Raw genomic sequence first — 42,411 nt, forward strand, 5'->3', positions numbered from 1 at the left:
TCCACAGCACGCCGGCGCTCTTGTACCAGGGGTCTGCCGGCTGCGACCAGATCACTGCGTGGAAGTTGTTGCTGGCCGCCGCCACCGCGGCGCCGCACAGGCCGCCGATCAGCGCATGCGAGGACGAGGACGGAAGACCCCTCCACCAGGTGATCAGGTTCCACACGATCGCACCCAGCAGTGCGCACAGGATCAGCTGCGAAGTGACCTGGACGACACCGTTGTCGAGCAGGCCCGACGCGATGGTCTTGGCCACCGCCGTGCCCCACAGCGCACCGAGCAGGTTGGTCGTCGCCGCCATCGCCACCGCCTGCATCGGCGACAGCACCTTGGTCGCGACCACGGTCGCGATCGAGTTGGCGGTGTCATGGAAGCCGTTGATGTATTCGAAGGCGAGCGCCGCGAATACCACGACCAGGACCAGGGTCAACATCGGCCCGGCCCTCAGGAATTCTTCAGCACGATTTCGTAGGCCACCGTGCCTGCCTCGCGGCAGCGGTCGATGGCCTTCTCGAGGATCTCGAAGAATTCCTTGAGCAGGAACATCTGCAGGCTGTCGAGGCGACCGGAATAGATGTCGCGGTAGAGCTCGAGCATCAGCCGGTCGGCCTCGTTCTCGATCGAACGCAGCTGGTCGTTGAGCGCCTTCATCGGCTCCAGCTTGAGGTGGCGCAGCTGGTGGACCATCTGCACCACGACGCCGGAGGCCTGCATCAGCATCGCGCCGCGCGGTGCGAAGTCGATGTGCTCCAGGTGGCGGGTGGCCAGCGAGTAGCGGTCGGCGAACTTCTCGACCTGCTTGGGAATCTTGTACAGCGCAGACCCCAGCGCCTCGATGTCTTCGCGCTCGATCGGGGTGATGAAGCTGTTGACCAGTTCGTGGCTGATCTTGTCGGAGGCATCGCGCTCGCGCTGGCGGGCCAGCTTGAAGGCGTCCAGCGCGGGCTGGCGGTCAGCCGACTTGAGCATCGTGTGCAGCGCCACGGTGCTGTCATGGGCGGCAACGGCGGCCTCCTCCAGCAGGGTGTAGAACTGGTTGCCTTGGCCGAAGATCGTTTGCAGGGAGAACATGCGGGAGGTGCCTTCTAGGGGCCGCACTGGCGGCTCGGTGGGGTTCTGCGGGCGGAATTATGACGGTTCGGGGACAGCCGCGCTCGCCCCACGGGTTGAATTCGGCCGCCCTGCTACCATCCCTGCAGCTTCCACCCCCCTTTTTCCTGCCCCCGGCCCCATGGACGACGACCCAGAACAGCCCTCCGCACACGCCTGGCCCCTTTTCCCCCATCACGGCGTGTGCACTCCGGCCTGCCATCCTGAGGTAGGGACCGCATGCTGGAACTGCTGACTGTCATCGCCCTGATCGTCCTCAACGCCTTCTTCGCACTGTCGGAGATGGCGCTGATGACCTCGCGCAAATTGCGCCTCAAGCAGATGGCCGAGGACCCGGCGCACCCCAGCCGCGGCGCGCGAACCGCCCTGGCCCTGGCCGAGCACCCGGACAACCTGCTGTCGACCGTGCAGGTCGGCATCACTCTGATCGGCGTGCTGACCGGCGTCTTCGGCGGCGAGGCCATCGGCCTGGCCATCGCCAGCTGGCTGCACGAGCTGGTGCCGGCCGCGGCGAAGTACAGCCGGGCCATCGGCATCGGCACCGCGGTCAGCCTGATCACGGCCGCGCAGGTGATCTTCGGCGAGCTGATCCCCAAGCGCCTGGCCCTGACCAACCCCGAGCGCATCGCCAGCGCGATCGCGTTGCCGCTGTATGGCCTCTCGCGCGCGGCACGGCCGGTGGTGGCCACGCTGGGTGCGATCAACCGCCTGGTGCTGCGCATGCTCGGCATCAAGGACGACGCCCGCAGCGCCATCAGCGAAGAGGAAATCCGCCTGCTGGTCAGCGAAAGCCACGAGCAGGGCGTCATCGATGCCGACGAGCGCAAGATGATGAACCGCGTGCTGAGCCTGGGCGACCGCACCGCCGAGAGCCTGATGACGCCGCGCACGCGCATCGCCTGGCTGGACGCCTCCGCGGAATTCGCCGAGAACCTGGCGGCGATGCGCGAGACGCCGTTCTCGCGCTACCCGGTCTATCGCGGCAATGACAGTGAAGTGCTCGGCACCCTCGAGGTGAAGGCGCTGCTCGACCGCCTGGACGAGAAGGCGCCGGATCTGTTCAAGCACCTGCGCGAACCGCTGTTCGTCTCCGAGTCCACGCATGCGATGAAGCTGCTGGAGATCTTCCGCGAGGAGCAGCAGTCGCTGGCCCTGGTGGTCGACGAGTACGGCGACATCAGCGGCATGGTCACGGTCGGCGACCTGATGGACGCGGTGGTCGGTCGCATCCATTCCAGCACCGTCCATTCCGGCGAAGCCGAAGAGGACAGTTCACCGGTGGTGGAACGCGCCGACGGCTCGTACCTGCTCGACGGCTCCCTGGCCATCGAGGACCTGCGCGAGCTGATCGGCGGCGGCCGCCTGCCGGACGAAGACGAACACGATTTCCACACCGCCGCCGGCATGGTGATCGCCCACTTCGGTCGCATCCCCTACGTCGGCGAGCACTTCGACTGGAACCAGTGGCGCATCGAAGTGGTCGACCTCGACGGACCGCGCATCGACAAGCTGCTGCTGCAACGCATCGAACAGGAACCCCTACCGGATGACACAGCGGGCTAGCCACGAGCGGCGCCACCAAGCTGGGCCCGAAGCCGGTACGCGCGCACTGCTCGACGGCTTCGCGGAAGGCGACCCGAACGAGCAGTTGCGCATGAGCGACGTGCTGCACGGTCTGGGCGACCGTTCGTTCGGCATGCTGCTGTTCGTCTCTACGATCCCGGCCTTCATTCCAATACCGGGCCTGGGCGGCGCGATCAGCGGCCCGCTGGTGATCCTGATCGGCCTGCAGCAGTTGTTCGGCATGCGAGAGCCCTGGCTGCCGGCCTTCCTGGCCAAGCGCGGGCCGCACCGCAGCGCGATGGCGCGATTCCGCGACCTGCTGGCACCGTGGCTGACGCGCCTGGAGAAGCTGGTGCGACCGCGCGCCACGCAGATGCTGGACCACCGCCTCGCCGACTTCTTCACCGGCCTGCTGCTCGTGCTGCTCGGGCTGCTGCTGTCGTTGCCGATCCCGTTTACCAACTTCCTGTTCGGCGGACTGCTGGTGGTGTTCGCGTTGGCGCTGCTGGAACGCGACGGCTACCTGATGGGGATCGCATGGGTGGCGGGCGTGATCGCGATCGCCGTGTTCGGGATTCTTTCCGGGAGCCTGGCGGCCGCGGCGGCGCGTTGGATCGACATGCTGATGTGACCCGCCCCCGTTCGTCCTGAGCGTAGGGCGCGAAGCGCCCGAAGTCGAAGGACAGCAGGACGGAAGCGCATCGGGCACGGGCATCCTTCGACTCCGGCCCTTCGGGCCTACGCTCAGGACGAACGGTGACGGCGACTCAGCAAGCGACTGCGAGGAACTCTTCCGCCGTCACCGGGTGCCCCAGCCAGTAACCCTGGGCGAAATCGCAGCCGCGTTCGCGCAGGATCGCGTACTGCCCTTCCTTCTCCACGCCCTCGGCCACCACCAGGATGCCCAGCGAGTGCGCCATGGCGATGATGGCCGTGGTCAGCGCCAGGTCGTCGGGATCGCGCAGCACGTCGGCTACGAAGCTGCGATCGATCTTGACGCCGTCCACCGGCACGCGGCGCAGATGGCTGAGCCCCGAGAAGCCGGTTCCGAAATCGTCCAGCCACACCTTCACGCCCATGCCGCGCAACTGCGACAGCAGGCTGCTGGCATGGCGCTCGTCGCCGATCACCGCCGTCTCGGTCAGTTCCAAGTGCAGCAGGTCGGCCGGCAGTCCGGTTTCGCGCAGCGAGGCGGCCACGACATCCGGCAGGTCGCCGTTGCGCAGCTGTCGCGGTGACACGTTCACCGCCAAGAACAACGGGTCTTCGCCAGCGCGCGATTCCTGCCAGCGCACGGCATCGGAGCAGGCCTGGTGCAGCACCTGCGGCCCGAGCACTTCGATCAGGCCGCTCTGCTCGGCGACGTCGATGAACACCGACGGCGCGACCACGCCCAGTTCCGGATGCTTCCAGCGCAGCAGCGCCTCGGCACCGATCATGGCCCCGTCGACCAGGCGGAACACCGGCTGGTAAGCCAGGCTCAGTTCGCCGCGATCCCACGCGCCACGCAGTTCGTGCTCCAGGTGCACGCGGCGTTCCACCGCCTGGTCCATCGCGCGGCTGTAGAAGCGGAAGCAGTTCTTGCCGGCGACCTTGGCCTGGTACATCGCGATGTCGCCGTTCTTCATCAGCGAGGTCGCGCCGGACGCATCTTCCGGGAACAGGGTGATGCCGATCGACGTACCGAGGAACACCTGGCGGTCCTGGACGAGGATGGGTTCGCCCAGTTCGGTCACCAGCGTCTCGGCCAGTGTGGTCGCGATCTTGCGGACGTCGGCGTGCGGGTCGTTGCCGGCCTGCACGAGGATGACGAACTCGTCGCCACCGAAGCGCGCCAGCATCGCGTCGTCGCCACCGATGCGCTGAACGGTGTGTTCGATCCGGCGCGCGCACTGCAGCAGCACGTCGTCGCCGGCATCGTGGCCGAGCGTGTCGTTGACGCGCTTGAAGTCGTCGATGTCGGCGAACAGCAACGCCAGCTGGCAACCGGCGCCGTGCAGTTGCAGCAGGCGCTGATCGAGCGACTCGCGGAACGCCAGGCGGTTGGCCAGTCCGGTCAGCGCGTCGGTGTAGGCCATCCGCCGGATCTCGCGATCGTGGCGGGCGAGGCTGCGGCTCATCCGGTCGAAGGCCAGCATCAGGTCGCCGACTTCGTCGTTGCGGTTGTCGATGGGCGTGGCGGTATCGAAGCGTCCGGCTTCGATCGCGCGCGCCGACTCGGCCAGTTCGCGGATCGGCCGCACCAGCAGGCGCTGGATCAACCACAACGACAGTGCGCCGAAGGCGAGCATGCCCACGCCAAGCAGGCCGATCCAGATCACGTAGCGCTGGCTGAGCGTGGCGAGCCGCCCGCGCAGCTGGGTCACGGCCTCGTCCTGGAAGCGCCGCAGCGCCACCAGGTCGTAGCCGATGCGGACGCCGCCGATGCGCTGGTCGCCGATCATGATCGGCGCCGACACGTCCAGCACCTTGTCGTCGCACTGCGACATCAGCGCCTTCGAGGCGATGACCTTGGCGGCCATCGGATCGTCCATGCGCTTGCCGTAGTTGACGATGGCTTCGCTGCCATCGTGCAGGACCTGGCCGGCGGCGTCATAGACGATCACGTAGCGCACGTCGGGATTGCGCAGCGTTGAACGGCTGAGCACGCCGATGGCGTCGAGGTCGGAGTAGTACATCGGATTGGTGAGCGTGGCGGCGAGCTGCGCGACCGCACCTTCGCCCTGGCGACGCAGGGTTTCGCCCATCATCGTGCGCATGGTCGAGCGGCTGACGCCCTCGACTTCATTGCGCATGCGCTCCTGCCGGTTGAACAGCAGCGCCACCAGCGCCAGCACCACCAGCAGTGCCACGCCCATCAACAGCATGAACTTGGCCTGCAGGCCGAAACGAAGATTCATTCGACCTCCGCCCGCACCCGCGTGACGCCGTTGGCAATGTGGTCCAGCGCGCGCTTGGAGTCGGGATCGATCGGCATGAACCGGGTGGTGCGGAAGAACTGCAGCAGCGCGTCGCCGGCCTCCGGGTCGCCGGCGGCGTCCATCAGCACTTCGCGCAGCCGCGCCTCGACTTTCGGATCGAGGTCGCCCCGCACCATCTCTATGGCGCGCGGGTATTCCTCGGTTTCGCCGATCACCACCAGGTCGCTGCGGAAGGCCGGCGGCATGCGCCGCGGGTTGCCCCAGTCGAGGTTGCTCATCACGCCAACGTCGGCCAGGCCCTTGTGCACCCAGGTGGAAATGTTGAGTTCCGACCAGGCGAACATGTAGCCGACCGACCCGGTTTCGATGCGGTCATCCGGCGACAGCAGGATCTCCAGCGGCAGGCCGCGATCGAGCAGTTCGATGGCGGGGACGAAATAGGCGCTGGTCGAGGACGGACGCTGGAAGGCGACGCTGTGCCCGCGCAGGTCGGCGATCGAGCGCAGCCCGCTGTCGCGGCGGGCGAAGAACAGGCTGTGGTAATGGCTGGTGCCGTCGCGCTCGGTCAGCAGCAGCGGCGTCGCGCCGGCGCGCTGGCGCAGCAGCATCGCCGTGCCGGTGGTCTCGGTGACCCAGTCGACCCGCCCGCGGCGCAGGTAGCTGGCCATCTGCTGCGAGTCCTTGGCCATCAGGATCCGGCCCTCGCGGATGCCGACGTCGGCCATGCGCGGGACCACGTAGTCGAGCAGCGGCTTGAGCTGCTCGTAATGGGTCTTGGGGTCGTCGCTGATTCGCCCGAGCACCAGCACGCCGGAGTCATTGCCGGCCCGCGTCGAAAACGACATGGCCGCCGATGCCAGCGCGAGTAGGGACAACAGGGCGATACGACTCAGGCTAGCGATCAAGTACAGACGACCCGTCTAAGTGCCGCGGCCAGCCTAATACGAAACACCAGCGGGCCGATACTGCAAACCGACGGCCGAGCCGCAGTTCCAGCCTCTTTTCACGCCCCCCAGGGTTCAGGGCTCAGTCGTCCTTGCGGGCCAGGGAGGCCATGCGCTGGGCGTCGGCCAGGATCCCGCGCAGGATCCGCACCTCGCGCGAGTCCAGTCCGGCCCGCAGGTACAGCCGGCGCAGCTTGCGCATGGCCGACTCCGGGGCACGGCCCTTGTGGAAGTCGATGGCGTCGAGGGTGTCGCCGAGCTGGGCGAAGAAGCCTTCCATCTCGGCATGCGATGCCGGCGGCTCGCGCCGTTCCGCGCCGTCGCCGTCGGCCGCGGCTGCGGCCGGGGCGGTGGCGGCCAGCACGGCCAGGCGCAGCTCGTAGCTGAGCACCTGCACGGCGGCGGCCAGGTTGAGCGAGCTGTAGTCCGGATTGGCCGGGATATGGACCGAGGCGTGGCACAGCTGCAGTTCGTCGTTGGTCAGCCCGGTGCGCTCGCGGCCGAACACCAGCGCGACCTCGGCGCCCGCCCCCGCCTCGCCGACCGCCCGTGCGGCGGCATCCCGCGGCAGCAGTTCCTCAAGCGCGACGCGGCGACTGCGCGCGGTGCAGCCCAGCACCAGCCGGCAGTCGGCCACGGCCTCGGCCAGGGTCGCGCACGTGGTGGCGGCGGCCAGCACATCGTCGGCGCCGGCGGCCAGGGCATAGGACTCGACGCTGGGCGCCTTCTCAGGCGCCACCAGCACCAGCCGCGCCAGCCCCATGGTCTTCATCGCCCGCGCCGCCGAGCCGATGTTGCCGGGGTGCTGGGTGCCGACGAGCACGATGCGCAGGCGCTCGGCCGGGCCGGGAACGTGGTTGGACGGTGAGGGGACAGGGTCGGACACGGTTTTCGCTTCGGAAGTCACGGCCTGCAATGGTAAACTCCGCGCCCCGGCCCTGAGCCGGTCCGCTCTTTGCCGCCGCCAGTCCGTCCCCCACCTCCCCCTACGAGGCCGCTTGCCATGCAGAAACCCGCCGTCACCCTCATGGTCAAGGCCGCCCGCGCCGCCGGCAACGTGCTGCTGCGGCACATGAACAAGCTCGATGCGCTCAACGTGGTCGAGAAGGACCGGATGGACTATGCCAGTGAAGTCGACAGCCTGGCCGAGAAAGAGATCATCAAGGAATTCCGCCGCGCGACGCCCGACTACGCCATCCTCGGCGAGGAAAGCGGTCCGCTCGGCAACAGCGGAAATTCAAGGCAACCCACCTGGGTCATCGATCCGCTCGACGGCACCAGCAACTACCTGCACGGCATCCCGCATTTCTGCGTGTCGATCGCCCTGGTCGAGAACGGCGAGCCGGTCCACGGCGTGATCTTCGATCCGCTGCGCAACGAGCTGTTCACCACCAGCCGCGGCAGCGGTGCCACGCTCAACGACCGCAAGATCCGCATCGCCGACCGCAAGGACCTCAACGGCGCGATGCTGATCACCGGTTTCCCGCCGCGCGAGCGCGCGCGTGCCAGTGCGCACCTCAAGTGCATCGACACGCTGCTGACCGAGGCCGAGGACATCCGCCGCACCGGTTCGGCCGCGCTCGACCTGGCCTACGTGGCCTGCGGTCGCGCCGATGCGTACTTCGAAGCCGGCGTGAAGCCGTGGGACATCGCCGCGGGCGCGCTGCTGGTGCGCGAGGCAGGCGGCAAGGTGGTCGACTTCCGCGGCCGCAGCACCGGGCCGATGGACACCCGCGGCCAGATGCCGCGCCAGCTGGTCGCCGGCAACCTGAAGATCTGCGACGCACTGCAGAGTAAGATCGTCAACACGGGGTATGCGTCGGCGTTCGACTGAGCTTCCTCGCTCTGATTACACGAAGAGCCGCGCATTGCGCGGCTTTTTTTGCTTTCGTCTGCGGAGCGGCGGCGTCCGCCGACTGGGGGATTGCTCCGCCCCTTAGTTCGGACATCCTGTCCGAATGCGGGGCGTGGGCCATCCATGGCCCACTGCTGCGCAATCCCCCAGCCGGCGGACACCGCTCTGGCACGTCATTTCGCGGTCTTCGACAAGAACTGAAAGGCAACGGCAACGTCCATGGGTTCCCGCCTTCGCGGGAACGACCATCGACGAAGACCGGGCAATGAAATGCCGGGGCGTCGTTCACCGCGCCGGGGATTGATCCGCAGCGGGACATGGATGTCCCGCGCCCCGCATCAGACAGGATGTCTGACTAAGGGGCGGAGCAATCCCCGGCGCGGTGGACGACGCCGCTCCGCAGGCGGCAAGCCGTCACGGCCACAGTCAAGATGGATCCCGGCGTTCGCCGGGATGACGGGCAAGGATGACGGGCAAAGGGTGACGGGCAAAGAAAAAGGCCGCGCAGTGCGCGGCCTTTTCCGTCGAACCCACCGTAACGGTTACGGGCGGCGAGCCAGTGCCGCCTCGTCCTTGGCCTTCGGCATCAGGTCCTGCTTGGTCACCTTCAGGAAGCCGATGGTCAACAGCGGGCACGCCACGAAGATCGACGACAGCGTACCGATGATGATGCCGATCATCTGCGACTCCGCCATGCCCTGCAGCGAACCACCACCGTACAGGTACAGCGCGAACACCGTCAGGAACGCCACGAACGACGTGATCACCGTACGCGACAGCGTCTGGTTGATCGACTTGTTGAGGATCTCCTCCGGCGACGCGCGCATCGTGCGGAAGTTCTCGCGGACGCGGTCGAACACCACGATCGTATCGTTGATCGAGAAGCCCATCACCGACAGCACGCCGGCGAGCACGGTGAGGTCGAACTCGTGGCCACTGAGCGCGAACCAGCCCGTCACCACCACCACGTCGTGCAGCGTGGTCAACACCGCCGCGATCGCGAACTTCTTCTCGAAGCGGAACGAAATGTAGATCAGGAAGCCCACGACCACGAAGATCAGCGCCCACAGGCCGTTGATCGCCAGGTCCTTGCCGACCTGCGGACCCACCACCTCGCTGCGCAGCACCTTGCCCGGGTTGCCCTCGAAGGCCAGCGCGTTCTGCACGTCGCTGGCCGTCGTGTCTTCCTTGTTCTCGGCGCCGGCCGCGGCCTGCTTGGGCTGCAGGCGGATCAGCAGATCGTTGCCGCTGCCGAAGGACTGCACCTGCGCACCCTCGTAGCCGGCACGGTCGAGGCGCTCGCGGACGTCATCGACGTCGACGGGCTTCTCGAAACGCATCTCGGTGACGGCACCGCCGGTGAAGTCCAGGGCGAAGTTGAAGCCCTTGATCGCCATGCCGCCGACGGCCACCAGCAGCATCGCCAGGGCAATGCCCAGCGACAACCAGCGCAGGCGGATGAAGTTGATGTTGCTGTCGTAGGGGAAGACGTTGAACGGTTTCATTTGCGTGATCTTCCCGTCAGATCCAGATCGTCTTGATCTTGCGGCGACCGCCGTAGATCAGCGTGGCAATGGCGCGCGACACGCCCACCGCGGTGTACATCGAGGTCGCGATACCCACGATCAGCGACACCGCGAAGCCCTTCACCGGACCGGTGCCGAAGGCGAACAGGGCGACACCGGCGAGGATGGCGGTGAGGTTGGCGTCGGCAATCGTGCCCGATGCGCGCTCGTAGCCTTCGGCGATGGCGGTCTGCGGTGGCAGCCCCAACCTGAGCTCCTCGCGTATGCGCTCGTTGATCAGCACGTTGGCGTCGACCGACATGCCCACCGTCAGCGCGATACCGGCCAGGCCAGGCAGCGTCAGCGTCGCGTTGAACAGCGACATCACCGCGATCAGCATCAGCATGTTCAGCAGCAGCGCCAGGCAGGTGATGATGCCGAACACGCGGTAGTAGAACAGGAAGAAGACCAGGGCGAAGGCGAACGAATAGGCGACCGCGGTCAGGCCGCGCTCGATGTTCTCGCGACCCAGGCTCGGGCCGACGATGCGCTCTTCGATGAAGTCCATCGGTGCGGCCAGCGAACCCGAACGCAGCAGCAGGGCCAGGTCGGCGGCTTCCTTGGAGCTGTCCAGGCCGGTGGTCTGGAACTCCTTGCCGAACACGCCGTTGATGTTGGCCACCGAGATCACTTCTTCATTGATCTTGGTCGTGCGGATTTCCTTGCCGTCGACCACGCGCACCTCGGGGATGCGCTCGATGTAGACCACGGCCATTGGCTTGCCGACGTGCTCGGTGGTGTAGTCGAACATGCGCTGGCCGCCGACGCCGTTCAGGCGCACCGAGACCGCCGGGGTGCCGGTCTGCGGGTCCATCATCGAGGTCGCGCCGACCAGCTGGTCGCCCGAGGCGATCACGCGCTTGTTGAGCAGCACCGGCATCGGTTTGCCGTCCGGGCCAAGCTCACGGCGGTAATAGACGCGGGCTTCCGGCGGCACGTTGCCGCTGGAGACGGCGTCGTAGGCATTGCCCTCGACCACGCCGCGATACTCGAGCGTCGCGGTGGCACCGAGGATGCGCTTGGCCTGCGCGGTGTCCTGCACGCCCGGCAGCTGCACGACGATGCGGTCGCTGCCCTGGCGCTGGATGATCGGCTCGGACACGCCCAGCGCGTTGATGCGGTTGCGCAGGGTGCCGACGTTCTGTTCGATCGCCTCCACCGCCATCCGCTGCATCTCGGCTTCGGAGATCTGCACGGTCAGGGTGTTGCCCTTCACGTCGAGCAGCAGGTTCGGCTGGCTCTTGGCGACCTCCGCGCGTGCCTTCTCGGCATCGGCGGGGCTGGGCAGGGTCGCGATGATGGTGTTGCCGCCGCGGCGTTCGACCGACTCGTAACGCACGCGACCGTCGCGCAGGCTCACGCGCACGTCTTCGGCGGTGGCGTCCATGCGCTTGTCGAGGGCGGCCTTCTGGTCGACCTGCATCAGGAAGTGCACGCCGCCCTGGAGGTCCAGGCCCAGCAGCATCGGCTTGGCGCCGATCTTCTCGAGCCAGTTCGGCACGGTCGAGGCCAGGTTCAGCGCAACCACGTAGTTGCTGCCGAGCTTGTCGCGCAGGACGTCGTTGGCCTTGATCTGCTGGTCAGGGTTGTTCAGGCGCACGAGCAGGTTGCCGTTGTCGAGTTCGACCGACTTGGGCGTGACGCCTGCCTGCTTGAGCGTGGTGCTGATCTGGGCGCTGAGCGCCGGATCGACCTTGGCGCCGCGGCTGGCCGTGACCTGCACGGAGGGATCCTGCGGATAGATGTTCGGCAACGCATACAGCGCGCTGAGCAACAGAACGATCAGGATGACGAAGTATTTCCAGCGCGGGTAAGTCAGCATCTAGGGCCCCTGCGGCGGCCACCCCGGCCGCCGTATGTCAAATTCTTCTGGAGACGGCTTACGCCGACTTCAAGGTGCCCTTCGGCAGCACGTTGGCGATGGCGCCCTTCTGCACGCGGATGCGCACGTTGTCGGCGATCTCGACGGTGATGAAGTTCTCGCCGATGTCGCTCACGGTGCCGGCGATGCCGCCGTTGGTGAGGACTTCGTCGCCCTTGGCCAGCTTCTCGAGCATCGCGCGGTGCTCCTTCTGGCGCTTCATCTGCGGACGGATCATCAGGAAGTACATGACGCCGATCAGCAGGATCGGGAACAGCAGCGACATGCCGAAGCCGGTGCCGCCGGCCGGAGCGGCCGCCTGGGCATAGGCCGGGGATACCACGAGATCAAGCAGGTTCATGGAGATTGTCCTGGATCGAAAAATAGCGGGGGATTATGCCACGGGGCGGGGCCCTGCCCCGCGACCCCTACCCCCTCTCCCTGGCCGCCTGCGGCGGCCGTCCCTCTCCCACGAGGGGAGAGGGTGAAGCGCTGCCCCTTCTCCCCTTGTGGGAGAAGGTGCCCCGAAGGGGCGGATGAGGGGTGGGGCCTGCCCTAAACCGGCTCGGCAGCCCGTGCGGCGTAGAAAGACTCCCGGAAGGCCGAAAAGGTTCCCCGGGCGATGGCGTCGCGCATCTGCGCCATCAGGCGCTGGTAGTAGCGCAGGTTGTGCAGGGTGCCCAGCATCGGCGCCAGCATCTCGTTGCAGCGGTCCAGGTGGCGCAGGTAGCTGCGGCTGAAGCCGTTGCGGCAGGCGTAGCAGTCGCAGCCTTCCTCGATCGGGCGCAGGTCGCGCTCGTACTTGGCGTTGCGCACGCGGACCGTGCCGAAACTGGTGAAATAGTGGCCGTTGCGGGCGTTGCGGGTCGGCATGACGCAGTCGAACATGTCGATGCCGCGGGCGACGCCCTCCACCAGGTCCTCCGGCCGTCCAACCCCCATCAGGTAGCGCGGGCGGTCGGCCGGCAGCTGCGGGCAGGTGTGCTCGAGCATGTGGTTGCGCTCGGCCTCGGGCTCGCCGACGGCGAGGCCGCCGATCGCATAGCCATCGAATCCGATCGCCTTGAGCCCTTCGGCCGAACGGTCGCGCAGCGCCGGATGGACGCCGCCCTGGACGATGCCGAACAGCGCCGCGTCGTTGCCCTCGTGCGCCTTCTTCGAGCGTTCGGCCCAGCGCAGGCTCAGCTCCATCGACTTGCGCGCCACTTCCTCTGTGGCCGGGTAAGGCGTGCACTCGTCGAAGATCATCACCACGTCCGAGTCGAGCACCTTTTGGATGTGCATGCTCTCTTCGGGACCGAGGAAGACCTTGCTGCCATCGGTCGGCGCGGCGAAGGTCACGCCCTGCTCGGTGATCTTGCGCTTGTGCGCCAGCGAGAACACCTGGAAGCCACCGGAGTCTGTCAGGATCGGACCGCTCCAGCGGCCGAAGCCGTGCAGGCCGCCGTGGTCGCCGATCACGTCCAGGCCCGGGCGCAGGTAGAGATGGAACGTGTTGCCGAGGATCATCTCGGCGCCGAGCTCGCGGATCTGCTCGGGCATCACGCCCTTGACCGAACCGTAGGTGCCGACCGGCATGAACGCCGGCGTCTCCACCGTGCCACGCGGGAAGGTCATGCGGCCGCGGCGGGCGGCGCCGTCGGTGGTGATGAGGTCGAAGCTCATGCGGCTCATGCGGTCGCCTCCGGCGCCGGGAACAGCAACATCGCATCCCCATACGAGAAGAAGCGATAGCGCGAGGCGATCGCGTGGTCGTAGGCGGCGAACACGCGCGCCTTGCCGGAGAAGGCGGAAACCAGCATCAGCAGGGTGCTCTCGGGCAGGTGGAAATTGGTGATCAGCGCATCGACCGATCGGATCTTGTAGCCCGGGAGGATGAACAAGCGGGTTTCGCCGGCATACGGCTGCAGTTCGCGCTCACCGGCGTCGTTGGCGCGCATCGCGCTTTCCAGCGCGCGCACCACCGTCGTGCCGACCGCGATCACGCGGCCACCGGCGGCGCGCGTGCGATGGATCTGCTCGATCAGCGCGGCGCCGACATTGAGCCATTCGCTGTGCATCACGTGCTGGCCGAGGTCGTCGACGCGCACCGGCTGGAACGTCCCGGCGCCGACATGCAGGGTGACGTGGCCGAACTGCACGCCGCGCTCGCGCAACTGCTGCAGCAAGGCTTCGTCGAAGTGCAGGCCAGCGGTAGGCGCGGCCACCGCGCCGACTTCGCGCGCGAACACGGTCTGGTAACGGGTGTCGTCGTCGCTGCCGGCTTCGCGCTGGATGTACGGCGGCAACGGCAGGCGGCCGGCATGCAGCAGCCACTGCTCGAGCGACTCGGGCACGTCGAAGCGCAGGCGGTAGAACTCCCCGTCGCGGCCGAGCACTTCGGCTTCGCCGCCGGCATCGAGAAGGATTTTCGCGCCGGCCTTCGGCGACTTGCTCACGCCCAGCTGTGCGCGCACTTCGTGGCCACCGAGCAGGCGCTCGATCAGGATCTCGACCCGGCCGCCGCTGGTCTTCTGGCCATACAGGCGCGCCGGAATCACGCGGGTGTCGTTGAACACCAGCAGGTCGCCCGGGGCGAGCAGGTCTGGCAGGTCGCGGAAGATGCGGTCCTGGAACTCAACCGTGGCGGTCGGCGGCACCACCAGCAGGCGGCTGGCCGAGCGCTCGGGCAAGGGCGCCTGCGCGATCAGCTCGGGCGGCAGGTCGTAATGGAAATCGGATTTCTTCAAGGCGGGGGACTGGCTGGCGGCTTGACTGGCCGCAGGACCGGGCATTGTAAGAGGGTTCGGGCCTGGATCCCGGCGTTCGCCGGGATGACGGTCGTTACCGCTCGAACTTGGCCGACAGGATGATCGCCGAGGTGGTCCGCTCGACCCCGTCGATCGCGCCGATCCGGTCGGTCAGCTCGTCCATCGCCTCCACCGTCGGCACCACGCCCAGGGCGATCAGGTCGAACGGGCCGCTGACCGAATGCAGGGCGCGCACCTCCGGCATCCCGTGCAGGACCGCCACCACGGACGTCATCTGCTTGGGCAGCACGGTCACCATGATGTGGGCGCGGATGTGGCCACGCTCGGCCTCGTCGTGGACGCGCACGGTGTAGCCGTCGATCACGCCCTGCCGCTCCAGCCGCTCGATCCGGCTGTGGACGGTGGTGCGGGACAGCTTCAGGCGGCGGGCGATGTCCGCAGTCGAGGCCCGCGCGTTCTCGCGCAGGACCGAGAGCAGCTGCTGGTCGGCGTCGGTAATCTTCATCTCGCCCAGATTGTTCGTCGTATCGACGAGATTGTCCAGTAATTCGTACAAATCCGTACTGTCTACCGACGAATTATTCCAGATAATAGGGTGATTGCGTACTGACAGGAGAAAGACCATGGCCGTCCTCGACCGCCTCGCGCCTTTGCGCGCCCACCAGGGCCTTCGCCGCACCCAGGGCCTGGACGACGCCACGATCACCCGTTTCGCCGCCAGCCACGCCGAGCTGATCGAAGCGATCGAAGCGGCCGGCCAGGAATACCAGCGCCTGAAGGACGACTTCGCCGAGCTGCTCGACCTCGACGAGGACGCGCAGATCCACGCCGTGCTGGCCGGTTACATCAATTTCTACCCGGACGACGCGGTCAATCCGTACGTCGCCCTCGCCGCGCGCGGCCCGTGGGTGGTCACCCTCAAGGGTGCGGTGCTTCACGACTCCGGCGGCTACGGCATGCTCGGCTTCGGCCATGCGCCCAAGTCGGTGATCTCCGCGATGGCCAAGCCGCAGGCAATGGCCAACATCATGACGCCGTCGCTGTCGCAGCTGCGCTTCGATCGCGCGCTGCGCGCCGCCATTGGCGTCGCCCGCGGCGGCTGCCCGTACGAGAAGTTCCTGTGCCTGAACTCCGGTTCGGAATCGGTATCGCTGGCCTCGCGCATCGCCGACGTCAACACCAAGCTGATGACCGACCCGGGCGGCCGCCACGCCGGCCGCGCGATCAAGCGCGTGGTGGTCAAGGGCAGCTTCCATGGCCGCACAGAGCGCCCGGCGCTGTATTCGGACTCCTCGCGCAAGACCTACATGCAGCACCTGGCCAGCTTCCGCGGTGAGGACACGTTGTTGACGGTCGAGCCGTACGACGTCGACGCGCTGAAGCAGGTCTTCGCCGACGCCGACGCCAATGGCTGGTTCATCGAGGCGATGTTCCTCGAGCCGGTGATGGGCGAAGGCGACCCGGGCCGCGGCGTGCCGCCGGCGTTCTATGCCGCCGCGCGCGAACTCACCCGCAGCCACGGCGCGCTGCTGCTGGTCGACTCGATCCAGGCCGGCCTGCGCGCGCACGGCGTGCTGTCGATCGTCGACTACCCCGGCTTCGAGCAGATGGACCCGCCGGACATGGAGACCTATTCCAAGGCGCTCAACGCCGGCCAGTACCCGCTGTCGGTGCTCGCCGTCGGCAAGCGCGCGGCCGATCTCTACAAGAAGGGCCTGTACGGCAACACGATGACCAGCAACCCGCGCGCGCTCGATGTCGCCTGCGCCGTGCTGGAGCAGGTCACCCCTGCCCTGCAGCAGAACATCCGCGCCCGCGGCGTGGAAGCGCTGGAGAAGCTCGAGAAGCTCAAGGGCGAGCTTGGCGGACTGATCACCAAGGTCCAGGGCACGGGCCTGCTGTTCTCGTGTGAACTGGCGCCGCAGTTCAAGTGCTACGGCGCAGGTTCGACCGAAGAGTGGCTGCGCGAGCGCGGCATCGGCGTGATCCACGGCGGCGTCAATTCGCTGCGCTTCACGCCCACCTTCACCATCACCAGCGAGGAGATCGACCTGCTCGTGGCGATGGTGGCCAAGGCGTTGAAGGAAGGCCCGCGGGCAACGCAGGCTGCTGCCGCGTAACTCCGCGTCGGCGCCCTGCCCTCCCCCCTCGTGGGGGAGGGACGACCGCGAACGCGGTCAGGGAGAGGGGGCTTTGCAATCCCGCAGCGACAGCGCCCTGGCGATATCCCGCCAATCAAACGCCGCCACCGCCTGGTCGTCATCGACCGCGTAGAACACGCCCTGCGGAAAACGCGCGCTCGCGCTCTGGTCGAGCCACACGCCATCGGTATTGGCGGTCTTGCCGCCGGCAAACGCACCGACATGCTTCAGCGTCGCGCGATCGAACACATGGAACAGGCTGCGATCCTTGAACTGGTCGGTGGCGATCCAGTAACCGCTGCCATCGGCACAGCGCGCCAGCGCCATGCCTTCCGCCTGCGCCTTGAACAGACCGGCGCCGATATCACGACCACGGTACTGGCCGTCGAGTCCGTACTCGCGAAGACGCGTGCCGGTGGCGACATCTTCCTCCGCCACGAGCAGGCGATCATTGGCGACGTCGCCGAACACCGATTCGGCGATGCGGATCGCGCCAGCCTCACCGGTATCGCCAAACTTGCCCATCAGCCTCGCCTGCCAACCACCCGGCACGCGCCGTAGCTGGTAGCGCTTGAAGCGTTCACCCAGCTGCGCCAGCGGCGGCGGCAGGTCCTCGTTCTGCGGCGACATGTAGTTGTCGCTGACGATGACTTCGTAGCTGTCCTTCTGCGCGCGCACCCACAGCCCATACGGCTGCTTGAGATCCTCACCGCCGAACACGAGCAGCGGTTTGAGGTCGGGCAGCTGGAACATCTGCACGCGGTGGTTGTCGCGCTCGACCACCAGTGCGTAGTTGTCGATCACGGCAATGCCGTTGGGGCGCTGCAACTGCCCAAGCCCGGTGCCAGGTCCGCCGACGCTGCGGACGGACGCGCCGCTGTCGCCGTCATGGACCACCAGCTTGTCGGTGGCCTTGGCGGTTGCGATCAACCAGCGCTTGCCATCGGGCGATCGCCAGCTGGCCGGCGAGTCGATGTTGTCGTCCGGCGTGGCGGCGGTGATGAACGCTTCGCTGACCACCTTGTGCAGCACGTCCGACTGGCTCAGCAGCGGATCGGCCTGCGCGGACTTCTCGTCCGGTTCCGGCGCGTGTCCCGCATCCGGCGCGGTCGTGGCGCAGGCAGTGAGCATGGATATGAGTGCCAGCGTGGCCAGTCGTGACGTCACGTTTCCCCCGGAAGATTGAAAGCAAACCTCGGCTTTCTACGCCGCCATTGTGACGCTTTGATTGCGGGTAGGCGCGCAGCTACTTCGCCAGGTTCCGACAAATTCCCGACATATTTCCGCCATCCCCGGCGCGTACAACTCGCGGTTTGTTTGCCGCCGTCTTGCCCACCGAATTGCATGGGGATGCAGATCGAATGAAACGAAACCTCCTGTCGCGCGCTTTGTCGCGTGCATTGTTTGTCGCAGCGCTGGCTCCGGTCAGCTTCACCGCCGCCGCCGATGACGCCGGCGGTCCGGCGCCGGACCCGAAGCAGCTCGATGCTGTCGTCGTCCAGGCCGACATCGCCTATCGCAACCGCACCGACGCCACCGCGCCGGTACTGTCCTACGACCTGGAATACTTCCAGCGCTTCGAGCCGCTGACCGTCGGCGACATGCTCAAGCGCGTGCCCAGCGTCGCTTTCGTCTCCGACGTGCTGGAGTACGACGGCGCACAGCTGCGCGGCCTCGATCCGGGTTACACGCAGATCCTGATCAACGGCAAGAAGGTGCCCGGCGCCGGCAACGACCGCTCGTTCTTCGTCGACCGTATCCCGGCCGAACTGGTCGAGCGCATCGAGATCGTCCGCAGCGCCAGTGCCAACCGCTCCGGCGACGCCGTGGCCGGCGCGCTCAACATCGTCCTGCGCGACGCCTACGAGTTCGACGGCAGCTACGTCCGTGGCGGCGTCATGCACTTCGACGACGGCCAGTACAAGAACACCTACGGCGCCGTCAGCAGCGGGGAAGTCGGCGGCGGTCGCCTGCTCGGTGGATTCAATGTCCAGGGTCGTTACAACCCCAAGGTCAAGCGCAGCGACCGTTTCGAGGAGCCCGATGGCGACTTCGTGAACCGCGAGGACCAGGACGACACCCGCGACGGCACCGACTACTCCGCCAACGTGTCCTACACCCACGACATCGGCACCGGCCGCCTGTCGCTGGACGGCTTCTACGTGCGTACCGACCGCGACGAGAAAGAGCACTCGCTGGAGTACAACGACCCGACCAGCACCAGTCGCGACAACCTGTTGTCGGTCAACGACCAGCTCGAGAACATCAAGCAGGACAACTGGTCGTTCGGTGCCAACTACGAGTTCGACATGCTCGGCGGCCGCACCGAGTTCGACCTCGACTACGCCCGCTTCGACGACGACACCGTGTCGACCGAGGAAGAGAGCAAATTCGACGACGAGGACACGCCGCCGTCGTTCGATGTCCGCGAAGGCACGCGCACGCTCAGCGACATCCGTGACGACGAGCTCGGCTTCAAGGCCGCGCACAAGCGCGATGTCGGCAACGCAAAGCTCGAGTTCGGCGTCGACTACCTCGACAAGCAGCGCGACACGGGCCTGCAGATCGCCGAGGTCGAATCGGATGACGAGGACGTCGCCCTGCCGGCCTATGACGACTTCGAAGGCATGGCCAGCCGCATCGACGAGACCCGCGTCGATCCCTACCTGATGTTCTCGGGAGCGGCGGGCGCGATTGCCTGGGAGGCCGGCCTGCGCTACGAGACCACTGACATCGACGTCCGTGCCGACGACACCGCCGTCTCCAACGACTACTCGACGCTGCTGCCGTCCGCACACCTGAAGTGGGACGTGACCGCCGACGACCGCATCAGCCTGTCGCTGGCGCGCACGGTGCGCCGCCCCAACTTCGACCAGATGCTGCCGTTGACGCTGGAGGAAGAGTTCGGCGACAACGACTTCACCGGCAACCCGTTGCTCGAACCCGAGCGCGCCTGGGGCCTGGACCTGGGTTATGAGCGTCGTCTGGGCCAGCGCGGCGTGTTCGGCGTGAACGCGTTCTACCGCGACATCCAGGACCTGATCGAGACGGTCAACACCGGCGAGCCGAGCGCGACGGCGCTGGGCGACTTCGAGGACGAGGTCGAGGAGTTCCTCGACGAGAATCCGGGCGCCGACGAGACCACCCCGGGCTACCCGCAGTTCGATCCGGACAGCTTCGTCTACACCGCCCGCAACGTCGGCGACGGCTACGTCTACGGCATCGAGTTCGACCTGTCGACGCCGCTGACCGTGTTCGACCTGCCGGACACCGGCGTGTTCGTCAACTACTCGTGGCTGGACAGCTCGGTCGACGACGAGTTCGGCGAGCGCCGTTTCAACAACCAGGCCAAGTACGTCTACAACGTCGGCTTCATCCAGAACATCCCGGAATGGGGTGTCTCGTTTGGCGCCAGCTATCGCCGCCAGGGACAAGCCTACTCGCGGATCGTCAGCGAGGAAATCACCACGACTTACGATGGCGACCTGGAAGCGTTCGTCGAGAAGCGGTTCGGTGATCGCATGTCGGTGCGTCTGACCGGGTCGAACCTGCTGGATGCCTCCAAGGATGAAGCGTTCAACAAGTTCGACAATGCCGCCGATCAGATCGATCGTGATTTTGACGAGTATGAGTTGGAGCGCGAGAGTTCGGGGCCGGTTTATCAGTTGATTGCGCGTTATTCGTTCTGAGTTGCATCGCGCCCCGGGTGCGCTGCGCTTACCCGGGCTACGCACCACACGTAGCCCGGGTAAGGCCCCAGGCCGCACCCGGGGTGACGACACACGTAGCCCGGGTAAGGCCAACGGCCGCACCCGGGTCGCGTGCGCGCATCTACATCCGCGCCAACACCAGATGCGAATGCATCGGCACCACGACGTGCCCGTCGTACATCTGCTCCCTGATCGCCCCCGCCAGCCGCGACTGCGCTGCCTCGGTCAAGTCCGCACGCGCCCTCGCGTCAAGGTGTTGCGTGGCTGGCACGGCCGCCGCGATGACATCCACCTCCATCGCGACAAAACTCTCCGGGTCCGGAAACACCGCCGGCATCGACCGCGCCTGGATGGCGATATCGCGAAACCCCGCGGCCACCAGCAACGCTTCCAGCTCCGCCGCGTCGCCCAGCTCGAACGGTGCGGCCAGCGCCGGGATGCCGATCAGCTCCACCAGCACGTCGTTGAATCGCGACCAGAACGGGTGGTGGTCAAGCCCGCGCCACACGCCCATCGCCAGCCGGCCATCCTCGCGCAGCACCCGTCGTGCCTCGCCCAGCGCCGCGGCGCGATCGTCCACGAACTGCAGGCCCTGCTGGCACAGCGCGAGGTCGAACTCGCCCTCGTTGAACGGCAGCACTTCCAGCCGCCCCTGCTTCCACTCGATGTCGAGCCCTTCCACCGCGCCCTGGACCTGCGCCACGCCGAGCATGTCGGGGTTGAGGTCCACGCCCACCATGCGCCCGTCCGGCACCAGGAACGGGGCGGCCATGCGCGCGACGACGCCGGTGCCACAGGCCAGGTCGAGCGCATGCTCGCCCGGCATTGGACGCGCCAGTTCGAGCAGCGGAGCGACCCAGGGCCGGAACAGCACCGGGACCATCTCGCGTTCGTAGGTGACGGCGGGATTGCTCATGAGGCTCCTTCGGCGTTCCTTGCCGGACGCCACGAGTTTCGGCCGTCCCTGCGAACGGGAACGTGTAGACGCCCGCTCGGCGGCCGGCGGCATGCCTCCCGGAGCATGCCGACCGCGCCCGGCTGCGCTAGGCTTGCGCGATGAAAACCATCGAAGTCCGCCACCCTCTGGTGCAGCACAAGCTCGGCCTGATGCGCCTGGCCGGGATCAGCACCAAGGAATTCCGCGAACTCGCCTCCGAGGTCGCGACCCTGCTCACCTACGAGGCCACCGCCGACCTGGAGACCGAAGAAGTCACGGTCGACGGTTGGGCCGGGCCGGTGAAGACGCGCCGCATCAAGGGCGCCAAGGTCACGCTGGTGCCGATCCTACGCGCCGGGCTGGGCATGCTCCCCGGCGTGCTGGAACTGATTCCCGCGGCGAAGGTGGGCGTGGTCGGGCTGCAGCGCGACGAGCGGACGCTCGAACCGGTCGGCTACTACGAAAAGCTCACCGGCCGCATGGACGAGCGCACCGCGCTCATCCTCGACCCGATGCTGGCCACCGGCGGCACCCTGGTCGCCACCGTCGACATGCTCAAGGCGGCCGGCTGCAAGCGCATCAAGGGACTGTTCCTGGTCGCGGCGCCGGAAGGCCTGCGCGTGCTCGAAAGCCGCCATCCGGATGTCGAGGTGTACACCGCCTCGATCGACGACCGCCTCAACGACGTCGGCTACATCCTGCCGGGCCTGGGCGACGCCGGCGACAAGATCTTCGGCACGCGGCACAACGGCTGACAATGCACGTCATTCCCGCGAAGGCGGGAATCCATGGACGTGCCGTAAAGCAGAAGCAAATGGATCCCGGCGTGCGCCGGGATGACGGCTGGCTGTCAGCCGCGCTTGCGCCGCACGCGCCGCCACACCAGCGCCGCACCGAGCAACATCGCCGCGGCGCCCAGCAACCACGGCAGCAGCCGCTCATCCGTGCCCGGCGGCAGCTCGACCACGGTGGATGCACGCTCCGCACTCAATGCCTGCGCGGCGGCTTCCGGCGACAGCACCCAGCGGTCGCCGCGAAGCTCGACCTTGCCTTCCAGCGGCGGCAGGCTCAGCTCGCGCCAGACGATGCGGATGTCTCCGACCTGCGGATCGAGTGGATTCTCGGCGCTGCCCAGGCCATCGCCTTCGGGCTGGAACGACGCCGCCAGGTTCGCCGGCAGGCGCGAGAAATTCGGCCGGAACACGCGCCACTGCCCCAGCGTCTGCAACACCGCCAGGTCGATGGGCTTGCCTTCCAGCGTCGCGTCGTCGGACCACCAGCGGCGATTTTCCAGCGGCAGCTTCTTCGGGTTGGCATGCCCCGGCGTGAACTGCGACGAATCGATCGCCGCCGAGTTCCACACGCGCGTGTAGCCGTCGCGATTGGCACGCCACTGGTACATCTCGACCTTGCGATCGAGGCCAAAGCCGCGCGTGCCGACTCCGAAATCACGGTCGCGCAGCGCAGCGCCGGGTTTCGGCGCATCCAGCGAATCGTCGACCACCGCCGGCTGGGCCAACGCGGTGCTGCACGCCATGCCCACGGCGACCACGCAGGCCAGCGACAGCCAAGCTGTCGCGCCGCGCGGCGTCATGCGCCCAGCGCCCTCGCCTGCAGTTCGGCCACCTCGTGGGTGGTGCCGAACTTGCCCTTGTCGTCCTGCGTGACCTGCGCCAGCGCGCACTGCGGATCGTGGGTGAAAAAGAGATGCACGTTGCGGCGAAGCTTGTCGGCGAGGAACGCCTTCTTCTCGTCGATCAGCAACTCGGCATTGCGGTCGTAACCCATCGTGATCGGCACATGCACCCACGGCCGCCCCGGAATCAGGTCGGCGCAGAACACCACGCCGCCGTGCGACTCGCCGTCCACAAGGTCCGGGCCGACGACCTCGGCCAGCATCAGTCCCGGCGTGTGGCCATCGCTGTAATGGAAACGCACCGCGTGCCCCAGTGTCTGCGAGTACTCGCCATCGACCAGTTCAAGGCGACCGGTGGCTTCGAGCAGCGCCGGCAGTTCCGGGATGAAGCTGGCGCGATCGCGCGGGTGCGGATGCAGTGCGCGCTCGTAATGCTCGCGACCGACGACGTAGCTGGCGTCCGGGAACAGCAGCGTCGGCGACTCGCCTTCCTTCCACGGCGCGAGCAGTCCGCCGGCATGGTCGAAGTGAAGGTGCGACAGCACGACCACGTCGACGTCTTCCGGAGCGAAACCGGCGGCGGCCAGGGACTGCACCAGCACATGCTGGTCTTCGACCACGCCATAGCGCTCGCGCAGCTTGGGTTCGAAGAACGCACCGATGCCGGCCTCGAACAGCACCGTCTTGCCGGCCAGCGGGCTGGCGAGCAGCGCGCGACAGGCGAGTTCGATGCGGTTGTGTTCGTCAGGCGGGGACCACTTGGCCCACATCGCGCGCGGCGCGTTGCCGAACATCGCGCCGCCGTCGAGCTTCTGGCTGTTGCCGAGGATTGACCAGAGTTTCATGGGCCTAGGGTACCTCCCCGCGCGTTAGGTTCGCGATATCGAAATCTGGCGAAGTAGCCCGGGTAAGCAAAGCGCACCCGGGTTCGCCTCGCCGGGCGAGCACGGAACCCGAGTGCGCTTTGCTCACCCGGGCTACGACTTACTCGACAGCGCCCTTGCCCACCGGGTTGCGCGGGTCCGTACCCGCCTCCAGCACATTACTGCGCTTGTCCCAGGACACCGTCTGCAGGTTGCCCCAGGTGTTCTCGCCGGCGTTGACCTTGTGCCCCATCGCCTCCAGCGCCGACACCGTCTGCGCGTCGAGCGTGCCCTTTTCGGCGGAGATCACGTCCGGCATCCACTGGTGGTGGATGCGCGGCAGTGCGGCGACCTGCTGCGCGCCCAGGCCGGCGTCGTAACCGAGGATGCCAATCAGCACCTCGGTGATGATGCGGCTGCCACCGGGCGCGCCGATCACCGCCAGCTTGTCCTTGGATTCGATGAAGCTCGGCGTCATCGAACTGAGCATGCGCTTGCCCGCCTGCGGCGCGTTCGCCGCGAAGCCCATCACGCCAAATGCATTGGGCGTGCCCGGGCGCAGGGCGAAGTCGTCCATCTCGTTGTTGAGCAGCACGCCCGTGCCCGGCGCGACCATGCCCGAGCCGTACAGCAGGTTCACCGTCTGCGTCGTCGAGACACGGTTGCCGTCGGCGTCGATGATCGAGAAGTGCGTGGTCTCGTCATCTTCCAGCGGCGCCGGTTGGCCCGGCAGCAGGTCGCTCGGCGTGGCCTTTTCCGGATGGATAGTGGCGCGCAGGCCGGCGGCGTAGTCGGCGCTGACCAGGCGCGCCAGCGGCATCTTCACGAAGTCCGGATCGCCCAGGTAGATCGTGCGGTCGCGGAAGGCGCGGCGCATCGCTTCGGTGATCACGTGCGTGCGGTGCGCGTCATCGAGCTTGGACAGGTCCCAACCCGACAGCATCTGCAGCATTTCGGCCAGCGCCACGCCGCCCGACGACGGCGGCGGCGCGGTCGTCACGACCCAGCCGCGGTAATTGAAGTGCAGCGGCTCGCGTTCCTTGACGCGATAGCCGGCCAGTTCTTCGGCGCGCCACTGCCCGCCTTCTTCCTTCACCGCCGCCAGCAGCTTGCCGGCCACTTCGCCGCGATAGAAGCCGTCGAAGCCCTTGTCGGCCAGCAGCTCCAGCGTGCGTGCCAGGTCGGGCTGCTTGAGGATCTCGCCGGCCTTGACCGGGCTGCCGTCGGCCAGGAACACCTCGCGCGTGCCGCGGTAGCGCTCCATCACTTCGCGGCGGCTGCCATAACCGCGCTCAAGGCGCGGGTACACCTCGAAGCCTTCGCGTGCGATGCGGATCGCCGGCGCCAGCGAGGTCTTCAGCGGCAGACGGCCATACTTGCCGGAGACATGCACCAGCGCCGCGGGCAAACCGGGAATGCCGGCCGACCACGGGCCATTGGTCGCCCGATCGCGATTGAGCTCGCCCTTGTCGTCGAGGTAAGCGGCCGGCGTCGCCGCGGCCACCGCGGTCTCGCGCGCATCGACGAAGACATCCTTCCCGCTCTTCGCATCGTGCAGCAGGAAGAAGCCGCCACCGCCGATTCCCGAGCTGATCGGCTCGACCACGGCCAGCGTCGCCGACACGGCGACCGCTGCGTCGAAGGCATTGCCACCCTTGCGGATCATCTCCATGCCGGCATCGGTGGCCAGCGCGTGGGCGCTGGAGATCGCCACGCCCGGCGGATGGCCTGCGGGCCTGGCGGCTTTCTGGGCTGCGTGAAGCGGCAGCGTTGCGGTGAACAGGAGACCGGCGGACAACACACTGGCGCTCACCAGCACACGCAACGCTTGACGCATCATTTCAGCTCCTGCTGCAGGCGAGCGAGCTTGGCCAGCAGCTGTTCGTTGGATTCGGGATATTCCGCGTCGGGATCGATGCACTCGACGGGACAGACGACCACGCACTGGGGTTCGTCGAAATGTCCGACGCATTCGGTGCAGCGCGCCGGATCGATCACATAGATGGTCTCGCCCTGCGAAATGGCCTGGTTCGGGCAAGCCGGCTCACAGACATCGCAGTTGATGCAGAGCTCGTTGATCTTGAGGGACATGGGGGGCGTCGTCATTCCCGCGAAGGCGGGAATCCAAGGACTCTGGTTCCTGATATGCGTGCCGTACTGGCAAAAGCAACGTCCTTGGATCCCCGCCTTCGCGGGGATGACGTTCCGGCAAAGGCGTGGCCGCGGATGCGGCCACGCCCCGGAACGTCACTTGGCTTCGATGAACTCGTACTTCGCGCCCGACGGCTCGACGGCGGCCTTGACGCGCTCGCTGTCGGCGCTGGCACCGATGAACATCACGCGCACGCCCTTCATCGCGCCCGGCTGTGCGCCGGTGAACGAAGCGATCGCCAGGTCGGCCGACTTGGCCGAATTCTGCGAACCGAAGGCCAGCAGCGTGCCCTCGACGCCACCGCGGGCGACGTCACCCTGCGCCTTCTCGAGCTGGCGGGCGTACTCGCCTTCGAAATCGGCGCCGGCCGGATCCGGCAGCGTGTACAGGTAAACGTTGGTGGCACCTTCGATATTGCGCTTGACCACTTCGGTCAGGTAGGTGTCCCACGCGGCGCCTTCATTGGTGGTCGGCGCAACCAGCGGCGCCTGGACGACGGCAGCGGTCTTGTCTTCGCCCTTGTTGCAGGCAACCAGCAGCGGCATCGACAGGCAGGCGAGCAGCAGCAGGCGGGTGGTGGTCTTCATACGGGGTCCCCTTTGTTGGTTTCAGGTTGAATGATGGAACTGGTGGAGGATCTGGTTCGGGTATGGGCGCGTGTCGCCGGGCGGTTGCGGGTGATCAACGGTGGTTGCGTTGCCATTGCGCCTGCAACGCGGCGGCTACCGCTGGCGGCACGAAACCCGAGACATCACCGCCCAGGCGGGAGATCTCGCGCACCAGCGAAGAGGAAATGAAGCCGTACTGTTCGGCCGGCGTCAGGAACAGCGTCTCGACTTCCGGGATCAGGTGGCGGTTCATGCTGGCCAGCTGGAACTCGTACTCGAAGTCCGACACCGCGCGCAGGCCGCGCAGCAGCACGCCGCCACCGACGTGGTCGACGAAATGGGCCAGCAGGCTGTCGAAGCCGCGGACCTCGACGTTCTCGTGGTGCGCCACCGCCTTGCGCGCCAGCTGGACGCGCAGGTCCAGGGGCAGCGCCGGGCCTTTGCCGGGGCTCTCGGCCACGCCGATGATCAGCCGCTCGAACAGCGGAGCCGCGCGATCGACCAGGTCGATATGGCCGTTGGTGATCGGGTCGAAGGTGCCGGGGTAGACGGCGATTCGGTTTCGGGCCACGGTCATTCGGGTCGTCGACAGGTGGCCGAAGTGTAACAGTGACGCCAATTTCGGGCGCCAGCCCGTGGGCGACACAGCATCCCGCCGGCTTTACGCCTGCGGCGCCGAGCGCCGGTAGAGGGCATATCGCACCTCCCGGGTCCGGCCTTCGCGGTGCAGGCGCCAGTCCGGCGGCAGTTGCGGCGCTGCGTCATGCGGCGCTTCCACGTAGAGCCAGGCGTCGGGCCCGAGGCGGGCGGCGACCAGCGGCAGCACCGCGTCCCACAGGCCGGCAGCGAAGGGCGGATCGATGAAGGCCAGGTCGAAACCGGCTTCGGGCTGGGCGGCCAGCCAGGACAGCGCATCGGCCTGGACCACCGTTGCCGCCTCGCCGCCGGGCAAGCGCGCGGCGAGCGTGCGCAGGGCATCGGCCAGTCCCGGATCGCGTTCGACCAGGACCGCGCCGGCGGCACCACGCGACAGTGCCTCCAATCCCAGCGCGCCACTGCCCGCGAACACATCGAGCACCCGGGCGCCGGGGAGCATCGGCATCAACCAGTTGAACAGGGTCTCGCGGACCCGGTCCGACGTCGGTCGCAGGCCGGCCACGGCCGGCACGCTCAGGCGCGTGCCGCGCCAGCGTCCGCCGATCAGGCGCACCTTGCCTGCGGCCTCGTTGGTCGGGTTGGACACGACGGTGGGATGGCGCCGGGGCGGTTTGTTCATCGGGGTCGGGAGGGGGCCGGTGCTAGCATGTATGCATTCTCGCGCATTCGCCGACTCCCCCCTCGATGCTCAGTTTTTTCCGCCGCAAGAAACCCCAGACTCCAGCCGAAGCGGCAAAGCCGGGCGCCAGCGAGGGCGCCTACAGCATTGAGGAACTGGCTGCCGCCTTCCCTGCGCCGCAGGAGCACGAGGCGCCGGAAGTCGTCGTCGAAGCCGAAGCGCCTCCCGCCGCCGAACTGCGCGAACCGGTCGAAGCAGAACCGGTCCCGGTCCCGGCCGAGATCATCGCCGCAGCGCTGGACGTGGAGCCGGTCGCCTCACAGCCGCCGGCACCGGCCTCCGTGCCGGCGACTGAGTCCGTCCTGCCTCCCGAAGCCGCCCTCGCCACGCACCCGGTGATCCCCGCCGCTGCGCCTGGCAAGACCGGCTGGCGCGAGCGCCTGCGCGGCAGCAGCTTCGCGCGCAGCTTCAGCGGCCTGTTCTCGCGCAACCCCAAGCTCGACGACGACCTGCTCGACGAAATCGAGACCGCGCTGATCACCGCCGACGTCGGCGTCGGCGCCACCACCCAGCTGATCGAATCGCTGCGCAAGCGCATGAAGGGCCGCGAGTTCGCCGATGCGCAGGCGTTGCTGGCCGCACTGCGCGCCGACCTGCTGGCGATGCTGCGCCCGGTTGCCCAGCCGCTGCAGATCGACACCAGTGCCAAGCCCTTCGTGCTGCTCACCGTCGGCGTCAACGGCGTCGGCAAGACCACCACCATCGGCAAGCTGGCCAAGCGCTTCAAGGACGAGAACCGTCCGCTGATGCTCGCCGCCGGCGACACCTTCCGCGCTGCCGCCGTCGCCCAGCTGCAGGCCTGGGGTGATCGCAACGGCGTGCCCGTGGTCGCCCAGGGCCAGAACGCAGACGCGGCCTCGGTTGCCTACGATGCCCTGCAGGCCGCACAGGCCCGCGGCACGCAGGTGCTGATCGCCGACACCGCCGGCCGCCTGCACACCCAGCAGGGCCTGATGGCCGAACTGGGCAAGATCAAGCGTGTGATCCAGAAGCTGGACGCCAATGCGCCGCACGAGGTGTTGATGGTGATCGACGGCACCACCGGACAGAACGCCCTCTCGCAGCTGCGCCAGTTCCACGCCGCAGTCGGCGTGACCGGTCTGGTCGTGACCAAGCTCGACGGCACGGCCAAGGGCGGCGTGGTGTTCGCGCTGGCGCGCGAGTTCGGCATTCCGATTCGCTTCGCCGGCATTGGCGAACGTCCCGAGGATCTGCGCGTGTTCGACGCCGAGGCCTTCGTCGACGCCCTGCTGCCCGAGTCGCTCGGCGCCTGACGCCGTCCATATCACGCATGGCCGCGCCGGAACCCGCCAACGCGCATCGCCCCATGCGTCGCCGCAACGTCCTGCTGATCGCGCTGGTCGTGGCGTTCGTGCTGCTGGTGCTCGCGTTGCGCTGGGTGGGACAGCCCAGTCGCGTCGCCGGATTGATCCTCGCCGAAGCCAGCAAGTCGCTCGGCCTTGAGATCACCGCCGCCGGCGCCAGCGAGTACCGCTTGCGCGGCACGCCGATGCTGCTGCTGCGCGATGTCGTCGCGCGCCAGCCCGGCGCGCCGACGCCGCTGCTGCGTGCCGAGCGCATCCAGCTTGAAGTGCCCTGGGCCACCATCCGCGCGGCCGGCGACGACCTGACCGTGCGGCGCATCGAACTGGACGCACCGCAACTGGACATCGCCGCGCTGCAGCGCTGGCTGGCAACGCGACCGCCTTCGGAAACGCGCATCCCGACGTTCACCGATGGCCTGCGCCTGGTGCGCGGCCGTGTCATCGGCGATGGCTGGTCGGTCGACGCGCTCGATATCGACCTGCCCGCGCTGTATCCGCAGCGTTCGCTGTCCGCGCAATTGCGCGGACGCTTCGTCAGCGGCACCCTCGCCGCGCCGTTCGACCTCGAAGCCGCGCTCACCCGCCCCGCCGCCAACGCGGGGCTCGGCCTGACCGGCAGCGTCGGCGTCGAGCAGGCGCCGTGGTCGCTGCCGATGCGTCTCACGCTGTCCGGTCGCGTCCACGACGGCGACGACGGCCTCGGCATCGACATCGTCCGCCTCGGCGCCGCTGCGCGTTACCGCAACGGCGACACCGAACTGCCGTTCGTGTTCGGCCTCGCCGGCCCGTTGCGCGTGCACGAGGGTGAGGTTCGCATGTCGCCGCTCGGCTTCGCCCTGCGCGGACGCGACGCCATCCCGAGCCTGCACGCACGTGGCGGATTCGCGTTTGGTGACGTGCTCGCACTGCAGCTGGGCGGACTGATCGCCGACTGGCCGAAGGCCTGGCCGGAGCTGCCGGAACCCCTGGAGTCCTCGGTGTCGGCGCTGCCTTTCAGATACGAGTACCGCGGGCGCGCCGACCTCTCCAACACCAGCGCCATGCAACTGCAGCGCGATGCCACGCGTTTCGAAGGCCGCTTCCGCCTGCCGGAAGTGCTGACGTGGATCGACGCGATCGACAACGGCACGCCGCTGCCGCCGCTGGCGGGCCATCTGTCGACGCCGCGCCTGGAGATTCCCGGCGGGACGCTGGAAGGTGTCGAAGTGGACTTCACGCCCACACCGGGCGAGGCGATGTCGCCGTGACGGACCTGTTCGCCACGCGCCTGCTGGCCTGGTTCGATGTCAGCGGCCGCCACGACCTGCCGTGGCAGCACCCGCGCTCGCCGTACCGCGTGTGGCTGTCGGAGATCATGCTGCAGCAGACCCAGGTCAAGACCGCGGCGCCCTACTTCGAACGATTCATGGCCGCGCTGCCGACGTTGCGCGACCTCGCCGCCGCACCGCTCGACGACGTGCTCGCGCTGTGGTCCGGCCTCGGTTACTACGCCCGCGCACGCAACCTGCATGCCGCGGCCAAGCGCTGTGTCGAACTGCACGATGGCGAACTGCCACGCGACCTCGACGCGCTCACCGCCCTGCCCGGCATCGGCCGCAGCACCGCCGCGGCGATCGCCTCGCAGGCGTGGGGCGAGCGTTGCGCGATCCTCGACGGCAACGTCAAGCGCGTGCTCACCCGCTACCACGGCATCGACGGCTACCCCGGCCTGCCGGCAGTCGAGAAGCAACTGTGGTTGCTGGCCGAGGAGCATGTCGCCCGCGCGCAACTGCCGCCGCTGCGGATGGCCGATTACACCCAGGCGCAGATGGACCTCGGGGCCACCCTGTGCACGCGCGCCGACCCGGCCTGCGTGCTGTGCCCGATGCAGGTCGACTGCGTCGCCCGACGCGAAGGCCGCGTAGCCGACCTGCCCACGCCCAAGCCCGGCAAGACACCACCGCAGAAGTACGCGCACGTGCTTTGGGCCGAAGACAACGCCGGCCGCATCCTCCTGCAGCGCAGGCCACCGAGCGGCATCTGGGCATCGCTGTGGACGCTGCCGCAGGCCGAGGACGACACGCTGGCCCAGGACTGGTTCCAGCAGCACCTGACCGGCGATTTCTCAACCGCGCAGAAACTGCCCGCCATCGACCACGCCTTCAGCCACTACAAGCTGCAACTGCAGCCACTGCGCTGGCGCGGCACCGCGCTGCGCGGCCGGATCGGCGAGAATGACGACCTGCGCTGGGTCGCACGCGAGGAGCTCGGCGCGATCGGCATACCAGCACCGATCCGCAAACTGCTGGAAGCCAGCGCCCGGGAACCCTGAACCATGCCCCGCACCGTCTACTGCGAATACGAAAAGCGCGAAACCGAAGGCCTCGACTACGTGCCGTGGCCGGGTGAACTGGGCAAGCGCATCTTCGCCCACATCGGCAAAACCGCCTGGGCGGCATGGCTGGCGCACCAGACCATGCTGATCAACGAGAACCGGCTGTCGCCGCTCGACCCCAAGCACCGGGCCTTCCTCGAAGCCGAGATGGAGAAGTTCCTGTTCGGCGGCGACGCCGCCAAACCTGCCGGCTACGTCGCCCCGGAAACCTAAGTTTTCTCGCGCTCGGCGACCTGCGCGGCGCGCTTCTCGCTTTCGGCCTGCTTCAGCGCCTTGGCATCGACCGGACGGATTTCCTTGATCCAGCACGGGATCTGGTTGGACGCCCGGCTCAGCACGAGGACCTTGTCGAAGTTCTGGTACACCCGCCCGAACTGATTGGTCACGCTGATGGCCTGGGCGTAGTCCAGGTCCTGGCAGGTGCCCTTGAGCTCGAGCAGGTAGACCTCGCTGGGCTTGGTCCATACCGCCAGCGCCGTGTCGCCCAGGGGCGTCCAGCCATCGAGGCGGCCGAAGTACTGGAAGTTCGGAACCGGCGCGCCGGCATGGGCGCGGTACAGCTGCAATTTGTCAGCATCGCTGATGCGCGACTCGGTGGCGCAGGCGCTGGCGAGCAACGCGGCCAGGCAGGCCAGGACGAAGGCTTTCATGACGCTCTCCTGCAGCGCGCGGGCTGCCTTTGGAGGAACACGCCACAATCTTGCACCCGCCCGGCGGCGGCGCTGCAGCGGGCCGCGAACCCGTTCAGCGCACATCCGGTCTTGCCATGCCCGCCCGCGATCCGTATCATTCCGCTCCTCGCACGGCCTGACCGTCGCGGAATGGCCGGGTAGCTCAGTTGGTAGAGCAGGGGATTGAAAATCCCCGTGTCGGGGGTTCGATTCCCTCCCCGGCCACCATGATTAAACGTAAGCCCAGTAAGGCTCTCAGGCTTTACTGGGCTTTATGTTTTTGGACGCCGCAAGCTCCGTGGGTAACACCTGGGTAACACGGCAGAACGATCAGCGCCCTTCGTGCAGCGCGACTGGATCGTGGTGCAGCCGCCATGCGTTCCAGGCGCCAATGGCGAATAGCGCAAGCGCCCCCACCGCACACAGGCGCGGCGCCCACATGAATACCTCGAAGATCGGCTTCACGATGTCAGGCGCACCTGCAGCCACGCTCTTGAGGAAGGCCCCCAAGACGATCGCGAGCAGCGCGAGCACACCCGCTTGCCACTGCATGGCCGTCGCCCTGCGCTGAGCCTTCCGATACCACCTCTCAAAATCCATGCCCTGCTCCTTCGTGATTGGAGCTGGCATCAGAGCTGCTCGGAATCTCACCGGTTGCGACGCTCGCCGCTACCATCCCTGAGCATGACCCGCCGCCCGCTCCCGCCTGACATCACCTGGCGCCGTGGCTTCGTAAGCGGGCCGGCAACCACGCGCTGGCTGCACTGCGGGCCGGTGGCCGTGGCAGTGGTCGCCTTCCACAACGACCAGTGGCGGACGACCGTTAACCGGCATCTGGACATCAAGCGGGAGCGGTGCTGTCCTGCGCCCAACGAGGCACTGGCGATCGCATGGGTGGAGCGGTGGGCGGTGGCGAATGCGGGGCGGATCAGGCGCCAGACATCTAGCTAGGCTGTCGGCTCATTGACAAACGGAGCACCCTGAGGCGTTAAGATTGGCCGGCTGCGGTGGTGACTGGTGGTGCGGGAATGGGACAGCGGCTGGCCGACTTTATCGAGGCGAACAGCTCGACGATCGTAGACCGGGCGGCGCAGGTGGCGGTCTCCTTTTCCCCCTCGGCCGAGCCGCCGCCGAACACCGATCATCTTCGCGAGCACCTGCCCCTGATCGTAGCCGCCGTAGTACGGGATCTGCGCACGGTTCAGGGTCGCGCTGAGGCGGCAGAGAGGTCCCAAACCCCGGTCCTCGCCCCCGGCCCCCAGACACCGCAGCAGGAACCTACGCGAGGTTGCGTGCGCAAGGTGGGTTCACGCTCGAGCAGGTTGTCGCGGAGGTTCGTGCGCTTAGGGCTTCCGTCCTCAGGCTATGGAGTGACTCGTCCGCGCCGGATGAGCACGCGCTGCAGGACATGACGCGTTTCAATGAGGCCATAGACCAAGCGCTCGCAGCAACCATTGCGAACTTCTCGGCGGAAATCGAAGGGTGGCGAAATGTTTTTCTTGGCACCTTGGCTCACGACCTTCGTGGCCCGCTAACCGTCAACTCCTTAACTGCGGAAGTTCTTGCACGGATGACTCCGGACAGCTCGCCAGCTAAGCCGCTCGTTGAGCGACTCCAGCGTAGCGGGGCCAGGATGAAGTCGCTTCTGGATGATCTGCTCTACTACAGCAAAGCCTCGCTGGGAGGCGGCATTCGGATCATACGCGTCCAGACTAATCTCGATATCGAGCTTCAGGACGAGCTAGACCTGCTTCGGTCTCTCTTTCCAGAACATTCGATCTCGTACGAATCCGGCGGGCAGACAAGCGGGCAGTTCGACGCATCTCGCATACGTGAAGCGATGGCGAACCTTGTGATCAATGCCGCCAAGCACGGCGACCCCAGTGGACCAATCCAAGTAACACTCGAGGGTGACGGAGGTGCCATCACGTTGGTCGTCGAGAATGTAGGCCCTGTCATACCAGACCATACGATGTCCGCGCTGTTCATGCCGTTCGGCCACTTCCGGGAAGGGCCGGATTCGAATCCCGACGTGGACAGCCTCGGATTGGGCCTCTTCATCGTCCGTCAGATCGCACTGGCGCACGGCGGGACCGTTGCCGCTCGTTCCGTGGACGGCCTCACGTCATTCACCGTAGAACTACCTAGAGTGAGTAACTGCTTGATATTGGCAAGCACTGGAGGGGGTACCAAGGGCTACGGACGATAATCAACTCGGCCCGCGTCTTTCCAAGCCGTATAAATCCTGGCTTCAACGGATTCCCATCCCATTCCTGTAGCACTGGCATAAGACCGCCAGAGTTGCTCTATGTCGCGCGAGACAGCGTCCCACGACGCGTCCGGGTGCAACTCCCGAGTCTGCTCACCTATAGTGCGGATTAGCGCTGAGTAGACCGGCCGGCAGACCACCGACCGGATTTGTCGCGTACCCATGAACCTTCCCCCGAAGCTGTACGGCTCCCTCGTGTAAGCCGCACAGCTATCTGACTCTGCGTCAGATCATCTGCTCTCGAGAAGCTTCCGCTTTCGCGGCGCCGATGGCGGTTTCAACGTGCTTCACTTCTTCCGGCGGGGGAAGCACTGCTGGGAAGCCGAGGGATTGAATCCACAACTCACGACACCAGCCTTTGGTGTGGTACAGGTGATGATCTTCGTCATCTTCCACTGCATCGTATGCGGCCTTGAGAACGGCGGCTCCGTCCCACGTCGCGTGTTTGGCCACATGTCCAATCAGCTCCCAGTTTTGATGGTCCTTGGTTTCCGCGAGGACGACACATTCGGCGGCGACAAGTTCGGCAGCATCGGGCTTCGCATCTCGCATAGCCATCTCAATGGCCTCTACAAGAGAGGCCCCTTGGTGCGCGACCACTTTGCGCCCAGGGCTCTGCGCTTCAGCATCCATACCGAGGTCCTGGAACACGCGCGTCAGCACCTTCTCGTGCGTGCGGGTCTCGTCCAGATACTCTTCCCACTCTTGCCTCAGGTCAGGGTTGACGGCGGCTGAGATTGCTGCGGTATAGACCTGTATTCCACCGCGCTCGGTCTCTAGCGCCTGTAGCAGCAGTTCCTTGATCTTGGCTTCGTTAAACTTTGAAGTGCGGTCCATGGTGGCGACTCATTCATTTGGATGGTCGGATCACTATGGTCTCGCCGTTTCATCTGTAGTGTGAAGTTCCTTAACGAGAGAAAAGCGCTGGCACGCCAGCCTCACACAAGTTGTTCGAACCTCCATCGCAGGAGGGTTCCCAATGGCAACAAAGCGGACAGGTTTCTTACAAGAAAATGGGCTAAGCCTCGTGTTAGTCGCATTCATGGCGCTGTCTCTTGCTGGGCAGGTGTTGACCGGGCAAGCGGCCTACAACGATGAGCGCGTCCACGATGGTGCGCGTGCACTTGCGCTAGGGGAGTATCTGCAAAGCGGCCACTTCGTTTCGGCAATCTTCGAGAACTGGGAGAGTGAGTTCTTGCAGATGGGCCTGTATGTGCTGCTTACCGTCCGACTTCGACAAAAGGGGTCGGCGGAGTCACGACCCATGGACCCAGCGTTGGAACAAGAACGTATCGACGACGGGCCAACGCCTTGGCCGGTCACAATGGGAGGCTGGTGCCTCAAGCTGTACGGGCACTCGTTGTCGACGGTGCTCGGTCTGTTGTTCCTGCTCTCCTTCTGGCTTCACCTGGAGGGAAGCTGGAGGCACGAGCTCGAGGAACGAGCAGTAAAGGGTGAACTGCCCATCTCGCTTTGGACCCATTTTACCGACGCGCAATTCTGGTTCGAATCATTCCAGAATTGGCAAAGCGAATTTTTGGCAGTCTTCGCGCTCGTAGTGCTGAGCATCTGGCTGCGACAAAAGGACTCCCCTCAGTCCAAACCTGTCGAGGCGCCCCATAGCCAAACAGGGGCGTGAACGCGGCTGCTGGCGATCATCGTCTCCCATGGACTGGGGCCAGGATCCTTCGGACGATCGTCCTAACTGAGCTAGCCTCAAGAGCATTGGGCTTACCCCGCTGCCGTGCCGCAGATCTGCTGTTTGCGCCGCGGGGGAGGTCTAGCGGGGACTACGCGGCCCACGGTCAAATTTTCGAGAACCTTGATGACAAGCGCGCCATTCCTGGCGGCTTAACTCCACGTAACGCGCAACGCCGCAAAGACTGCGGCGTCACGTGCGGCTACCATTCTGCGCGTAACGTTGTTTGTGCATCGGACTGGTGTCATCCGCAGTCTTGCCATCCGGGCCTCCGTGCAGCTCTCTGCGAGATGAGGCTAGGCCGTGCAGATTCTTATGATCCAGAACCGCCGCGCCATTACTCAGGTGGGCAGTGCGGCGGCCCATGCCAGGCGTGCAGCTTGGGGAACCCTGTGCGCATTCTCCTCCTAGAAGACAATGCACTGATGGCTGCATGCGTAGTGCTGGCTTTGGATGCCGAGGGCCACGACACTTTTCTTGCCTCAACGATAGCCAGCGCTGTCGAGGCGGTTAGCGCCATATCCTTCGACGTGGCAATGCTCGACATCGAGATCGGCAAAGAGCTGTCTTTTGGTTTAGCCCATCACTTGTTGGACATAGGGCACAGGTTCTTCTTCACGAGCGCTCGTGATCCGAGTCTCTTGCCGGAAGCCTTTGCCCAAACACTGTATCTGCGGAAACCTTATGACATGGCTCACCTGTCTCGGATCCTGAAGGAACTGGGAACTGCGTAAGGTTCCAATGTCGTTCATCGGTTCGGCGGCAGCACCGGTCCCGACGCTTAGGAAGGCCCCATGTCCGCTGACGGGAGGCGCGCGCACCAATGCGTCGAACCCTTTTGACGTCAGGGTAACTCGCGAGCCGATAGCGTAAAAGGTTGCGGTCGTCCGACCGCGGGTGGCCGCGAGGGGTGGCGGACCGACATTGATGCTTGAACGTATCAAAAAGGAAACGTCGATGAGCACGAAGACACGCAACCTGATGATCTCCCTCGCAATCGCGACGGCCACTTTCGTCGGCTCAGCGGGAAGCGCCAGCGCTGCCGACGAATGGTTCGTGCTGGGGCAGCAGACGCTCAAGGCCAGCGATCCCAGCGCGGCGATCAAGAGCACCGGTGGCCGGTGGGAGAAGGACGTCAAACAAGTCAAGCTCGCCGTCGAAGGCGCCGACGTGCAGATCACTAACCTCGTCCTTCATTGGGACAACCGTCCGGACGACACGATGAAGGACGTGGGCGTGCTGAAGTCTGGCGGACAGACGGCGCCGGCGAATGCACCGGGGCTCAAGGGACGGCTCAAGTCCGTGACCGTCCAGTACAAGATCCTCGGCAACGCGCAAACAGCGGAACTGAAGGTTATGGGATACGACTGACCGAGCGCGACCGCGCACGTTGAGCACCATTTCCGTACTCCGTAGCGGAGTAAGGCACCCGTCAGTGATCTCACAAGGGAGCAGGACTCCCAAAGCGGTCTTTCGCCTAATTCTCTGGAGCCGATGCGCGAGTTCAACGCCTGACGATCACATTCCCTCATGGCGGCATCGAACCCCTTGGGCGAGCGCGCGCTCGCCCAAGGGGCCAAAACCGTATCCCTCGCCGACTCTCCATGCCGTTCCGGTCCGGGTCAGCAGCGCAGCTCGCCCCCGCTTTCGGCCATGGGCGGACACTCGCTAGGGTGCCTTGACCACCGGTGGTGCCTTCCATTGGTTGTCCAGCAAAGCCTGCTTTGGCCAGTAGTATCGGGCGAACATCACGAACGGCCCCTTCGGCGCGGGAAGCCAGTTGGACTCTTTGTCTTTGCCCGGCGACTCCGCCTGGATGTAGATCGTCAGTCCGCCGTCGGCGTCCTTCTTTAGACCTGGCAGCATTGGCGCGTTGATTAGATAGCGGTTGATCGGGTTCTTCACCAACAGCTGTTGGGGTAGCTCATACATGGTGTATGACCAGAATGCGTTGACCGGCGGCAGACCGTCCTTATCGAAGTGCAGCGTGTACTTCGCCTTGCCGCCGTCCAGCGGCTGGCCGTCGGCGTCCTTGTCGAGGATCGGATACAACGCCTCCTCACGCGAGTTGGCGCCGATGCCGACCTGCGTGCCAGTAGCGCGCGCGATGAAATCGTTCTTGAGGAACGCGCGATCGCCGAAGAGGCTGTCGGTCTTACCGCCCAGCGAGGCGCGCCTCGCATCGATCTCCTTCTGGCCATCCGCCATGCCCTCCTTGATTGCGGTCTGCAGATCCGGGGACAGCGCGGACAGATCGAACGGTTTCCCCGGCACGATGCCAAGCTCGGCGAAGCGGGAGTGCAGTGCTGCTTCGCTCGGGTGCGAAGGCTGAGCGAACTGCAAGAGGAACGCGAGCTGATTGAAGAACTCCGGCGAGGTCTGGTCCTTCCCGGGCGCAATGGGCTTGGGCCATTGCAACTCCGGCGCCGCCGGGGGCGGAGTGGTGCCCAGGAACGCCGACAACGGCTGAATTTTGTACCCGGCCTGGATCTGCTTCACGTTCTTGAGGTCCGCCGGATTGAACAGCTGCGTACGCCCGACCACCGTGACCAGGTCGGTCTCGGAGCGAATTACCTTGGTGATGCCCTTGGGCGTCTCGCCTTGCCACTTCGGTCCGGCTATGAGAAACGTGCCGCCATCGTTGCCGGTTGTGCGGCTGCCGATGTAGTCGAAGTTGAAGGTGTATAGGTCCATCAGCTGGAAGACGAAGTAGCGGTCCTTCTCCATTCTCGGGACGGTGATCACCATCGGCTCAGCGCGAAGGTCCAGTCCGGCAAAGGAATATGGGGTGTCCGAGTTTGGCGTTACAAACGCTGTGTCCTCTGGGGTGAACACACGCGCGATGTTGAGGATGGTGTTGAACGGCCCCTTGTACTGTGGGTTGGCCTTGTCCACCGAAAAGGCATACATCGTCTTGTATTGATCAACCAGCGGAACGCCGTAGACATACGCTTCGCTCGCGATCTTGCGCGCCTCGGCAGTAGTTGTGGCAGTGCCGGATGCCTCATCAGCGGCACGTTGCTTTCCAGATTCCGGTGCTGCCGGAACTTGCCGGTTGCACGAAGTTGCACACGCGATAGCAAGCAGCGAGAAACCTAGTGAAGCCAGAGCTCTCGTTCGGTGCGTATGCAGTTTCGCGATCATGATGGACGCCTTGTTGGAGGTCTCGCGATGAGAGACGTCTTAGCGTCAAAGTCATGTGAAGCGACTATCTGTCGCGCATCCCGACCGTGGCTCGCCCAAATGTCCGCTTTGGGCCGGAAGCGGACGGTAGCACCGGTCCCGGTGCCCAAGTAGTCCCCGACGTCCGCAATCGGCTAGAAGCGCTCATTCGCGTCGGGTCAGTGACTGTTTCGGTTTCGTTGAGCCAAGCAAGCCAGTGGCCGGTCTGCCTGGCACCGGCCAAGTTGCCGACCGCATCGGCTCCAAACCCGGCAAGCTGACCCGCTATCGGCAAATCCGAGAAATCAAGAGGTGAACGGTACGCACGCCCCGAACCTGCGTGACGGTTTCCCAGTCCAGTCAACACCTGGGCGTAACAATTTTCCGACCAACGACTCTTCAAGCGCTTCCACAACCCCACTGGACGACCGCCCGGCGGCGACACGTCCTCCAACACCACACACTGAGATTAGTCGGCGTACAGTGAGCTCGGTGATGTACCAGTTCCTAATATCGAATCGAGACGAGCTAATCGCTCGCTGCCGGGCGAAAGTGGCAGGTCGATCGCCGCCTGGTACGGCCGGGGAAGAGTTGAAGCACGGGATCACTGTGTTCCTCGATCAGGTCATAAAGACCCTTGCGTTAGAGAGGACCTCGGATCCGATGCGGAGTCGCAAAGTTTCTGGTCGCTCCGGCGGTGGAAAGCCAGCACTGTCAGAAATCGGCGAATCGGCCGCACAGCACGGCAAGGAGTTAATGCAGCACGGATTCACCGTAGAGGAAGTGGTCCATGACTACGGCGACCTGTGCCAGGCAATCACTGACCTGGCATTCGAACAGGATGCGGCGATCAGCATTGATGAGTTCAGGACACTTAACCGTTGCCTCGACAACGCCATAGCCAACGCCGTTACCGAGTTCGGCTATCAGCGCGACTTTGTCGTCGCCGATCAACAGGCCCACGCGCTCAATGAGAGACTTGGTTTCTTCGCCCACGAGCTGCGTAACCAATTGTGCACGGCCACCCTGGCGCTTTCCGTCATCAAGGGGGGCAGTGTTGGATTGGGCGGCGCCACCGGCGTCGTCCTTGACCGGGCCCTGGTGGGCTTGGGCAACCTGATCGATCGTTCCTTGGCAGAGGTCCGGATGACAGCGGGCCTGCCATTACATAACCGGCTCTTCTCTGTGGTCGACTTCCTTGCCGAGCTCAAGCTATCCGCATCGCTTGAAGCAGACGTACGGGGCTGCAAGTTGAATGTCTCCAGCGTTGACCCGCTGTTGGCGCTCGATGTGGATCGGGACCTGATCCTTGCAGCAGCAGGAAATCTCCTGCAGAACGCCTTCAAGTTCTCGCACCCTCACAGCGAAGTCACCCTTAATGCATATGCAATGGCTGATCGCGTCCTGATCGACGTCGAGGACCATTGCGGAGGCCTCCCACCAGGCGACGCGGAGAAGATGTTTCAGCCTTTCACTCAAGGGGCGCAAGACAGAAGCGGCCTCGGATTAGGCCTGTCGATCTCCCGACGAAGCATCGAGGCCAACGGGGGCATCCTTAGCGTGCGTAATGTTCCAGGTTCTGGGTGCGTCTTTACGATCGACCTTCCGCGCCACTCGGTTTCGAGGTCGCGGGCAGTTCCGGTTCCGCCTTCGGGGTAAATGGACGTTCTCAAGATTCGGTGGAGAATGCGACAGATGCTTGACGGTCGATCGCCAGATGTCTGCTTTGGATGGAAAGCGGACGTTAGCCCCGCCCCGGCGGTGGCGCATTCGACCACGCGACGGCTTCGTGGCCTTGACGTGAAGAAACCTGAGTATGCAGGGGCGGCCGTCACGCGGCGATGGCACGGCCACCTTTACGTTGTCTCTCTAGGCAGCGCGCAAGAGCGGATTGTGGAATGACCATGCAAAACCTACCGCCAGGGTGGCAGCTCAGACCGATACGCCCGAGCCGAGCTCGACGAGACTGCTGCGTTCGGCTTATCTCCCCGGACGGGCGCGAAATCGACTTCATCCACAAACCTTTCCAATATGCGTGCGAGATTGTCCGACAGTTGGAGCGCGACATGTATCTGTGGGAGCGCCAGCAAGAGAGTTCTCTTCACTGGTTCCGGATTGCGCGTCCGGAACAAGTCACTCATTCAAGTCGCTCCGAGGATGAAGAAAGTCCCGACAATTGGTTGCCGTGATCTCCACGGCTCCGCCGTAAGTCGGCTTTGGGTCGGAAGCGGACGTTAGCATCGGGCCAGTCGCTAGGTAGCCCCCGATGTCGGTTACCGGCCATGGCCGTCGTCAGGTCCGGGGTAGATGCAATTTGAAAGTCGTCGTGCCCTCCGCCGATTCCGCGCGAATAGTGCCGGCATGGGCCTGCGCGATCTGACTCACGATGAATAGTCCCAGGCCCAGGCTGGCGCGCTCCGATTCGCCGGATACGCCGCCGCGCCGGAGGGGTTCGAACATCAAGTCAAGTACCTCGCGAGGGATCGGGTCGCCCGCATTGCCGACTGCCAGCTCAGCGCTCGTGCCTTCGTCGCGGAGCTCGACGCGAATCTCGCCACCGCGCGTGCCGTACTTCTGCGCATTCACCACCAGGTTCGCCAGCGCTTCACGTATGAGTCCGGCGTCGAACATGCCGCGCAACGATTCAGGGGATTCGAAATGGATCCGGGTTTCGGGCATCGACGCGCGTAGCAGCTCGATCTCTTCGCGGCACTCATGTGCGAGGTCCACGTCCGCCTTCTTTATGTCGAAGCCCATCCCAATTTGCGCACGGCTGTACACCAGCAGCTTGTCCAACAATTCGCGCATACGCGCGCCGCTACGAATGAGGCGTTGCGCGGCGGCTGCAATCGGGGCATCGACCGCCACGCGCGCGATCATCTGGGATGACATCACGATGGCGCTTAGGGGGCTGCGCAGATCGTGGCCCAGCACGCCCAGGAAAATGTTGCGCCACCGC

The 42,411-nt window shown here is 65.9% G+C and carries 40 protein-coding genes and 1 tRNA gene (1 of these 41 cut by a window edge); 16 read left to right on the top strand and 25 right to left on the bottom strand.

From position 1 onward, the window contains the following. Both ACFOPO_RS13815 and ACFOPO_RS13820 read right to left on the bottom strand, forming a co-directional pair. Positions 1 to 433 carry the 5' end (the start) of an anion permease gene (locus ACFOPO_RS13815; protein ID WP_386703801.1) on the bottom strand. The gene continues 695 nt to the left of window position 1, outside the view, so 433 of the gene's 1,128 nt are visible here — the first part of the coding sequence; it begins with the start codon at positions 431 to 433; its stop codon lies beyond the left edge, outside the window. A gap of 11 nt (positions 434 to 444) precedes the next feature. Beyond that, on the bottom strand, positions 445 to 1,071 hold the full coding sequence (locus ACFOPO_RS13820) for a DUF47 domain-containing protein (protein ID WP_386703802.1): 627 nt from the start codon (positions 1,069 to 1,071) through the stop codon (positions 445 to 447). Between the two features lie 258 nt (positions 1,072 to 1,329). Here ACFOPO_RS13820 and ACFOPO_RS13825 point away from each other — a divergent pair, with 258 nt between their 5' ends. Beyond that, a complete protein-coding gene (locus ACFOPO_RS13825) occupies positions 1,330 to 2,673 on the top strand; it encodes a hemolysin family protein (RefSeq protein ID WP_386703803.1) in 1,344 nt (447 codons plus the stop codon). Further along, on the top strand, positions 2,657 to 3,304 hold the full coding sequence (locus ACFOPO_RS13830) for an exopolysaccharide biosynthesis protein (protein WP_386703805.1): 648 nt from the start codon (positions 2,657 to 2,659) through the stop codon (positions 3,302 to 3,304). The genes ACFOPO_RS13825 and ACFOPO_RS13830 overlap by 17 nt, the downstream gene beginning before the upstream one ends. 136 nt (positions 3,305 to 3,440) lie before the next feature. Here the strand turns inward: ACFOPO_RS13830 and ACFOPO_RS13835 are convergent, their stop codons facing one another. From ACFOPO_RS13835 to ACFOPO_RS13845, 3 genes are all read right to left on the bottom strand, one after another. Next, positions 3,441 to 5,573 (bottom strand): EAL domain-containing protein, encoded by a 2,133-nt coding sequence (locus ACFOPO_RS13835; RefSeq protein WP_386703807.1) that lies wholly within the window; start codon positions 5,571 to 5,573, stop codon positions 3,441 to 3,443. Beyond that, on the bottom strand, positions 5,570 to 6,439 hold the full coding sequence (locus ACFOPO_RS13840) for a phosphate/phosphite/phosphonate ABC transporter substrate-binding protein (RefSeq protein WP_386703808.1): 870 nt from the start codon (positions 6,437 to 6,439) through the stop codon (positions 5,570 to 5,572). Before ACFOPO_RS13840 ends, ACFOPO_RS13835 begins: the two co-directional genes overlap by 4 nt. Positions 6,440 to 6,620: 181 nt before the next feature. Beyond that, positions 6,621 to 7,424, bottom strand: coding sequence for an RNA methyltransferase (locus ACFOPO_RS13845; protein WP_386703810.1), 804 nt, complete (start codon positions 7,422 to 7,424; stop codon positions 6,621 to 6,623). Positions 7,425 to 7,541: 117 nt separating this feature from the next. On the opposite strand from ACFOPO_RS13845, the gene ACFOPO_RS13850 reads away from it, so the two are divergent. Then, the gene (locus tag ACFOPO_RS13850; RefSeq protein ID WP_386703812.1) at positions 7,542 to 8,372 is read left to right on the top strand and encodes an inositol monophosphatase family protein; all 831 of its coding nucleotides are present in this window, start codon (positions 7,542 to 7,544) and stop codon (positions 8,370 to 8,372) included. Positions 8,373 to 8,935: 563 nt separating this feature from the next. Here ACFOPO_RS13850 and secF read toward each other — a convergent pair. From secF to ACFOPO_RS13880, 6 genes are all read right to left on the bottom strand, one after another. Beyond that, a complete protein-coding gene (gene secF / locus ACFOPO_RS13855) occupies positions 8,936 to 9,898 on the bottom strand; it encodes a protein translocase subunit SecF (protein WP_386703814.1) in 963 nt (320 codons plus the stop codon). A gap of 16 nt (positions 9,899 to 9,914) precedes the next feature. Continuing rightward, the gene (secD, locus tag ACFOPO_RS13860) at positions 9,915 to 11,780 is read right to left on the bottom strand and encodes a protein translocase subunit SecD (protein ID WP_386703816.1); all 1,866 of its coding nucleotides are present in this window, start codon (positions 11,778 to 11,780) and stop codon (positions 9,915 to 9,917) included. A 58-nt stretch (positions 11,781 to 11,838) separates the two neighbouring features. Next, positions 11,839 to 12,180: a preprotein translocase subunit YajC gene (yajC, locus tag ACFOPO_RS13865; protein ID WP_386703817.1), complete on the bottom strand. Its 342-nt coding sequence runs from the start codon at positions 12,178 to 12,180 to the stop codon at positions 11,839 to 11,841. 194 nt (positions 12,181 to 12,374) lie between these two features. Further along, entirely contained in the window at positions 12,375 to 13,493 is a 1,119-nt protein-coding gene (gene tgt / locus ACFOPO_RS13870) for a tRNA guanosine(34) transglycosylase Tgt (protein ID WP_386703818.1), read from the bottom strand. Continuing rightward, on the bottom strand, positions 13,490 to 14,548 hold the full coding sequence (gene queA / locus ACFOPO_RS13875; protein WP_386703820.1) for a tRNA preQ1(34) S-adenosylmethionine ribosyltransferase-isomerase QueA: 1,059 nt from the start codon (positions 14,546 to 14,548) through the stop codon (positions 13,490 to 13,492). Before queA ends, tgt begins: the two co-directional genes overlap by 4 nt. 94 nt (positions 14,549 to 14,642) lie before the next feature. Then, the gene (locus tag ACFOPO_RS13880; RefSeq protein ID WP_386703890.1) at positions 14,643 to 15,074 is read right to left on the bottom strand and encodes an Lrp/AsnC family transcriptional regulator; all 432 of its coding nucleotides are present in this window, start codon (positions 15,072 to 15,074) and stop codon (positions 14,643 to 14,645) included. Positions 15,075 to 15,192: 118 nt separating this feature from the next. On the opposite strand from ACFOPO_RS13880, the gene ACFOPO_RS13885 reads away from it, so the two are divergent. Beyond that, positions 15,193 to 16,689: an aminotransferase class III-fold pyridoxal phosphate-dependent enzyme gene (locus tag ACFOPO_RS13885; RefSeq protein ID WP_386703821.1), complete on the top strand. Its 1,497-nt coding sequence runs from the start codon at positions 15,193 to 15,195 to the stop codon at positions 16,687 to 16,689. A 57-nt stretch (positions 16,690 to 16,746) separates the two neighbouring features. Here the strand turns inward: ACFOPO_RS13885 and ACFOPO_RS13890 are convergent, their stop codons facing one another. After that, positions 16,747 to 17,841 (bottom strand): phytase, encoded by a 1,095-nt coding sequence (locus ACFOPO_RS13890; RefSeq protein WP_386703892.1) that lies wholly within the window; start codon positions 17,839 to 17,841, stop codon positions 16,747 to 16,749. A 230-nt stretch (positions 17,842 to 18,071) separates the two neighbouring features. Between ACFOPO_RS13890 and ACFOPO_RS13895 the strand changes: the two genes are divergently transcribed. Further along, positions 18,072 to 20,399, top strand: coding sequence for a TonB-dependent receptor plug domain-containing protein (locus ACFOPO_RS13895; protein ID WP_386703823.1), 2,328 nt, complete (start codon positions 18,072 to 18,074; stop codon positions 20,397 to 20,399). Between the two features lie 142 nt (positions 20,400 to 20,541). Here the strand turns inward: ACFOPO_RS13895 and ACFOPO_RS13900 are convergent, their stop codons facing one another. Then, positions 20,542 to 21,336 carry a class I SAM-dependent methyltransferase gene (locus ACFOPO_RS13900; protein WP_386703824.1) on the bottom strand — a complete coding sequence of 265 codons (795 nt, stop codon included), beginning with the start codon at positions 21,334 to 21,336 and terminating at the stop codon, positions 20,542 to 20,544. 140 nt (positions 21,337 to 21,476) lie between these two features. Here ACFOPO_RS13900 and upp point away from each other — a divergent pair, with 140 nt between their 5' ends. Next, a complete protein-coding gene (upp, locus tag ACFOPO_RS13905) occupies positions 21,477 to 22,112 on the top strand; it encodes a uracil phosphoribosyltransferase (protein ID WP_386703825.1) in 636 nt (211 codons plus the stop codon). A gap of 95 nt (positions 22,113 to 22,207) precedes the next feature. On the opposite strand, the gene ACFOPO_RS13910 is transcribed toward upp, so the two are convergent. From ACFOPO_RS13910 to rsmD, 7 genes are all read right to left on the bottom strand, one after another. Beyond that, a complete protein-coding gene (locus ACFOPO_RS13910; protein WP_386703826.1) occupies positions 22,208 to 22,951 on the bottom strand; it encodes a TMEM43 family protein in 744 nt (247 codons plus the stop codon). Further along, on the bottom strand, positions 22,948 to 23,838 hold the full coding sequence (locus ACFOPO_RS13915; RefSeq protein ID WP_386703827.1) for an MBL fold metallo-hydrolase: 891 nt from the start codon (positions 23,836 to 23,838) through the stop codon (positions 22,948 to 22,950). The genes ACFOPO_RS13910 and ACFOPO_RS13915 overlap by 4 nt, the downstream gene beginning before the upstream one ends. A gap of 139 nt (positions 23,839 to 23,977) precedes the next feature. Next, on the bottom strand, positions 23,978 to 25,693 hold the full coding sequence (gene ggt, locus ACFOPO_RS13920; protein ID WP_386703829.1) for a gamma-glutamyltransferase: 1,716 nt from the start codon (positions 25,691 to 25,693) through the stop codon (positions 23,978 to 23,980). Then, positions 25,693 to 25,947: a YfhL family 4Fe-4S dicluster ferredoxin gene (locus tag ACFOPO_RS13925; protein WP_386703830.1), complete on the bottom strand. Its 255-nt coding sequence runs from the start codon at positions 25,945 to 25,947 to the stop codon at positions 25,693 to 25,695. The genes ggt and ACFOPO_RS13925 overlap by 1 nt, the downstream gene beginning before the upstream one ends. A 156-nt stretch (positions 25,948 to 26,103) precedes the next feature. Further along, complete coding sequence (locus tag ACFOPO_RS13930; RefSeq protein WP_386703831.1) at positions 26,104 to 26,595, bottom strand: hypothetical protein; 492 nt, start codon at positions 26,593 to 26,595, stop codon at positions 26,104 to 26,106. Between the two features lie 94 nt (positions 26,596 to 26,689). Continuing rightward, a complete protein-coding gene (gene coaD / locus ACFOPO_RS13935) occupies positions 26,690 to 27,193 on the bottom strand; it encodes a pantetheine-phosphate adenylyltransferase (protein ID WP_386703833.1) in 504 nt (167 codons plus the stop codon). 84 nt (positions 27,194 to 27,277) lie between these two features. After that, positions 27,278 to 27,892: a 16S rRNA (guanine(966)-N(2))-methyltransferase RsmD gene (gene rsmD, locus ACFOPO_RS13940; protein ID WP_386703835.1), complete on the bottom strand. Its 615-nt coding sequence runs from the start codon at positions 27,890 to 27,892 to the stop codon at positions 27,278 to 27,280. 65 nt (positions 27,893 to 27,957) lie between these two features. On the opposite strand from rsmD, the gene ftsY reads away from it, so the two are divergent. The 4 genes from ftsY to ACFOPO_RS13960 are packed head-to-tail and all read left to right on the top strand — an operon-like array spanning position 27,958 to position 31,864. Continuing rightward, the gene (ftsY, locus tag ACFOPO_RS13945) at positions 27,958 to 29,226 is read left to right on the top strand and encodes a signal recognition particle-docking protein FtsY (protein ID WP_386703837.1); all 1,269 of its coding nucleotides are present in this window, start codon (positions 27,958 to 27,960) and stop codon (positions 29,224 to 29,226) included. 53 nt (positions 29,227 to 29,279) lie between these two features. After that, complete coding sequence (locus ACFOPO_RS13950) at positions 29,280 to 30,524, top strand: hypothetical protein (protein ID WP_386703839.1); 1,245 nt, start codon at positions 29,280 to 29,282, stop codon at positions 30,522 to 30,524. Continuing rightward, positions 30,521 to 31,588: an A/G-specific adenine glycosylase gene (gene mutY / locus ACFOPO_RS13955; protein ID WP_386703841.1), complete on the top strand. Its 1,068-nt coding sequence runs from the start codon at positions 30,521 to 30,523 to the stop codon at positions 31,586 to 31,588. Before ACFOPO_RS13950 ends, mutY begins: the two co-directional genes overlap by 4 nt. Positions 31,589 to 31,591: 3 nt before the next feature. Beyond that, positions 31,592 to 31,864 carry an oxidative damage protection protein gene (locus ACFOPO_RS13960; RefSeq protein ID WP_386703843.1) on the top strand — a complete coding sequence of 91 codons (273 nt, stop codon included), beginning with the start codon at positions 31,592 to 31,594 and terminating at the stop codon, positions 31,862 to 31,864. On the opposite strand, the gene ACFOPO_RS13965 is transcribed toward ACFOPO_RS13960, so the two are convergent. Beyond that, a complete protein-coding gene (locus tag ACFOPO_RS13965) occupies positions 31,861 to 32,301 on the bottom strand; it encodes a DUF6491 family protein (protein WP_386703844.1) in 441 nt (146 codons plus the stop codon). The genes ACFOPO_RS13960 and ACFOPO_RS13965 overlap by 4 nt on opposite strands. A gap of 173 nt (positions 32,302 to 32,474) precedes the next feature. On the opposite strand from ACFOPO_RS13965, the gene ACFOPO_RS13970 reads away from it, so the two are divergent. Beyond that, positions 32,475 to 32,550, top strand: a tRNA-Phe gene (locus ACFOPO_RS13970). A 102-nt stretch (positions 32,551 to 32,652) separates the two neighbouring features. Here the strand turns inward: ACFOPO_RS13970 and ACFOPO_RS13975 are convergent. Next, a complete protein-coding gene (locus tag ACFOPO_RS13975) occupies positions 32,653 to 32,922 on the bottom strand; it encodes a hypothetical protein (RefSeq protein ID WP_386703846.1) in 270 nt (89 codons plus the stop codon). 808 nt (positions 32,923 to 33,730) lie between these two features. Between ACFOPO_RS13975 and ACFOPO_RS13980 the strand changes: the two genes are divergently transcribed. Beyond that, positions 33,731 to 34,531: a sensor histidine kinase gene (locus ACFOPO_RS13980; protein WP_386703847.1), complete on the top strand. Its 801-nt coding sequence runs from the start codon at positions 33,731 to 33,733 to the stop codon at positions 34,529 to 34,531. A gap of 285 nt (positions 34,532 to 34,816) precedes the next feature. On the opposite strand, the gene ACFOPO_RS13985 is transcribed toward ACFOPO_RS13980, so the two are convergent. Continuing rightward, the gene (locus ACFOPO_RS13985; RefSeq protein WP_386703848.1) at positions 34,817 to 35,428 is read right to left on the bottom strand and encodes a DUF892 family protein; all 612 of its coding nucleotides are present in this window, start codon (positions 35,426 to 35,428) and stop codon (positions 34,817 to 34,819) included. 142 nt (positions 35,429 to 35,570) lie between these two features. Here ACFOPO_RS13985 and ACFOPO_RS13990 point away from each other — a divergent pair, with 142 nt between their 5' ends. The 3 genes from ACFOPO_RS13990 (at position 35,571) to ACFOPO_RS14000 (ending at position 37,661) form a co-directional block, all read left to right on the top strand. Next, the gene (locus ACFOPO_RS13990) at positions 35,571 to 36,230 is read left to right on the top strand and encodes a DUF6766 family protein (RefSeq protein WP_386703849.1); all 660 of its coding nucleotides are present in this window, start codon (positions 35,571 to 35,573) and stop codon (positions 36,228 to 36,230) included. A 452-nt stretch (positions 36,231 to 36,682) separates the two neighbouring features. Next, on the top strand, positions 36,683 to 37,024 hold the full coding sequence (locus tag ACFOPO_RS13995; protein WP_386703850.1) for a hypothetical protein: 342 nt from the start codon (positions 36,683 to 36,685) through the stop codon (positions 37,022 to 37,024). A gap of 223 nt (positions 37,025 to 37,247) precedes the next feature. Further along, entirely contained in the window at positions 37,248 to 37,661 is a 414-nt protein-coding gene (locus tag ACFOPO_RS14000; protein WP_386703851.1) for a hypothetical protein, read from the top strand. A 297-nt stretch (positions 37,662 to 37,958) separates the two neighbouring features. Here ACFOPO_RS14000 and ACFOPO_RS14005 read toward each other — a convergent pair whose 3' ends face one another. Then, the gene (locus ACFOPO_RS14005; protein WP_386703852.1) at positions 37,959 to 39,434 is read right to left on the bottom strand and encodes a DUF1254 domain-containing protein; all 1,476 of its coding nucleotides are present in this window, start codon (positions 39,432 to 39,434) and stop codon (positions 37,959 to 37,961) included. A gap of 513 nt (positions 39,435 to 39,947) precedes the next feature. Between ACFOPO_RS14005 and ACFOPO_RS14010 the strand changes: the two genes are divergently transcribed. Then, on the top strand, positions 39,948 to 41,111 hold the full coding sequence (locus ACFOPO_RS14010) for a sensor histidine kinase (protein ID WP_386703854.1): 1,164 nt from the start codon (positions 39,948 to 39,950) through the stop codon (positions 41,109 to 41,111). A 633-nt stretch (positions 41,112 to 41,744) separates the two neighbouring features. On the opposite strand, the gene ACFOPO_RS14015 is transcribed toward ACFOPO_RS14010, so the two are convergent. Next, on the bottom strand, positions 41,745 to 42,411 hold a 667-nt coding region (locus tag ACFOPO_RS14015), incomplete at its 5' end, for a sensor histidine kinase (RefSeq protein WP_386703855.1).

Source organism: Lysobacter sp. GCM10012299 (genome assembly GCF_042649405.1).
In the GTDB taxonomy this organism is placed as follows: domain Bacteria; phylum Pseudomonadota; class Gammaproteobacteria; order Xanthomonadales; family Xanthomonadaceae; genus Lysobacter_J.

Excerpts from the sequence above, each read along its gene's own strand:
- ACFOPO_RS13820 (WP_386703802.1), bottom strand. The coding sequence starts at position 1,071 with ATGTTCTCCCTGCAAACGATCTTCGGCCAAGGCAACCAGTTCTACACC.
- ACFOPO_RS13825 (WP_386703803.1), top strand. The coding sequence starts at position 1,330 with ATGCTGGAACTGCTGACTGTCATCGCCCTGATCGTCCTCAACGCCTTC.
- ACFOPO_RS13830 (WP_386703805.1), top strand. The coding sequence starts at position 2,657 with ATGACACAGCGGGCTAGCCACGAGCGGCGCCACCAAGCTGGGCCCGAA.
- ACFOPO_RS13835 (WP_386703807.1), bottom strand. The coding sequence starts at position 5,573 with ATGAATCTTCGTTTCGGCCTGCAGGCCAAGTTCATGCTGTTGATGGGC.
- ACFOPO_RS13840 (WP_386703808.1), bottom strand. The coding sequence starts at position 6,439 with ATGTCGTTTTCGACGCGGGCCGGCAATGACTCCGGCGTGCTGGTGCTC.
- ACFOPO_RS13850 (WP_386703812.1), top strand. The coding sequence starts at position 7,542 with ATGCAGAAACCCGCCGTCACCCTCATGGTCAAGGCCGCCCGCGCCGCC.
- secF (WP_386703814.1), bottom strand. The coding sequence starts at position 9,898 with ATGAAACCGTTCAACGTCTTCCCCTACGACAGCAACATCAACTTCATC.
- secD (WP_386703816.1), bottom strand. The coding sequence starts at position 11,780 with ATGCTGACTTACCCGCGCTGGAAATACTTCGTCATCCTGATCGTTCTG.
- yajC (WP_386703817.1), bottom strand. The coding sequence starts at position 12,180 with ATGAACCTGCTTGATCTCGTGGTATCCCCGGCCTATGCCCAGGCGGCC.
- tgt (WP_386703818.1), bottom strand. The coding sequence starts at position 13,493 with ATGAGCCGCATGAGCTTCGACCTCATCACCACCGACGGCGCCGCCCGC.
- ACFOPO_RS13880 (WP_386703890.1), bottom strand. The coding sequence starts at position 15,074 with ATGAAGATTACCGACGCCGACCAGCAGCTGCTCTCGGTCCTGCGCGAG.
- ACFOPO_RS13885 (WP_386703821.1), top strand. The coding sequence starts at position 15,193 with ATGGCCGTCCTCGACCGCCTCGCGCCTTTGCGCGCCCACCAGGGCCTT.
- ACFOPO_RS13890 (WP_386703892.1), bottom strand. The coding sequence starts at position 17,841 with ATGCTCACTGCCTGCGCCACGACCGCGCCGGATGCGGGACACGCGCCG.
- ACFOPO_RS13895 (WP_386703823.1), top strand. The coding sequence starts at position 18,072 with ATGAAACGAAACCTCCTGTCGCGCGCTTTGTCGCGTGCATTGTTTGTC.
- ACFOPO_RS13900 (WP_386703824.1), bottom strand. The coding sequence starts at position 21,336 with ATGAGCAATCCCGCCGTCACCTACGAACGCGAGATGGTCCCGGTGCTG.
- upp (WP_386703825.1), top strand. The coding sequence starts at position 21,477 with ATGAAAACCATCGAAGTCCGCCACCCTCTGGTGCAGCACAAGCTCGGC.
- ACFOPO_RS13910 (WP_386703826.1), bottom strand. The coding sequence starts at position 22,951 with ATGACGCCGCGCGGCGCGACAGCTTGGCTGTCGCTGGCCTGCGTGGTC.
- ACFOPO_RS13915 (WP_386703827.1), bottom strand. The coding sequence starts at position 23,838 with ATGAAACTCTGGTCAATCCTCGGCAACAGCCAGAAGCTCGACGGCGGC.
- ggt (WP_386703829.1), bottom strand. The coding sequence starts at position 25,693 with ATGCGTCAAGCGTTGCGTGTGCTGGTGAGCGCCAGTGTGTTGTCCGCC.
- ACFOPO_RS13925 (WP_386703830.1), bottom strand. The coding sequence starts at position 25,947 with ATGTCCCTCAAGATCAACGAGCTCTGCATCAACTGCGATGTCTGTGAG.
- ACFOPO_RS13930 (WP_386703831.1), bottom strand. The coding sequence starts at position 26,595 with ATGAAGACCACCACCCGCCTGCTGCTGCTCGCCTGCCTGTCGATGCCG.
- coaD (WP_386703833.1), bottom strand. The coding sequence starts at position 27,193 with ATGACCGTGGCCCGAAACCGAATCGCCGTCTACCCCGGCACCTTCGAC.
- rsmD (WP_386703835.1), bottom strand. The coding sequence starts at position 27,892 with ATGAACAAACCGCCCCGGCGCCATCCCACCGTCGTGTCCAACCCGACC.
- ftsY (WP_386703837.1), top strand. The coding sequence starts at position 27,958 with ATGCTCAGTTTTTTCCGCCGCAAGAAACCCCAGACTCCAGCCGAAGCG.
- ACFOPO_RS13950 (WP_386703839.1), top strand. The coding sequence starts at position 29,280 with ATGCGTCGCCGCAACGTCCTGCTGATCGCGCTGGTCGTGGCGTTCGTG.
- ACFOPO_RS13960 (WP_386703843.1), top strand. The coding sequence starts at position 31,592 with ATGCCCCGCACCGTCTACTGCGAATACGAAAAGCGCGAAACCGAAGGC.
- ACFOPO_RS13965 (WP_386703844.1), bottom strand. The coding sequence starts at position 32,301 with ATGAAAGCCTTCGTCCTGGCCTGCCTGGCCGCGTTGCTCGCCAGCGCC.
- ACFOPO_RS13975 (WP_386703846.1), bottom strand. The coding sequence starts at position 32,922 with ATGGATTTTGAGAGGTGGTATCGGAAGGCTCAGCGCAGGGCGACGGCC.
- ACFOPO_RS13980 (WP_386703847.1), top strand. The coding sequence starts at position 33,731 with ATGACGCGTTTCAATGAGGCCATAGACCAAGCGCTCGCAGCAACCATT.
- ACFOPO_RS13985 (WP_386703848.1), bottom strand. The coding sequence starts at position 35,428 with ATGGACCGCACTTCAAAGTTTAACGAAGCCAAGATCAAGGAACTGCTG.
- ACFOPO_RS13990 (WP_386703849.1), top strand. The coding sequence starts at position 35,571 with ATGGCAACAAAGCGGACAGGTTTCTTACAAGAAAATGGGCTAAGCCTC.
- ACFOPO_RS14000 (WP_386703851.1), top strand. The coding sequence starts at position 37,248 with ATGAGCACGAAGACACGCAACCTGATGATCTCCCTCGCAATCGCGACG.
- ACFOPO_RS14005 (WP_386703852.1), bottom strand. The coding sequence starts at position 39,434 with ATGATCGCGAAACTGCATACGCACCGAACGAGAGCTCTGGCTTCACTA.
- ACFOPO_RS14010 (WP_386703854.1), top strand. The coding sequence starts at position 39,948 with ATGTACCAGTTCCTAATATCGAATCGAGACGAGCTAATCGCTCGCTGC.